This is a genomic window from Synergistaceae bacterium (assembly GCA_017444345.1).
Lineage (GTDB): Bacteria > Synergistota > Synergistia > Synergistales > Aminobacteriaceae > JAFUXM01.
This window is the reverse complement of sequence record JAFSWW010000086.1, coordinates 1-57,671: the sequence shown is the minus strand read 5'-3', so window position 1 is coordinate 57,671 and position 57,671 is coordinate 1. Positions and strand designations below refer to the sequence as shown.

At 40.4% G+C, this 57,671-nt stretch carries 56 protein-coding genes, 1 tRNA gene and 1 pseudogene (1 of these 58 running past the window's edge); 36 read left to right on the top strand and 22 right to left on the bottom strand.

Features of this window, described 5'->3' with window-relative positions:
- The 4 genes from alaS to IJS99_06415 all read right to left on the bottom strand — a co-directional run.
- Nucleotides 1–555: the 5' end (the start) of an alanine--tRNA ligase gene (alaS, locus tag IJS99_06430; GenBank protein MBQ7561451.1), read on the bottom strand. 2,082 nt of this gene lie to the left of the window's left edge; 555 of the gene's 2,637 nt are visible here — the first part of the coding sequence; the start codon lies at nt 553–555; its stop codon lies off the left edge, out of view.
- Nucleotides 555–1,367, bottom strand: coding sequence for a slipin family protein (locus IJS99_06425; GenBank protein MBQ7561450.1), 813 nt, complete (start codon nt 1,365–1,367; stop codon nt 555–557). Before IJS99_06425 ends, alaS begins: the two co-directional genes overlap by 1 nt.
- Before the next feature lie 37 nt (nt 1,368–1,404).
- The gene (gene dnaJ, locus IJS99_06420) at nt 1,405–2,532 is read right to left on the bottom strand and encodes a molecular chaperone DnaJ (protein ID MBQ7561449.1); all 1,128 of its coding nucleotides are present in this window, start codon (nt 2,530–2,532) and stop codon (nt 1,405–1,407) included.
- 72 nt (nt 2,533–2,604) lie between these two features.
- Nucleotides 2,605–3,870 carry a hypothetical protein gene (locus IJS99_06415; GenBank protein MBQ7561448.1) on the bottom strand — a complete coding sequence of 422 codons (1,266 nt, stop codon included), beginning with the start codon at nt 3,868–3,870 and terminating at the stop codon, nt 2,605–2,607.
- A 172-nt stretch (nt 3,871–4,042) separates the two neighbouring features.
- On the opposite strand from IJS99_06415, the gene IJS99_06410 reads away from it, so the two are divergent.
- The 3 genes from IJS99_06410 (at nt 4,043) to IJS99_06400 (ending at nt 6,168) form a co-directional block, all read left to right on the top strand.
- The gene (locus IJS99_06410; protein ID MBQ7561447.1) at nt 4,043–4,486 is read left to right on the top strand and encodes a DUF488 domain-containing protein; all 444 of its coding nucleotides are present in this window, start codon (nt 4,043–4,045) and stop codon (nt 4,484–4,486) included.
- A gap of 29 nt (nt 4,487–4,515) precedes the next feature.
- Nucleotides 4,516–5,151 (top strand): hypothetical protein, encoded by a 636-nt coding sequence (locus IJS99_06405; protein ID MBQ7561446.1) that lies wholly within the window; start codon nt 4,516–4,518, stop codon nt 5,149–5,151.
- Nucleotides 5,152–5,310: 159 nt separating this feature from the next.
- Nucleotides 5,311–6,168: an amidohydrolase family protein gene (locus IJS99_06400; protein ID MBQ7561445.1), complete on the top strand. Its 858-nt coding sequence runs from the start codon at nt 5,311–5,313 to the stop codon at nt 6,166–6,168.
- A 47-nt stretch (nt 6,169–6,215) separates the two neighbouring features.
- On the opposite strand, the gene IJS99_06395 is transcribed toward IJS99_06400, so the two are convergent.
- The 9 genes from IJS99_06395 to IJS99_06355 form a co-directional block, all read right to left on the bottom strand.
- The gene (locus IJS99_06395) at nt 6,216–7,304 is read right to left on the bottom strand and encodes a hypothetical protein (protein ID MBQ7561444.1); all 1,089 of its coding nucleotides are present in this window, start codon (nt 7,302–7,304) and stop codon (nt 6,216–6,218) included.
- A gap of 13 nt (nt 7,305–7,317) precedes the next feature.
- Nucleotides 7,318–9,180, bottom strand: coding sequence for a molecular chaperone HtpG (gene htpG, locus IJS99_06390; GenBank protein MBQ7561443.1), 1,863 nt, complete (start codon nt 9,178–9,180; stop codon nt 7,318–7,320).
- Nucleotides 9,181–9,273: 93 nt separating this feature from the next.
- Entirely contained in the window at nt 9,274–9,474 is a 201-nt protein-coding gene (gene rpmF / locus IJS99_06385) for a 50S ribosomal protein L32 (GenBank protein ID MBQ7561442.1), read from the bottom strand.
- Nucleotides 9,475–9,521: 47 nt separating this feature from the next.
- Complete coding sequence (locus tag IJS99_06380; protein MBQ7561441.1) at nt 9,522–10,082, bottom strand: DUF177 domain-containing protein; 561 nt, start codon at nt 10,080–10,082, stop codon at nt 9,522–9,524.
- A complete protein-coding gene (locus tag IJS99_06375) occupies nt 10,075–11,271 on the bottom strand; it encodes an acetate kinase (protein ID MBQ7561440.1) in 1,197 nt (398 codons plus the stop codon). The genes IJS99_06380 and IJS99_06375 overlap by 8 nt, the downstream gene beginning before the upstream one ends.
- A 41-nt stretch (nt 11,272–11,312) precedes the next feature.
- A tRNA-Ser gene (locus IJS99_06370) sits at nt 11,313–11,402 on the bottom strand.
- 176 nt (nt 11,403–11,578) lie between these two features.
- A complete protein-coding gene (hpt, locus tag IJS99_06365; protein ID MBQ7561439.1) occupies nt 11,579–12,115 on the bottom strand; it encodes a hypoxanthine phosphoribosyltransferase in 537 nt (178 codons plus the stop codon).
- Nucleotides 12,116–13,015, bottom strand: coding sequence for a nucleoside phosphorylase (locus IJS99_06360; protein MBQ7561438.1), 900 nt, complete (start codon nt 13,013–13,015; stop codon nt 12,116–12,118).
- Nucleotides 13,016–13,030: 15 nt separating this feature from the next.
- Entirely contained in the window at nt 13,031–13,744 is a 714-nt protein-coding gene (locus IJS99_06355; protein ID MBQ7561437.1) for a hypothetical protein, read from the bottom strand.
- Nucleotides 13,745–14,135: 391 nt separating this feature from the next.
- Here IJS99_06355 and nudC point away from each other — a divergent pair, with 391 nt between their 5' ends.
- Nucleotides 14,136–14,894 carry an NAD(+) diphosphatase gene (nudC, locus tag IJS99_06350; protein MBQ7561436.1) on the top strand — a complete coding sequence of 253 codons (759 nt, stop codon included), beginning with the start codon at nt 14,136–14,138 and terminating at the stop codon, nt 14,892–14,894.
- Nucleotides 14,895–14,904: 10 nt separating this feature from the next.
- On the opposite strand, the gene IJS99_06345 is transcribed toward nudC, so the two are convergent.
- Nucleotides 14,905–17,142, bottom strand: coding sequence for a dynamin family protein (locus IJS99_06345; protein ID MBQ7561435.1), 2,238 nt, complete (start codon nt 17,140–17,142; stop codon nt 14,905–14,907).
- A gap of 422 nt (nt 17,143–17,564) precedes the next feature.
- On the opposite strand from IJS99_06345, the gene IJS99_06340 reads away from it, so the two are divergent.
- From IJS99_06340 to IJS99_06310, 7 genes are all read left to right on the top strand, one after another.
- Complete coding sequence (locus tag IJS99_06340) at nt 17,565–18,230, top strand: hypothetical protein (protein MBQ7561434.1); 666 nt, start codon at nt 17,565–17,567, stop codon at nt 18,228–18,230.
- Nucleotides 18,231–18,237: 7 nt separating this feature from the next.
- The gene (galT, locus tag IJS99_06335; protein MBQ7561433.1) at nt 18,238–19,749 is read left to right on the top strand and encodes a UDP-glucose--hexose-1-phosphate uridylyltransferase; all 1,512 of its coding nucleotides are present in this window, start codon (nt 18,238–18,240) and stop codon (nt 19,747–19,749) included.
- Nucleotides 19,750–19,867: 118 nt separating this feature from the next.
- Nucleotides 19,868–22,141: a hydratase gene (locus tag IJS99_06330; protein MBQ7561432.1), complete on the top strand. Its 2,274-nt coding sequence runs from the start codon at nt 19,868–19,870 to the stop codon at nt 22,139–22,141.
- A gap of 99 nt (nt 22,142–22,240) precedes the next feature.
- Nucleotides 22,241–23,440 (top strand): NADP-dependent isocitrate dehydrogenase, encoded by a 1,200-nt coding sequence (locus IJS99_06325; protein MBQ7561431.1) that lies wholly within the window; start codon nt 22,241–22,243, stop codon nt 23,438–23,440.
- A gap of 77 nt (nt 23,441–23,517) precedes the next feature.
- Nucleotides 23,518–23,796, top strand: a complete 279-nt coding sequence (locus IJS99_06320) for a hypothetical protein (GenBank protein MBQ7561430.1) — start codon at nt 23,518–23,520, stop codon at nt 23,794–23,796.
- Entirely contained in the window at nt 23,797–24,210 is a 414-nt protein-coding gene (locus tag IJS99_06315; protein MBQ7561429.1) for a hypothetical protein, read from the top strand.
- 25 nt (nt 24,211–24,235) lie between these two features.
- Nucleotides 24,236–27,151, top strand: coding sequence for a PD-(D/E)XK nuclease family protein (locus tag IJS99_06310; GenBank protein ID MBQ7561428.1), 2,916 nt, complete (start codon nt 24,236–24,238; stop codon nt 27,149–27,151).
- Between the two features lie 51 nt (nt 27,152–27,202).
- On the opposite strand, the gene gmd is transcribed toward IJS99_06310, so the two are convergent.
- Genes gmd through IJS99_06275 form a run of 7 tightly spaced genes read right to left on the bottom strand, consistent with a single transcriptional unit; the run spans nt 27,203 to nt 35,148 of the window.
- Nucleotides 27,203–28,300: a GDP-mannose 4,6-dehydratase gene (gmd, locus tag IJS99_06305; GenBank protein ID MBQ7561427.1), complete on the bottom strand. Its 1,098-nt coding sequence runs from the start codon at nt 28,298–28,300 to the stop codon at nt 27,203–27,205.
- A gap of 27 nt (nt 28,301–28,327) precedes the next feature.
- Entirely contained in the window at nt 28,328–29,611 is a 1,284-nt protein-coding gene (locus IJS99_06300; protein ID MBQ7561426.1) for an ATP-binding cassette domain-containing protein, read from the bottom strand.
- 22 nt (nt 29,612–29,633) lie between these two features.
- Nucleotides 29,634–30,503, bottom strand: coding sequence for an ABC transporter permease (locus IJS99_06295; GenBank protein ID MBQ7561425.1), 870 nt, complete (start codon nt 30,501–30,503; stop codon nt 29,634–29,636).
- Nucleotides 30,504–30,526: 23 nt separating this feature from the next.
- On the bottom strand, nt 30,527–31,129 hold the full coding sequence (locus IJS99_06290) for an ankyrin repeat domain-containing protein (GenBank protein MBQ7561424.1): 603 nt from the start codon (nt 31,127–31,129) through the stop codon (nt 30,527–30,529).
- Nucleotides 31,130–31,138: 9 nt separating this feature from the next.
- A complete protein-coding gene (locus tag IJS99_06285; GenBank protein ID MBQ7561423.1) occupies nt 31,139–31,939 on the bottom strand; it encodes a TlyA family RNA methyltransferase in 801 nt (266 codons plus the stop codon).
- The gene (locus IJS99_06280) at nt 31,929–33,785 is read right to left on the bottom strand and encodes a 1-deoxy-D-xylulose-5-phosphate synthase (GenBank protein MBQ7561422.1); all 1,857 of its coding nucleotides are present in this window, start codon (nt 33,783–33,785) and stop codon (nt 31,929–31,931) included. Before IJS99_06280 ends, IJS99_06285 begins: the two co-directional genes overlap by 11 nt.
- A complete protein-coding gene (locus tag IJS99_06275) occupies nt 33,763–35,148 on the bottom strand; it encodes a hypothetical protein (GenBank protein ID MBQ7561421.1) in 1,386 nt (461 codons plus the stop codon). The genes IJS99_06280 and IJS99_06275 overlap by 23 nt, the downstream gene beginning before the upstream one ends.
- 185 nt (nt 35,149–35,333) lie before the next feature.
- On the opposite strand from IJS99_06275, the gene IJS99_06270 reads away from it, so the two are divergent.
- From IJS99_06270 to IJS99_06170, 21 genes are all read left to right on the top strand, one after another.
- Nucleotides 35,334–35,555 (top strand): flagellar FlbD family protein, encoded by a 222-nt coding sequence (locus tag IJS99_06270; GenBank protein MBQ7561420.1) that lies wholly within the window; start codon nt 35,334–35,336, stop codon nt 35,553–35,555.
- Between the two features lie 86 nt (nt 35,556–35,641).
- Nucleotides 35,642–36,358, top strand: a complete 717-nt coding sequence (locus IJS99_06265; protein ID MBQ7561419.1) for a motility protein A — start codon at nt 35,642–35,644, stop codon at nt 36,356–36,358.
- A gap of 3 nt (nt 36,359–36,361) precedes the next feature.
- Nucleotides 36,362–37,090 carry a flagellar motor protein MotB gene (locus tag IJS99_06260; protein MBQ7561418.1) on the top strand — a complete coding sequence of 243 codons (729 nt, stop codon included), beginning with the start codon at nt 36,362–36,364 and terminating at the stop codon, nt 37,088–37,090.
- Between the two features lie 19 nt (nt 37,091–37,109).
- Nucleotides 37,110–37,352 (top strand): type II toxin-antitoxin system HicB family antitoxin, encoded by a 243-nt coding sequence (locus IJS99_06255; GenBank protein MBQ7561417.1) that lies wholly within the window; start codon nt 37,110–37,112, stop codon nt 37,350–37,352.
- A 75-nt stretch (nt 37,353–37,427) separates the two neighbouring features.
- Nucleotides 37,428–37,886: a flagellar basal body-associated FliL family protein gene (locus IJS99_06250; protein ID MBQ7561416.1), complete on the top strand. Its 459-nt coding sequence runs from the start codon at nt 37,428–37,430 to the stop codon at nt 37,884–37,886.
- A gap of 15 nt (nt 37,887–37,901) precedes the next feature.
- Nucleotides 37,902–38,915 carry a flagellar motor switch protein FliM gene (gene fliM / locus IJS99_06245; GenBank protein MBQ7561415.1) on the top strand — a complete coding sequence of 338 codons (1,014 nt, stop codon included), beginning with the start codon at nt 37,902–37,904 and terminating at the stop codon, nt 38,913–38,915.
- A gap of 16 nt (nt 38,916–38,931) precedes the next feature.
- Nucleotides 38,932–39,984, top strand: a complete 1,053-nt coding sequence (gene fliN, locus IJS99_06240) for a flagellar motor switch protein FliN (GenBank protein ID MBQ7561414.1) — start codon at nt 38,932–38,934, stop codon at nt 39,982–39,984.
- 96 nt (nt 39,985–40,080) lie between these two features.
- Nucleotides 40,081–40,443, top strand: coding sequence for a response regulator (locus IJS99_06235; GenBank protein ID MBQ7561413.1), 363 nt, complete (start codon nt 40,081–40,083; stop codon nt 40,441–40,443).
- Between the two features lie 89 nt (nt 40,444–40,532).
- Complete coding sequence (locus tag IJS99_06230) at nt 40,533–40,736, top strand: hypothetical protein (protein MBQ7561412.1); 204 nt, start codon at nt 40,533–40,535, stop codon at nt 40,734–40,736.
- Nucleotides 40,705–41,514: a flagellar type III secretion system pore protein FliP gene (fliP, locus tag IJS99_06225; protein ID MBQ7561411.1), complete on the top strand. Its 810-nt coding sequence runs from the start codon at nt 40,705–40,707 to the stop codon at nt 41,512–41,514. Before IJS99_06230 ends, fliP begins: the two co-directional genes overlap by 32 nt.
- Nucleotides 41,515–41,536: 22 nt before the next feature.
- Nucleotides 41,537–41,812 carry a flagellar biosynthetic protein FliQ gene (locus IJS99_06220; protein MBQ7561410.1) on the top strand — a complete coding sequence of 92 codons (276 nt, stop codon included), beginning with the start codon at nt 41,537–41,539 and terminating at the stop codon, nt 41,810–41,812.
- The gene (locus tag IJS99_06215) at nt 41,809–42,603 is read left to right on the top strand and encodes a flagellar biosynthetic protein FliR (GenBank protein MBQ7561409.1); all 795 of its coding nucleotides are present in this window, start codon (nt 41,809–41,811) and stop codon (nt 42,601–42,603) included. Before IJS99_06220 ends, IJS99_06215 begins: the two co-directional genes overlap by 4 nt.
- 266 nt (nt 42,604–42,869) lie before the next feature.
- Nucleotides 42,870–43,976 (top strand): flagellar biosynthesis protein FlhB, encoded by a 1,107-nt coding sequence (gene flhB, locus IJS99_06210; GenBank protein MBQ7561408.1) that lies wholly within the window; start codon nt 42,870–42,872, stop codon nt 43,974–43,976.
- A 42-nt stretch (nt 43,977–44,018) separates the two neighbouring features.
- Nucleotides 44,019–45,023, top strand: a complete 1,005-nt coding sequence (locus IJS99_06205; GenBank protein ID MBQ7561407.1) for a UbiA prenyltransferase family protein — start codon at nt 44,019–44,021, stop codon at nt 45,021–45,023.
- Entirely contained in the window at nt 45,020–45,661 is a 642-nt protein-coding gene (locus IJS99_06200) for an HAD family hydrolase (GenBank protein ID MBQ7561406.1), read from the top strand. The genes IJS99_06205 and IJS99_06200 overlap by 4 nt, the downstream gene beginning before the upstream one ends.
- A gap of 101 nt (nt 45,662–45,762) precedes the next feature.
- Complete coding sequence (locus IJS99_06195) at nt 45,763–46,644, top strand: shikimate dehydrogenase (protein MBQ7561405.1); 882 nt, start codon at nt 45,763–45,765, stop codon at nt 46,642–46,644.
- Nucleotides 46,645–46,711: 67 nt separating this feature from the next.
- Complete coding sequence (locus tag IJS99_06190) at nt 46,712–47,560, top strand: sugar phosphate isomerase/epimerase (protein MBQ7561404.1); 849 nt, start codon at nt 46,712–46,714, stop codon at nt 47,558–47,560.
- A gap of 16 nt (nt 47,561–47,576) precedes the next feature.
- Nucleotides 47,577–48,503 (top strand): hydroxymethylglutaryl-CoA lyase, encoded by a 927-nt coding sequence (locus IJS99_06185; GenBank protein ID MBQ7561403.1) that lies wholly within the window; start codon nt 47,577–47,579, stop codon nt 48,501–48,503.
- Nucleotides 48,504–48,530: 27 nt separating this feature from the next.
- On the top strand, nt 48,531–49,103 hold the full coding sequence (locus tag IJS99_06180) for a TRAP transporter small permease (protein MBQ7561402.1): 573 nt from the start codon (nt 48,531–48,533) through the stop codon (nt 49,101–49,103).
- 3 nt (nt 49,104–49,106) lie between these two features.
- Nucleotides 49,107–50,396, top strand: a complete 1,290-nt coding sequence (locus IJS99_06175; protein ID MBQ7561401.1) for a TRAP transporter large permease — start codon at nt 49,107–49,109, stop codon at nt 50,394–50,396.
- Between the two features lie 21 nt (nt 50,397–50,417).
- Entirely contained in the window at nt 50,418–51,497 is a 1,080-nt protein-coding gene (locus IJS99_06170; protein ID MBQ7561400.1) for a TRAP transporter substrate-binding protein, read from the top strand.
- 98 nt (nt 51,498–51,595) lie between these two features.
- Here IJS99_06170 and IJS99_06165 read toward each other — a convergent pair whose 3' ends face one another.
- Complete coding sequence (locus tag IJS99_06165; GenBank protein MBQ7561399.1) at nt 51,596–53,059, bottom strand: sodium/proline symporter; 1,464 nt, start codon at nt 53,057–53,059, stop codon at nt 51,596–51,598.
- 269 nt (nt 53,060–53,328) lie between these two features.
- Here IJS99_06165 and IJS99_06160 point away from each other — a divergent pair, with 269 nt between their 5' ends.
- The 4 genes and pseudogenes from IJS99_06160 (at nt 53,329) to fucO (ending at nt 57,492) form a co-directional block, all read left to right on the top strand.
- Complete coding sequence (locus IJS99_06160; GenBank protein ID MBQ7561398.1) at nt 53,329–54,324, top strand: glycosyltransferase family 2 protein; 996 nt, start codon at nt 53,329–53,331, stop codon at nt 54,322–54,324.
- Nucleotides 54,325–54,348: 24 nt separating this feature from the next.
- Nucleotides 54,349–55,458, top strand: a complete 1,110-nt coding sequence (locus tag IJS99_06155) for a DegT/DnrJ/EryC1/StrS family aminotransferase (protein MBQ7561397.1) — start codon at nt 54,349–54,351, stop codon at nt 55,456–55,458.
- Nucleotides 55,459–55,480: 22 nt separating this feature from the next.
- Nucleotides 55,481–56,296: a rhamnulose-1-phosphate aldolase gene (gene rhaD / locus IJS99_06150; GenBank protein ID MBQ7561396.1), complete on the top strand. Its 816-nt coding sequence runs from the start codon at nt 55,481–55,483 to the stop codon at nt 56,294–56,296.
- A 46-nt stretch (nt 56,297–56,342) separates the two neighbouring features.
- A pseudogene (fucO, locus tag IJS99_06145) lies at nt 56,343–57,492 on the top strand (lactaldehyde reductase).
- The last annotated feature ends 179 nt before the right edge of the window (nt 57,493–57,671 follow it).

The following is a 57,671-nucleotide window of genomic DNA, read 5'->3' as shown; positions in this document are numbered from 1 at the left end:
TGCCTTACCGCATGAATATTTTTCGCCGCGATCGTAATAAATTTCGCTGCAGGGTCCGCAGGGGCCAGTGTCGCCCATGAACCAGTAATTATCTTCTTGTCCGAATCTAAAAATTTTGTTTTCAGGGAGTCCGACTACTTTGTGCCAGACATTAAAAGCCTCGTCATCATCTTTATAAATCGTAGCATATAATCTATCAGGATTTAGCCCGATTCGTTCCGTCAAGAATTCCCACGCCCAAGTTATGGCCTCATGCTTGAAATAACTCCCCCATGAGAAATTGCCTAACATTTCAAAAAAAGTGTGATGCCTCGCAGTTCGTCCTACGTTTTCTATATCATTAGTGCGTACACATTTTTGACTCGTTACGACTCGTGGATATTCGGGCTGCTTAATTCCTAAATAATAGGGCTTTAACGGTACCATTCCCGCAATTGTGAATAATAACGAGGGATCTTCAGGCACGAGCGAGAAACTAGGCAAATGCTTAGAGCCTTTCTCTTCCCAGAATTTAATAAATAATTCGCGCAATTCTTTAGCAGATCTATATTTCATTATTTATTCTCCTGACTTTGACTCGGACTTGTTAATCTGTCAATAAAGGGCTTCACTAAATCTACAGGGATCGGGAAGAATGTAGTAGTGTTTCTTTCTCCTGAAATCTCGCGAATAGTCTGCAAATATCTTAACTGCAAAGTTATAGGCGATGACTCCATTTGATGGGCAGCTTGTGAAAGTTTCTCGGCGGCCTGTAATTCTCCTTCTGCTGCGATAATTTTTGCTCGGCGTTCCCGTTCTGCTTCGGCTTGCCGTGCCATTGCGCGTTTCATTCCCTCAGGTAATTCTAACTCTTTGACTTCTACGGCACTTACTTTAATGCCCCATGGGTCTGTGCGTTCGTCGATAATTTTTTGTAATTCCTGATTAATTTTTTCTCTTGATGATAATACTTCGTCGAGTTCTACAGAGCCTACAACGGATCTTAAAGTAGTCTGTGCTAATTGACTCGTTGCGACGATATAATTTTCTACTTCAACGACTGATTTTGCGGGTTCAAGAACTCTAAAATATACTACTGCATTGACTTTAATAGCGACATTATCTTTAGTGATTACTTCCTGAACGGGAACATCAAGAGTCAATATTCTCAAGTCCACGCTAATAGCCTTGTCAAGAATCGGCATAATAAAGACGATGCCCGGCCCCCTGCTGCCAACGAGACGGCCAAGACGGAATAAAACGAGCCTTCTATATTCAGGAACTACACGGACGGCCATAGAAAGCACGATCAACAATATAAATATTACGACAAATGCGCTGCCTATTCCTGAAATTATCGAGCCTAAATCGCTAATATCAATTATCATGCTAAAAATTTTCTCCTTTACTATAAACTATAAAATATTACTTGAATAAATCTTTGAATTTGTCAAAGAAACCTTTTTCTCCATTACCGACCGGAGTCTGCATTTCATCAGCAAGAGATTTTATTAACTCCCGCTGCTTATCAGTTAATTTGCTGGGAACGTCAATAAATACATGAGCGTATAGATCCCCGAAATTCTGCGTGTTAATCTTGGGCATTCCCTTGCCTTTGATTTTGAGAACTTGACCGTGATTTGTGCCTGCTGGTACGGAAATTTTTGCGTCCTTACCGTCAAGAGTCTTTATTGTCGCTTCAGTGCCTAAGACTGCCTGCGGATATGTAAGCACTAAACTTGTGTGTAAATCTGCGCCTTGTCTCTCAAATTTCGGGTCTAATTCTACATCAATAATCAAATATAAATCGCCAGCTTCACCGCCGTTAATTCCTGCCTCGCCAGCGTCGGGGATTCTGAGCCGCATATTTCGCTCAACACCTGCGGGAATCTTGACTTCAAGAGTCTTTTTCCTGCGTACACGACCGGAGCCGCCGCACTCATCGCACTTATCACGAATAATTTTGCCTGTTCCATGACAATCCGGGCATGTTGTAATCGTAGTAAATGAGCCGAGAAAACTTCTTTGAGTCTGCTGTACTTGGCCGCGTCCGTTACATTTTTTGCAAGTTTCGGGCTTAGTTCCTGGTTTAGCTCCTGATCCGTTACATTTCGGGCAAGTTTCAGATTTCATTACGTCAATATTTCGCTTTATTCCCGTGAAGGCTTCAAGCAAACTGACTCTAACAAGCATCTCTATATTATTGCCGCGTCTTGCTGCATTTGGATTATAAGACTGCCTAGAGTGAAAGCCCCCGAATCCTCCGCTGAATAAGTCAAAGAAATCACCAAAATCAACACCGCCGAATCCTCCCATGCCGCTGAACGGGTCAGCATTTGGATTAGTTGTCCCGAACTGGTCATAACGTGCTCGCTTTTCGGGATCGCTCAAAACGGTATAAGCCGCGTTAATTTTCTTGAATTTCTCTTCATTGTCCTTATCGCCGGGGTGCAAATCAGGATGATATAACTTTACTAGTTTGTGATAGGCCTTCTTTATATCATCTTGTGAGGCACTGCGATCGACTTCCAAAATTTTATATAAATCTTCCAACTAAGAAATTACACCTTTCTATAAAAATATTCCCCCCGCCATATACGGAGGGACGTTCACGAAAAAATTTTATTATCTTCTGCGTTCGAGTCTTGCTTTGAGATCTTGAGCGGGCTTGTAATCCGGGTTAATCTCAAGTGCTTTATTTGCCCATTTCAAAGCCTCATCATGTCTATTGCGTAATCTTTCAGCGCATAAACCTGCCCAGTATGCTGCGAGATAATTTGCTTCGGGTGCTGCTTCTACGGCCTTTGTGTAGTCTTCAAGCGCGTTAGTGATTCTTTTCGCGTTATATTTTGCGTAGGCTGCTCTCTGCATGGCTATTAATTCGCGGCGTTTCTCGGCTGGTATTGAGTAAGTTAATATTACTGACGCTTCAGTTGAGTGATTCGGGTTAAATGCCGGTAATTCTTTAATGAGAGTCTCAAGTTCGGCGAGTTCTGCGGCTTTTACTGTTGTCTGATTCTCTTTTTCTGTGAGAGCTGACTCGCGAGCTGCAAAATTTTCACTGTCCTGCGCAAGTTTTTGAGTTTTCGCGGCCAAGTCTGACTCTCTTGCTGATAGTTCCTGCTCACGTTTAGCGATTTCTGATTCAGTCTTTGCTATTGCCTCACTCTGAGCCGTTAATTTTTGAGCCTGTTCACTGGCTGAATTCTCGCGCGCTGTTAATGACTCCTCACGTGAATTTAATTCGTTTTCGCGATCCGTTAATTTTGCTTCAAGTTCGGCGAGTCTTCTCTCGGCTGCTTCACGGTTTGCAAGTTCAGTTTCCCGCTTTGTTAATTCTTCTTCGCGGGCTGTGAGTTTGTCGGCGGCTTCTTTGGCTGAAATTTTTGCGTTTAATTCTGCTTCACGTTCTGCGAGGGCTTTTTCTCGGTCGGCTAGTTCTGACTCTCTTTTTGTCAGGGCTGCTGAAGAGTCCGTAAATTTCTGGCTTTCTTGAGCGAATACCATTTCCCGCCGTGCCAAAGCTGCTTCACGTGCCATTAAACTTTTTTCGCGCTCGTTTACTTGAGTCTCACGTCCGATTAATATAGCAGAAGTCCCGGAGATCTCGCGCAACTTTGCTGTGATAGTAGAACTCTTTGCGGCCAAATCTTTTTCTTGATTAGAGATTGCCTGCTCCCTGTCAGATAATGAGGCCGATAAATCAGCGAGTTCTGACTCTTTCTGAGCTAGGGCGTTTTCTCGTTCTGCTAAATTGTCGGAGTCAGTGTCAGCTGATTGAGTCTGAGTCTGTAATTCTTCGGGTTCGTCGGGGGTGTCTGCTTCTTCAGCGTAACAGACAGATCCAAACATAATAAGCACTAATAAAAGCACTGCAAATTTCTTGAACATTTTATATTATATCCTCCCTGTTATAAATTAAAATCTGAATAAATTTTTGTCTGTTAATTCTATAATAATCGCAAATTTTTCACAAATAATCATTTAATTTGAGATTTTGAATTCATTATATTAGAATTTACGGGAATAAAATTTTATTTGAATGAGTGAGAATTATTAGCGCATGTTTCTATACACTATAGGATTCACGAAAAAATCAGCCGAACAATTTTTTACGAGAATTAAATATTATCGTATTAAATTATTAATTGACATAAGACTGAATAATAATAATCAGCTCGCGGGATTCTCAAAGAAAAACGATCTAAAATATTTTCTTGAAACAATTTGCGGCTGTCAATATGAACATTGCCCTGAATATGCGCCGACTAAAGAAATACTATCAAGTTATAAGCGCAAAAAAATTACTTGGCATGAATACGAGCAGAAATATACAAGTTTAATGCAAGAAAGAGACGCGATAAAAAATTTTATTTCACGTTTTGACTCGTTGTATGAGACAGTTTGTTTATTATGTGCAGAACCTAAGCCTGATAAATGCCACAGGAGATTATTTGCTGAAATGATATATAAAGCACTTCCTGATGTTATACTCACTCATATATAATATAAAACATGAAAATTGACGCGGTTATTATGGCAAAATCTAACATGTTCGGGAAGTTCTGCGTTGCCGGTATTGATTTATATTCTGGCCGCTGGGTCAGGTTTGTGTCATTTGAAGACGGGCAGCCATTATCAGACTTTCAGCTAATATTCATAAATTCGCCGGGAACTTGCAAAATCTTAGACACCGCAAAAATTTCAATAGCTCGCAAAATAGGACATTCACGGCAAAATCACAGCGAGGACTTTATGATTAAATATGACGCTTGGCTGAAACTCGGAGAAATGGATTTAAGCGAAATTATAAAGATTCACCCGCCTGAATTTCATGATTATATATTCGGGAATTTGCGAGAGTATTTAACACTTGAAGAGATTCACGAATATAAATTAAATTACTCGTTGATATTTATAGAAGTCGAGAACTTGAGAATCTATCACGAACGAAAATTTTATAACGAGATAAAGCCGCGCGCAAGTTTTGATTACAACGGCGATTATTATACGCAAATTAGAATCACAGATCCTGATTATGATAATAATAATTATAATGACGCAAAAAATTTGATAATCCCTCACGCCTATTTAGTAATGAGTATGCCCGCAAAACCTTTAAAAGCTAATGGGAGATTTTATAAGTTAATCGCGAAAATTTTTGTATCATGATTATATATTCTTGCAATAAAGGGCACTAAAAAATTTAATATTTACAGCAAGCAAAACGGGGATAAAATTTTTGTATCATGATAAAGAATCGTTTATAAAAAATTTTGTGTAAAATATTATTTATTACATAACAGCACAACAGGAGAAAATTTTTATATTATGATAAATAATAAAATTATAGATTTTCACGTTCATATTTACCCGCCGGAAATTATTAAAGACTGCGAGAAAATTTCAGAGCATGAATCATATTTTGACGCGCTGACTCATAATAGCGTGCATAAATGGGCGACTCTTGAAGATTTATTATCAAGAATGACGCGAGATAATATCACACATGCTATTATATTCGGGTTTGCTTTTCGTGATATGGGACTGTGTAAAATCTGCAATGACTATATAATTGACTGCGTTAAAAAATTTCCTGATAAATTAACTGGATTCTGTGTTGTGCCTCCGTGCGATAAAAATTTAGAACGTGAAATAATGCGCTGTGCTGATTCAGGCTTAATAGGAGCGGGCGAATTATTCCCGGACGGACAAAATATAAATATTTCAGATAATAACGAGACTTCACGATTAACAAATGCAGTCAGGGCAGCAAATTTTTTATTATTATGGCACTTGGCCGAACCTGTAGGGCATGAATACGCGGGCAAGGGCAAAACGAGCACTCGGGACGCTTTCAAATTCTGCGCAAATAATCCCGATATAACGACAATTTTTGCACATTTCGGGGGCGGGTTGTGGATTTATGAGTTAATGCCTGAAGTTAGGAAAATTTTGCGAAATACTTATTATGACATTGCAGCGATGCCGTATTTATATGACGCTAAAATTTTTGACGCGATAAAAGCAGCCGGAGTTATACATAAATTCTTAATGGGGAGTGATTATCCGATTCTGGATTCGTCAAGATATGAGAAAAAGTTTAATGATTCAAAACTTGATATTAATGATATAGCGCAAATAAAATATTTAAATGCCATGAATTTACTATCACGCAAAAATAAATAAATCCCCCTGCAAATAATCAGCTCATTCACAGAGGGGGAATAAATTTTTTAACCGTCCCCGAATAAGCCTAGAATATCAGACAAATCTACAACTGCGTCCTCTTCTTCTACACGGGTCTTAATTGCGGCTGTCTCGTCCTCGAGTCTTTTGCGGGCTTCAAGAACTTTGCGGGTCTCTTCAAGTTTTGATATAGCGACTTCACGATGTCCGCGATCATAAAGCAGCATAGCAGCATTTGTGATATAACCGCCTAAGAATGCATCATATTTTTTTGCGTCTGCCTCAGCCTTGTCAAAACCGCCCTGAAATTTTCCGGTGTATTTTTTCGCGAATCTCTCGGCCTCATGTTCGATAATATCTTTGCTGATTGCTGCGAGTTCGTCAAGCATTCTGTCAAAATCCGTCTTAGTCGATACTAAATCAACATAACGCTTCCCTGAAGTAACATCATATTTTATGTCTCCACCGGTATATTTAATATTGGGCTCAATGGGTCCGGGTGCTGGTGTTGGCTCATCGGGCAACGTTGTCGGCTCGTTTACTGGCTCGTCAACGGGTGCGTGTGTATCGTCTTGCGCTGGCTCTGGCGACTCTTCCGGCGGTGTTATCGGCTCGGCGGCTGTCTCGTCAATAATATCAATATTATCAACAGGCGCGGGCGGGGTGTCTTGTGTTGGCTCTGACTCGTTCGTCTGTTCGGGCGGCGTGGACGCAACGGGGGCGGCTTCTTCCTGTTCTGTCTGCTCGTTAACGGGTGCGGGCGTTGGCTCGGACTCGGGCAGGGTGTCTTGAGTCGTCTCTTGTGCTTTCTCGTCAATAATATCGTCAACGGGTGCGGGCGATTCTTCCGGCCGTTCTGAGTCGTCCGGTGATTTTTCCTGCGGTGTTATCGACTCTGGCTCAGTTACTGGCGATTCTTGAGTCGGCTCGGTGGCGGGCTGCGTTATAGTCTCGTCAATAATATCAATATCATCAACAGGCGCGGGCGGGGTGTCTTGTGTTGAGTCTGACTCGTTCGGCTGCGTTATAGTCTCGTTTTCTTGCACAGAGTCAATAACAGGCTCATAAACTGGCGAGACTTCTATAAATTTTACTGGCTCTTCTTCTTTTTCTGGCAAAACTTTTAAGAATGGCATTTAGTCCCCCGTCTTATCTCTTATCAGTCGCGAGTGTCATCAAGTTTTCGACTTGTTTAATATAATCTGCTGGATTATCCGGTTGAACTCCCTCAAGAATCAAAGAATTATCATATAAAATTTTCAGCATATCCGAGACTCGTTTATTATCGCTGCTAATTGCGAGTAAATTTTTTATCAGCGGGTGATTCGGGTTTAATTCTAATATTCTTTTCTGAATCGGAGGAGTCTGGCCTGCTGAACGTAATAAATTCTCAAATTGTATAGAAAGACCGTTCGGTGAATTTATTAATACTGCCGGCGAATTTGTGAGACTCAAAGATGGCCGAACGTCCTCAAGTTTATCCGGGAATAATTCAAGCGCGATTTTCTTTAACGGTGCAAATTCTGACTCAAGAGATTTTATTTTTTCGTCATTGGCTTTCTTTTCGTCTTCAGTCAGGGGACTCACGGAATCGAGCGCGATATTTAATAATTTCACTGACTCGGCGGGCATTATAAAATTAGCGTCCTGCAAAATAACCTCGTCAACGGGATCCGTCATTAAGAGAACTTCATAGCCCTTGCTTAAATACGGCTCTAATTTCGGTGAGGCTTTCAAGGCTGCTAAATTATCACTCCCAGCAAGACAATAAATTCCCGCTTGGCCGTCTTTCATGCGCGACTCATACTCTGAAATAGTCGTCCACTCGTCATTATTAGTCGTCCTGAACAGGGCAATGTCAAAAATATTTTTCGCGTGTTCCCTGTCTTGAATAATGCCCTCTTTCATAATTTTGCCGAATATCGTCCAAAGTTTTATAAATTTTTCGCGGTCTGAGTCCAATAATTTTTTGAACTCGTTAAAAATTTTCCGTTGAGTGCTGCGTCTGATTACTTTAATAATAGGCTCTTCCTGCAAAATCTCTCGTGAAATATTCAGGGGCAAGTCTTCAGAGTCAATTACTCCGCGAATAAAGCGTAAATAGGCCGGTATTAAATCTTTACAGTCATTCATGATAAAGACTCGATTAATATATAAACTTATGCCGCCGGACTTGGGATTCATGAATAAATCATACGGAGCTATTGACGGCACAAATAATAATCCCTTGAAATTTGTAGATCCTTCCGCGTTTATCTTTATGTGCATTAACGGGTCCTGCCAGTCGTGAGTCAAATGCTTGTAGAATTCTTTATACTCGTCTTCTGTAATTTCGCTTTCAGGACGCTGCCAAATTGCTTTCTGCGAGTTAATAATTTTATCTTTATACAATATCGGCCAAGCAATAAAATCCGAATATTTCTCGATAATTCCGCGTATAGTCCACTCATCGGCATAATTTTTTGACTCTGGGTCAGACTCTTTCAAGTGAAGTATTACAGTTGTGCCGCATTCCTTGCGCTGTTCTTCCTGTGAAATCGTATAAGATCCGCCGCCGTCCGACATAAATTTATAGGTCTCATTGCTGCCGAGTTTACGCGAAATTACTTCTACTTTTTCAGTGGCCATGAATACCGAGTAAAAGCCGACTCCGAACTGCCCGATTAATTCCTGCTTTGCCTTCTCGCTCTCTACTGACTGAAGAAATTCCCGGGTGCCTGATTTCGCAAGAGTCCCCAAAAATTGAATCAAATCATCTTTTGACATGCCTATTCCGTTATCGCTGACTGATAAAATTTTCTTGTCCTTGTCAGAGTCTATTATTATTTCCGGCTTCTCATTCTCGGCTAGTTCTGAATTCTTCAAGCATTCTATACGTCTTTTGTCTAAAGCATCAGAGGCATTTGATATTAACTCGCGCAAAAATATATCCCTGTTCGAGTAAACAGAGTTAATCATCATCTTTAGCAAGCCGGCTGTCTCTGACTGGAAATAAAATTTTTCTTCGTTCATTATATTATCCCTCTTAATAAAGCCGGAGACATGCATTTATACACACCTCCGGCCTATTTCTAAAATTTTCGTATTCTCCTGACTTATAACTAATTAACTTGCTGCTGCTTCTGTCTTAACCTTCACTACTTGGCGGCCGCGATAATAACCGCATGAAGGGCAGGCATGATGTGCTAGCGTTACCTCACCGCAATGAGGACAATTAATTGTTACTGGTGCGCTCAATGCTCCGAGCCAGTTTGCTTTTCTCTGGGATGTTCGGGCATGAGATGTTTTCCTTTTGGGTGTTGCCATGTTAATAAATCCCCCTATAAAATTTCACTTACTATATTATATTATACTCATTCAATGACAAAATTTCGCAATGATTCGAGCCTTGGATCTGCAATTTGCTTTACACATGAACATTTGCCTAGATTCAAATCCGCTCCGCATTCAGGACACAACCCCGCGCAGTCTTCTTTACATAAAATCTTAGTCGGAAGCAATGTATAAACGCTCTCTCTAATCTGCGGCATTATATCAAGAACCCGCGCAAAATATTCTACTTCAACGGGCATATATTCATCATAAGAATCGCCGAACTCATCGAAGGCCGTATTACCATGCGAATAATAAAGATACATTAAATCGCCGGATATTTCAAGATTAACAGGTTTAAGACAGCGGGCGCACTCTGATTGAATCTCGCAGGAAACAGCAATTTTTACGAGCAATAAAGACTCCTCAAGCCATTTAACGCACGAGTCAACATGCAAGCCCGACGGGAATATAAATTCCTGTCTCGAAATATCAAGACTCCCCGCAGGAAAGTCAAACGAGAAATTATTTTCTGTCTCGTTATCATTTCTTGCAGGAAGATTTATTATTGCTTTCTGTGAATCACTAAATAATTTATTCAAAAGCTACTCTCTTTGTTTCGCGTGCTATCATTAATTCTTCATTTGTAGGAACGACTAAGACTTTAACTTTTGAGTCATCAGTGCTTACGATAGCCTCTTTTCCGCGGATATTATTTTTTGCGGGGTCAATTTTTACGCCCATGAATTCAAGACCTTTGCAGACTGCCTCACGAGTTGCCGCGCTGTTCTCGCCTATACCTGCCGTAAAAACTAACACGTCAAGACCTTCCATAGCGACCGTATAAGCTCCGATATATTTCTTTATGCCGTATTCGAGCATGTTTATAGCAAGTTTTGCGCGCTCATTGCCTTTATTTGCTGCGTCTTCCACGTCACGTAAATCACTGCTGACTCCGGAAATTCCTAATAATCCGCTCTTCTTGTTCATGAAATTATTCATTTCGTCGGCTGAATATTTCGTGATGTTCTGAACGAAAGGCACACAAGCGGGATCCATGTCGCCGGTTCTAGTTCCCATTAAGACTCCAGCAAGGGGCGTTAATCCCATTGAAGTATCTATACACTTCCCATTTTTGACGGCACTAATTGAGCTCCCATTACCTAAATGACAAGTTACCATTTTTAAATCTTTCAGATCTTTGCCGAGAATTTCAGCCGTCCTAAGCGCGACAAAATGATGACTCGTTCCGTGTGCTCCGTAGCGTCTGACTCTGTGAGTCTCGTAAAATTCATAGGGCAAGCCATACATATAAGCATAATCGGGCATAGTCTGGTGAAAAGCTGTATCGAACACTACGACATTCGGCAATTTCGGGAGGGCGTGCTGAATCGCTTCAATTCCCATTATATGGCCGGGATTATGTAAAGGCGCGAGGGGAATACATTTTTTCAATGCGTCCATGACTTCAGCATTAACGAGTACTGCCTCTTTGAAGTAATCACCGCCGGAAACTATACGATGACCAGCCGCAGAAATTTCATCAAGAGATTTAAGAACGCCGTGATCTTTATCAAGTAATGCCTCAAGTACGAGATTCATTGCTGCTTTATGATCTTTGATGGGAGTCTCGATTTTGAAGGGGTCTGCTCCTGTTTTCCTGTGAGTGATATTAGAGCCGTCTATTGCTATTCTATCGACAAGACCTTTTGCCGAGACTGACTCATTTTCCATGTCAAATAGTTGATACTTGAGTGACGAACTGCCGCAATTGATTACAAGAATTTTCATGACGTTCTGATTAACCTGCTTTCATAAATATAATAAAAAAATGGCGGAGACGTAGAGATTCGAACTCTAGGAACGGCAAGCCGCTCAGTTGATTTCGAGTCAACCGCCTTCGACCACTCGGCCACGTCTCCACATCAATAATGCATAAGAAGAAATGATTGACGGGATTTATTATAACTTTGTGATTATCACGTTGTCAATTAATTTAATTTAACGGGCTTGAATGTTTAACAAATAAATTTAACTTGTATTAATAAAATTTGCAGTCTCACTGAAAAATTAATCTCTCAAGAAGACCGCTTTATAATTATTCATCTACTACGCTTTTAATGTCCTTCAGGTGCCGCCACTTGCTAGCATAATCGAGTCCATAACCGACAACAAACTCATCGGGAATCGTGAATCCGCAGTAATCGACTTTTACTTCAGTTTTACGGCGTTCGTATTTATCGAGTAACACACAAACTTTCAAGCTCTTAGGATTTCTAGCCCTGAGAATGTCAAGTAAATGCGATAAAGTTAATCCCGTGTCAATAATATCTTCAACGACTATAACATTTTTGCCCTCGATACTTTTCTTTAAATCGTGATAGATTCTAACAACTCCGGAGCTTGTTGTGCTGTCTCCATATGATGCAACGGACATGAAATCCATTCTAACGTCCATATTTTCGGGCATTTCTCGCATTAAGTCCGTTAAAAATATTGCTGCTCCCGTGAGAATTCCTACAAAAACTACGCTGTTATCTTTCTCATAATCTTTTGCGATCTGTTCGGCGAGTTCCTTAATTCGTCCTGAAATTTTTTCGCGCGAAATTAATACATTACCGAGTTTATATGCCATTTATTTAGCCTCCTGATTTACTAACAGTCCGGGATAAAAATATTTGCGTTCACCTTTTAAATTATCCCAGTCTGCTAAAATTTTTACAGCTTCATTTGCAATTATAATACTGTCTTCAATGCCTGAATAAACGAACTTATTTTTATTCCTGTCAGCAACTACAGCAAAGACCGCCCCCGCCCTTAGTCCGTATAAATTAGCAAGTGTAAAAATAGTAGCCGCTTCCATCTCAAAATTTAAGACCCGTGAATCCTGTAAATCTTTTATTCTTTCACGGTGAAATGACTGCGAAAAATTTTTGAATCCCGGCCGAGCCTGCCCCGCGTGAAATGACGCAGTAGAACAAGAAATTCCGACATGATATTTTTTGCCGAGCCTCTCACATGCCTCGATTAAAGCTAAAATAATTTCATGATGAGCCATTGCCGGATAAGAAGACTCGACATAATTTGTGCTTGTTCCGTCATGTCTGACAGCTCCCGAACAGATTATAATATCCCCGCAGTTAATTTCAGGATTAATCGCCCCGCATGTCCCTATACGTATAAAAGTATTCGCGCCCAAGTTAGCAAGTTCTTCAATGGCAATTGCAGCAGATGAGCCGCCTATACCAGTTGAGCAGGTACTCACGGGAATATTTGAGATTTTGCCGCTGAAAGTTTTATATTCGCGGTTATTAGCTATAAATTTTGACTCGTCCCATTCTTGAGCTATTAAATCAGTTCGTGCAGGATCTCCGGGCAGTAAGACATATTTATTTATATCGCCGTCTTTACAGTGTATATGATATTGAAGATTATCAGACATTACGGGATTATCTGCGCTTGATTCCCAGTTTTGAGAAGCAAAGCATTTTGACGAGATAAATATTAACGCAATTAGCAATAAAAATATTTCCATGAAAAAATCCCCCTCCTATAGACTTAATAATTTCTCGCATGAAAAAATTTTCTCAAGAATTTCGCTCATGTCAGTTAATAAGCCCGCACCGAGTGCCTCACTAACTCCGAGTCTATCAGCGCAAGAGTCAGAGATTAACACGTTTACGCCGCTTGATTCTAAAATTTTCAGGTCTTTACAAGTTTTAGAGTTATAGACAGCTAAATTTACGGCGTTATCGAGTAATGCAATGATTGAAGGCTTAATTTTTGCTTGAGTCAGGGCGTGAATAAATTTCTGCATAAAAGCAGCTCTATATTTCTTGTTTTCATACGATAAAATTATCGCTAGTGAGTCCTGAATCACTACATTTTTTGTGAGACTTATATTTTTTTGCTGTGTTAATTCCTGCACGGGTTGTATTTCTTGTGATTCGTGAATTTCCGGAGCTGGTAATTCTTGTAATTCTTGACTCGCTTCAATGGGAGCCAGTAAAATTTTTCCGGATTCGTTTTCTTGCTGCTCTATTTGCCGGCCTGACGCAATAATATATAGAGTTCCCTCATCGTCTTCAAGAGTTACGCTGTTAAAGTCGCCTTCATTCTCTAAAAATCTCATGAGTTTATCAGATTGAGCGGGGCCGTCAATTAAAATTTTCAGCTCGTTCTCGTTTGCATTCTCATTTATAGCAGCCTTCACAATTTCTACAGCTTCTAAGCCCGATTTACCGGAAGTATTTAACGTTTGCATTTACTCATCACCTGACAGAAAAATTTTATTTATTATAGCAAGAACGCATAATATTTTTTCATGTGCGGGGGAATCTCGTTATCGGGCGGGCGGGTGGGAGGAATCAGGTAGGCGGCGGGGACTCATTAAATTTATTATTTTGCGATAACGGTTATTAGTTGGGAATAAAATTTTGTTGAGTGGGCAGGAATTACGCAACATAACGAGCGACTAATTAAATCAATGTGCAGCTGTAAAAGTTATTAGCTGGGAATAAATTTTTTAGGCGGACGGGGATTACTCGATATTACGAGCAACTAATTTAATGAATACGGGCGACTCGTTAAGAATCACGCAATATATAAATTTGTTGTATATTATGCTATAACTAGCACAAAAGGAGCTATAAATCATGTTAGTATTTAACAGAGAAAAAATTTTAGTGAACGGCAATAATTACGACTTTGATAATGATTATATAAATTCACATTCGGGCGTTGAGATTGTGAACGACTCGCGAAAATTTCCGGATTGCTGGCAAGTTTTAACTAAGTGGCTTGACGTTGACTCGATAAATTTATTTGACAACGAAAAATTTATAAATCTTCGTGAATTATATCATTTAGGAGGCTTAGAGGCTTTTACTCGTGCTTCAGGTGCGTGGGAATTTGCGAACTGGTACAGGAACGTAAAAATCTGCTCATTCTGCGGAGATAAATTAATGCCCAGTAATAACGATTTCGGACGAGTCTGCCCGTCATGTAAAAGAGTCTTCTATGCGCCTCAATCTCCGGCCGTAATAGTAGCTGTTGAATGTGAGAATAAATTATTGCTAGCTCATAATAAAGCGTGGCCAAGTGATAGAGTTAGCATAATTGCGGGATTTGTTGAGCCCGGCGAGTCCCTTGAGAATACAGTAATGCGTGAGATTCGCGAAGAAGTCGGGATTGAAGTATGCAATATAAAATATTTTGGCTCACAGACTTGGCCGTTTCCGAATTCTTTAATGCTGGGATTCACTGCTGAATATAAATCAGGCAAATTACACCCCGACGGCTCAGAAATTGAGTCAGCAGGCTTTTACACTTGCGACGAAATTAATAAAATGAACATTCCCGATAAAGCCAGCATCGCAAGAAAATTAATTGATAATTTTATCGCGACTCATTAAATAATTAATATTAAATCTGGAAAATTTTATAATTCTCGAATATGAACCAGTCAGGACTCTTTAAGCCGTTAAGCTCGACAAATTCATTAACTCGTTCGGGGACTTCTGAAATTAAATCAGTTTGACGCGTATCAAAGAGTCCGGCATTCCCGAAAACTAGCACCCATTTTGACAAAGCAAGACCCGTTATATAAGGCGAATACGCTAAATCTGATAATCCCGAATCAAGCCGAGCTAAATCAATGCTTATAACTGGTACATATTCGCGGAAAATTTTGTGCCAGTCAGGAATAAATTTCATTCTTGAATTAGACGGTGCAATTAAAATATTTTCGTTGACTCCTATAGAAGGCAGTAAAATACTCTCAAACGGTGGATTATGACCTGAATAAAGCCACTCACTTGAAGAGATTTCACCCTCCGGCAAATTTTCATATATTAAATTATGTGCTAGACGTGCAAAAAGTTTCAGGCTTTGATCTCTATCTGCTCCGAGTAAAATAATTTTATGAGATTTCTTATATTTTATTGCTTTAAGCGAGAAAAATTTTTCTCTGAATTCACGTTCACGCATTGAAGTTATTAGCGAGTTAAGCAGACTCACGGGCTTATTGTCTGTAAATGCTCCCTCGCTGATCGAATAAATTTGTGTGATTTCGGGTAAATTTTTGCGTGATAATAAAATTTTTTGCAAGTTCTCGCTTATGTCTTGCAATCTCCATTTTGATGACCCTGTTAAATTATTATTCTCAAGTGCAAAGTTTATAATTTTCTGAGTCCGTTCAGTGCGTAAAAATAGGGCTCGTGAAAAAGCATTCTTTCTTAATGGAGCGAGATAATTTACAACTCCTTCAATATTTGAGTCGAGCCATTCGGGGGAGCGTTTATCGTAAAATTTTTCAAGCGCAATTTTTGCCGAGACTGGTACGACATCGCAATTAATACCCGCAAAATTTTTCATGTCTGACTGAATCGCTTTAATATCAGCAATAATTTTATCATGAGCAGATTTTATTATTCGTCCGGCCTCTGAGTCTGGGCGTTCTAAATCTATTTGCGATAATATAAATATAATTTCGTGATTCAAACTCATAATATTCCGCAAAAATTCATAGTCTGAAGCCTTGAGTCTTGATCTTATGGGAGTAACGTAAATAATAATGTCCAATTCCGGCAAAATATTTCTAAGTGCTGCCCCTCCTGAACTTGCAAGAGCGTCAAATCCCGGAGTATCAATAAAGCACAGCCCTTCAGGAATTAAAGCTCCCGGCATAATTATTTCGATTCTTGCTATACCTGCACGGTTTGAAGGATTAAAATTTTCGCTCGCTATATTTCGCATGTAAGACGGAGTTAATTTTGAGCTTTGTATATTTTCGACTCTGCCGTCCTGATAAAAAATTTTTGCGCTCCTGACTTCTCCTTCCCGGCATATAATGGGAATATTTGTCGTTGCCCTTGTCTGTTCAGGGATTAATTTTTCGCCTAGTAAAGCATTCATAAAAGTAGACTTCCCGCTGCTTGTGAGTCCAGTTATCCCGATCGTTAAATTTGTCTCATTTAGTGAACGCCTGAGCGCAATTAATTGACTGTTACCCGTTAAGACATTAAGAGCAGCATTAATATTTTCTTCGAGTTCAGCCCGTAAAAGAGTCTCATTTGCTCCCATGCTTGAAAGCTGCAATAAAGACGGACTCCTCGAAAAGATTCGCCGCTGAATTTCCCGCCTGAGCCTCATATTTTCCTGTTCTAAATCTTCAATTGCGCTAATATCATTTAGAGTCATGACTCCCTGAATTCTGACTGATTCAAGAATCCTGACTCTGCCGTTATCGTCAATGCATTGAATCTTATCCCCCTCTGAAGAGTTCTCAAGCCAAGCACTTAACGCAAGAGTCTCACGCCCGAATAATTTTACAGGTCTATAATTTGAATCTCTCTGAATAAACGCGTCTAATCTGAAATCACGATAAAAACCGTCCCCGCAGTATAATTTTCTTGTGAGCGATAAAAAATTTTCATGGCCGTTAATAAATTTCTCAAATTTTGAGATCTTAGCGTGATCTTGAGGGTGGCAAAGTTCGAGCCATTGATCTAAAGTTTTCGGGCAAGTATTATTATTAAGCCGCATAACTTGCATGAGTTCAGGAGAAAAATATATCTCTCTCGACGGAAATATTACAGTCAAGTCCGGCGAATGATAGGAATTTATAAAATTTTCGTTTACCCATTCAGAAAGATTTTGCATAAAAATTGCTGCCCTCGTTTATAAATTTTATTGCGTAAATAATATCATAGTGATTTGAATATATTGCGAAAAATTTTTTGCGTGAGTTCGTGAAGATTTACGAGAAATTTTTTATAGCAAGTCCCGTTGATTCGTGAAAATTTTTTGACGTGATTCATTCGAAATAATTGCGAAATTTTTTGCGTGAAATTATAAAACTTTTTTATGCATATAACGAAATTTTTTAGCTCTGTTAGTTCTTGATATAACTGTGAAAAATTAATATTTTTGTATTAGTAAATGTATTAGTAAAATACTTCAATTTCTGCATAATTTTTGCGGCTGAATCACTAAAATATTTTCATGTATTCTACACTAAATAAATATATCTATGTTGCTATAATTCTTAGAAAATATTAATAAATTTTTCAGGAGGAATCACGATGAGACGCAAATTTTTTATAAGCATAATTCTTGTAATAATTTTACTCTTCACTATGGGAGCCAGTAAAGAAAACAACGAACTCAAGCGCATGAGTACATTTATCAGCAACTTCACGGAAGCAAATTTTTACGATTTCGACGTACAGCGCGGCGGAAATGAAGGCATTACTCATTTAGGGAGTCCTTCAGAGAATGAGGGATTAATATTTTTCGGGATCGCTCATAATATCATAAACAACAGCAAGACACGCATAAAAAATTGTCCTGACAAAAAATGTGAATACGGCCCGAAAATAATAGACTCGAAATTTGTAGCTGAGTCAGTCAAAAAATTTTTTGATTTACCCGTGAAACATGCGAGTATATTAGGCGTTTTACCTGAAGGAGCAGACGACGGCGACCCAGCGGACGAACCAGAACAAGCTCATTTTGACGGCAAAAATTATCACTTCAACCCGGCAACTTTTCAGAGCGACACACTTTTATATGCTGAAGTTCAGAAAGTATCAAGACAGAGCAAAATTATAACAATGACCGGCGAAATTTATCACTCTGACAACCCATCAATCAGGCCGGCAGCTTTTACAGCGACTGCAAAGCCCTACAAGTTCGCAAATAAAGACACATGGGCGATTTTGTCTCTAAAATTTTCATGGAAGGAGTAATTTATTAATGATTAATCACGAGCTGAATAATTTAATTAGCTTTGCTTTACATCATGAATTAATCTCACCTGAAGATAGAGTCTGGGCTGCTAATTCTTTAATCGGGGTGCTTGGCCTGAATTCGTTTGAGTTCGAGAAAAATTTATCAAGTGAATTAGCTGATAAGACATCACCGGACTCGATTTTAGCGAAAATTTTAGACTGGGCAGCAGATAATAATTTAATCGAGAATACAGAGACAGAGCGTGATTTACTTGACACAAAATTAATGGGAGTCTTGACTCCCCGTCCGTCTGATGTTATAGCAAAATTTGACTCGTTATATAAATTGTCCCCTGTTAAAGCAACTGACTATTTTTATAAACTCGGCATAAACTCGAATTATATACGCTCAGAACGAACAGCTAAAAATATTTGCTGGAAAACTTTAACAGATTACGGCGAACTAGATATAACAATCAACATGTCAAAACCAGAAAAAGATCCCCGCGATATAGCAAAGGCACGGGCTATAAAATCATCGGGCTATCCTAAGTGTTTATTATGCCGAGAAAATGAAGGCTTTTACGGTCATCACGGACACCCGGCGCGGCAAAATATAAGGCTTATTCCTGTAAAACTCGGCTCGCGTGATTGGTATTTCCAGTATTCGCCGTATAGTTATTATAATGAACACTGCATAGTGCTTGACGAGAAACACGTTCCCATGTTGATAAATCGCGAAACTTTTGAGAATTTGCTGGCATTTGTTGAGAAATTTCCGCATTATTTTGTCGGCTCAAATGCAGATCTGCCCATAGTGGGAGGCTCAATCTTGTCGCATGATCATTATCAGGGCGGGCGGTATATTTTTGCTATGAATAATGCCGAGATTGAACACGAGTATAAATTACCTGATTCATATTCAGGAGTCAAAGCAGGGCGAATCAAGTGGCCCATGTCAGCAATAAGACTCGAGTCTCAAGATCCTGAAAAACTCATAAATTTATCCGACAAAATTTTATCGGCGTGGCGTGAATGGAATGACTCAAGCGTTGATATTCTTGCTTATTCTGACGGTGAGGCACATAATACAATAACTCCGATTGCTAGAATGCTAAATAATAATTATCAGATTGATTTAGTTCTGCGCAATAATCGCACGAGTAATGAACACCCGCTGGGAATCTTTCACCCTCATGCAGAAGTCCATCACATTAAGAAAGAAAATATCGGCTTGATTGAAGTCATGGGACTCGCTGTGTTACCTGCAAGATTAAAGAATTCGCTTGAGAAAATTTGTGAGTCATGGCTCTCAAATAAAGAAAATTTGCCGTCCGAGCTTGAATTACACGGAAAATGGTATAAATTTTTGCGCAGTAAATATCAGGGCTTGACTGGCGAGTCAGAAATAAGAAATATGCTGCGTAATGAAGTCGGGCATGTTTTCGCACAGGTTTTGACTGACAGCGGAGTTTATAAGCGTACACCTGAAGGACTCGCGGCATTTGATAAATTTGTTGAGTCAGTGCTGAAATAAATAGCTAAAAATTTCAACAATTACACGTAGCATTTATTTTCGTTTTGCTGATATAATCATTCTTAACAAATTCTAAATATTCACAAAAAAATTTTATTCGAGGGGGTATATTATCACAATGATTAAACTCTACGATGAAGGAATTTATCTCATCAATGGAAATCAGATAGTCCCTGAAAGCCAAGCCGACGGAAAATATAACAAGGCAGACGCTAAAAAGGGCACTATCGCTTATGGAATCATGAAGTCGCATAATACTTCGAATGACATGGATCACTTGCGCATTAAATTTGACTCTATGGCCTCACATGATATTACGTTTGTAGGCATAATTCAGACTGCTAGAGCCTCAGGAATGAAAAAATTTCCGCTCCCGTATGTAATGACGAATTGCCATAATTCTTTATGTGCAGTGGGCGGAACTATTAACGATGATGATCATTATTTCGGACTCAGTGCGGCGAAAAAATACGGCGGAATCTATGTCCCTCCGCATATTGCAGTAATCCATCAGTTTATGCGTGAAATGTTTGCGGGCTGCGGCAAAATGATTCTAGGCTCAGACTCTCACACTAGATACGGCGCATTAGGAACTATGGCAATCGGAGAGGGCGGCGGCGAACTCGTTAAGCAGCTTTTACAGGACACATATGATGTAGCTTATCCCGGAATCGTTGCGATTTATTTAACCGGCAAACCAGCTCCATATGTCGGACCTCATGATATAGCACTTGCAATCGTTAAAGCAGTTTTCGAAAAAGGTTACGTCAAAAATAAAGTCATGGAATTTGTCGGGCCCGGTGTCTCTACAATGACTACGGATTATAGAAATGGAGTCGACGTAATGACAACTGAGACTACTTGCTTGTCTTCAGTATGGAGAACTGACTCAGACACTAAGGCATATTTAGCAGAACACGGCCGAGAAATTGATTATCGCGAATTGAATCCTGCCGACGTTGCATATTATGACGGCTGCGTTGAAATTGATTTATCGACAATTAAGCCGATGATCGCGCTCCCGTTCCATCCGTCAAATGCTTATACGATTTCAGATTTTTACGCAAATATGAAAGATATTCTTGCTGACACTGAGAAGAGAGCCGAAAAAGTAGCAGGAGGCCGGGCAACCTTCACGCTTATGGACAAAATCACGAGCGACGGCAAATTAATGGTACAGCAGGGAGTAATCGGAGGCTGTGCAGGCGGAAATTATACAAACGTTGTCGAGGCAGCACACGCACTCAAGGGCAAGTCATGCGGCTTTGATGAGTTTTATTTGAGCGTATATCCGTCAAGTCAACCGGTATTTATTGATTTAGACCGTAAAGGATTCTTAGCTGACTTAATGGACGCGGGCGCAGTAATCAGGACGGCATTTTGCGGGCCGTGTTTCGGGGCTGGCGATACTCCGGCAAATAATGCATTCTCAATCAGACACACGACTCGTAACTTCCCTAACAGAGAAGGATCAAAGCCGGGCAACGGTCAAATGTCAGCGGTGGCACTCATGGATGCACGTTCAATCGCAGCAACTGCAGCAAACGGAGGCAAACTCACAAGCGCAGAAGATCTTGACTGCTGGGGCGATATTCCCGCATATCACTATGACGACAAGGCCTATAAATCGCGAGTCTACTGGGGATTCGGTAAGGCAAATCTTGAGTCGCCGATTAGATTCGGACCGAATATTAAAGACTGGCCGGAGCAGGAAGCACTCGCAGAAAATATTTTATTGCGGGTTGTCTCTAAGATTCTTGATGAAGTTACTACAACTGACGAGCTTATACCGTCGGGCGAAACTTCTTCGTTCAGGTCGATTCCTTTAGGGCTGGCAGAATTCACACTCTCACGCAGAGATCCGCAATATGTCGGCAAAGCAAAAGAAGTACAGAAAATTGAGTACGAGAGACTCAAGGGTATAAACCCGGCACACGGAGATTTGAAAGAAGTCTACGAGCTTATTAAGGCAATTCCCGGCCAAGAAAACGCAGACCCTATGACTATAGAAATCGGCTCAACAATTTACGCGAATAAACCGGGCGACGGTTCAGCACGTGAGCAGGCCGCATCATGTCAAAGAGTTCTCGGAGCACTCGCAAATATCACTCAAGAGTATGCTACAAAACGTTATCGCTCTAACTGTATGAACTGGGGCATGATTCCGTTCCATCTTAAGGGCGAACCTGATTTTGAAGTCGGTGATTATGTTTATGTCCCGGGAATTCGCAGCGCACTCGATAAAAACGAACTCTCAAGCATTAAGGCATATATTATCAAAGGCGGCCGCGTGAAAGAAGCCGAGCTTTATATTCAGGACATGACAGCAAATGAGCGCGATATAGTCAAAGCAGGCTGCTTGATTAATTTCAACAGGGACAAGGCGCGCTAAAAATTTGGCAGCAATTCCCCCTGATTTTATGAGTCGGGGGGAACTCACTCGAATAAATTATAAAATTTTTATTTTCATGAAGGGAGATTTATTCATTCTATGAGCAAAATCAAGATGGCAACACCCATTGTCGAAATGGACGGCGACGAAATGACCCGCGTTTTATGGCAGATTATCAAAGATGATTTGCTTTCACCGTTTGTAGAGTTAAACACGGAGTATTACGATCTGGGATTGCCGAAAAGAGACGAGACGGGCGACAAAATCACATGGCAGGCCGCCGAAGCAATCAAGAAATACAGAGTCGGAGTCAAATGCGCAACTATCACCCCGAATAAGCAGAGAGTCGAAGAATATAATCTCCACGAAATGTGGAAGAGTCCAAATGGCACAATTAGAGCTGTCCTTGATGGTACAGTTTTCAGGAAGCCGATTTTAACTAAGTGCATTAAACCCGTCGTAAAAAATTGGCACAAACCGATTACTATTGCAAGACATGCATACGGCGACGTTTATCGCGGCACAGAGTTCAGAGTCCCCGAACCGGGCAAAGCTGAATTATTATTCACGGGCAAGAACGGCGCAACTTTCAGAGAGACCGTTTACGATTACGAATGTCCCGGAGTTCTGCAGGCAATGTACAATAAAGACACGTCAATAAAATCATTCGCCCGCAGCTGCTTTGAGTACGCACTCTCAACAAAAGAAGATCTCTGGTTCTCGTCAAAAGATACGATCTCAAAGCAATATGATCAAACTTTCAAATTATTATTCCAAGAAATTTTTGAGACGGAATATAAAGCGAAATTTGACGCAGCAGGAATCACTTATTTCTACACGTTAATAGATGACGCAGTTGCTCGTGTAATGCGTTCAGAAGGCGGCTTTATCTGGGCTTGCAAGAATTATGACGGCGACGTTATGAGCGACATGGTATCTACTGCTTTCGGGTCTCTTGCTATGATGACAAGCGTATTAGTTTCTCCGGACGGCAATTTTGAGTACGAGGCAGCACACGGAACAGTTACAAAGCACTATTACCGTTATAGAGACGAGGGCAAAATGACATCAACTAACCCAGTTGCTACGATTTTTGCGTGGAGCGGTGCTTTAAGAAAACGCGGCGAACTTGACGGAAATAATGAGCTTGTTGCATTTGCAAATAAACTTGAGAAGGCCACTATTGAGACAATCGAGGGCGGAGTCATGACTAAAGATTTATCAGCACTCTGTGAGGGTGTTGTGCCTCATGTTGTTGACTCTAATGAATTTATCAAGGCAATAGCAGCAAAATTATAATCACGCGCTATAATAATAAACAAGACCCGCGGGACTCATTCAGGGTTCTGCGGGTTAATTTTATGGGAGGTTATACAATGCCAGCTACAGAAACAAAAATTGACTGGGGAAGAGCTCCGGCAGATACTCCAGTTTGTCCGGAAAAAGAAATTTATTTACGCGATATTGTACAAACTATTTTAGACGGTTACGAGACTCCGGAATTAGTCATGGAAGCACTTGCAATTAACTCTTCAGACGTTGGAGCCGATCAAGTTCCTGAAATATTAAATATTTTCGTGCCCGTTATAGCTGCTTGGAGATCAGGAAGCTGCGGCGGAAATTGTGCGGGCTGCTCAGGCGGCTGCGGGGGCTAAATGAAGAGTTTAATTTGTGCGCTGATAATTTTTCTTGCCATGTCGGGGACTCTTTACGCTCAAGAAATGAATATAACTATCACTGCGAACGGGAAGACTCTTAACGCAAAACTTGAAGATAACCCGGCCAGCCGTGAATTATTCTCAAGACTGCCTATGACAATTACAATGCAGGATTTATACTCGCGCGAAATGTGTTATTTCATGAAGGACGCTTTACCGGCAAGCAAACTTGTATCTGATAATTACAAAGTCGGAGATTTAATTTATTGGCCGCCTCAAAAATGTCTAGTTATTCTATACAGGCAGAACGGCGAAAAGTTCACACGTCAATATCTCGGACATATAGACTCAGGCGTTGAAATGTTCGAGAACACAGGCGACACAGAAATAACTATCAAAGCAGGGCTGTAACGAGTCCTGCAAATTTTATATAATCATGAACACTACAGAAATTTTTGCATATAATAAACTTTCGGATTTAACGGGATTAATTAACTCGCAGATAAAAAATTTTCCAGGCCGGCAAAAAAATTTGAGATTCATAATTCCTTCTCGCAAAGATAAGAATTACAGGCCGGAATTAAATAATTTGACTCTTTGGACATGGGAAGAAATTTATAACGATATTTGCTCATTCGGGAATATTCAGCGCAAGAGAATTTTATCTCCGCCCGATCATTTATTAATACTGAATAATATTTTTAATGAAGTCATATCAGAACGCAGCGAAAAAATTAAACAATGGCCGGGCATTATGAGACCGGGATTTATTGAAATCTTATCGAGTGATATTCGCGAACTCTTAAATGAAGCTGTCAGACCCTCGCAACTAATTAATAATCCTGAAAGCAGCGACCCGGCAGAGTTTTTACTGCCTGAAATTTACAGCCGCTATCTTGAATACTTGAATAATTATGATTTACTTGACAGCGCGCAAATTTACACAGAAGCATATAACGAGCTTTTAAAGACTCAAGCATGGGGACGGGATTTAATAATAATTTTTACCGGCTTTCTTTCTTTCACTCACGGCCAGCTTGAATTATTATATGCTCTTCAGGACAGGTGCGAAAAAATTATAATTCTCAAGCCTGAAACGAATTTAGCAAATTTCAGAGATGCACACTCACAATTTAATATAGCGTTCACTCCGGAAAAATCATCAGGGCAAATTATAGAGATCCCCGCCGCTGAACCCGATTTAGAACCTGAAGTAATAGCCCGGACTCTTGCATTATGGCAGCAAGATAAAATTATTCTCAACTCGCAAAAATTTTCAGGTTTTGACTCGATTGCCATAACTATAAATCAAGGCCGTGAAGATTTATTTATGCAAGCATTCAAACGCTATAAAATCCCCCTTAGCTTTCAATTGGGAATACCCATTAATACGACATTGCCCGGAAAAATTTTAGCGTCAATCAGACATTTATACACTCGTCAATTTCCGACCTATGAGACCGCATTATTACTCACTCAAGAATGTTTTGCGGGCGTTAAATTTCCAGTCATGAAAGCATATCGGGCGGGTTATTCGGGGCTTGAGAACTGGGAGAAATTTTTATCAATCGGCGAGTCATTTAATACGGCTTTACTTGCTATTCAGTCAATAAAGAAATTTTGCGGCTCACTTAAATTAAATCAGACTCCGGCCGGGATTATGCACGCATTTAGGGATTTCTTGACGACTCCGGGCTTATGGCTTGACAGATTAACGAAAATTGCGGGAACTCCCGAACTTGACGAGACTACACGGCAGACAGCAAGCGCAATCGAGACAATATCGCAAAAAGTTTTGAGACTCGACGAATTAATGCCGGATTTAGGACGCGTTCAAGATACAAGAATCAAAGGCGATGAGTCATTTGATTTTCTTGAGAGATGGTGCAGAAACACGAACACACGAGCACCCTTGCAGATTTCTAATTCAGTGAGAATCTTTACAGGAACGCCGCCCGTTTTATCTTCATTTCCTGTGTTAATCATGACAGGAGTCACGCAAAAAACGTGGTCAGCTAATATAACAAGTTCGCCCCTCTTAGGCACTGAAGAACGCAGAAAACTTGACGAGAATCAAGCCCATTTGCCGACCATTCAAGAGAAAGCTATTCAGAAAGAGGCATTATTCAGGCGACTTATACAAACCGGCGAAAATTTTACGATAATTTCACGTCCTGAATTAGACGACGAGGGCCGCCCAGTTTCAGAATCACAATTTATGCAGCGATTTCTTGAAGATTTGCCAAACTGGAATCGAGTAAAAGCTAATCCGGCAAAAATAAATATTTTATTGAATAATGACGGCTATATATTCCCTGAAATTGACTCGGACGGAAAAATTAAACGCGAGATTCCAGTTATACACGCTCAAGCAAATGCAGTCGGAGCAAGCGACATTAAACAGTTATTATTATGTCCGTTCTTATGGTATCAAGAGAGGCAGGCGAAATTATACGCTCAAAATCCCGACATAGTATCGCCCATCGAATGGGGGAATATGATTCACAAATTCTGGCAGTGCGTTTGGCTCCGTTATCGCGAAAATATGAACTCATCAGGGCAAATTTTCTTGAATATCACAAAATCTGAATGGGAAAATTTATTACAAGTCAGTGAAAATTATCAGAATTTCGCAAGATTGATAAAAGATTTCAGGTTGAGAAGGCATTTAGACGGCGTAAAATTCAGAGTTGATAGATTGAGCTTATTACAAAGCGCGATACTTGAATCACTTCACGGCGCGGGCTATGAACACACTAAAATTTTACTGGAAGAAGACGCGCATTTATTAGCACAGATTGACGGGGTAAAATTTTTAGGACAATGCGACAGGATAGAATTTTTGCGGAGTCCGGACTCTCAAGAAATAGCCTTTATTGTTGACTACAAAGAAGGCACGAGCACAAATTATGAATCTTCCGTGAAAATCGAGTCTTATAGCTGGAACAGTGAACAGCGCAAAAAATTTAATACCGGCCTGCAATTATCGTGTTACGCGGCATTATTCACGAGACAATATAAATGCGATCTATCAGGAGTCTATATACTTGGCCTGAATGACGGGCAAATAGCGGGCAGCTTTGAGGAGTCAGAGTCAAAATTTTTCGCTCAATACACGAAAGAGGGCAAAATAAAGACTCATATTTCCGAACGAGTCGACGAGGGAGAATACGCTATGAAGTGCGCCGCTGAGATTCTGAAAACTTGTAAATTTGAGCCTGAATATAATTCTGATTTATGCAGATTTTGCCACGTCAAGAGCTTATGCCGTAAAGGTGAATTCAAAGGTGAGAAATTATTTAGTGATAATAACGACAATGACGAATCCGAGTCAGAGTCTAGCAGTGAGTAACAAAAGCCGCCGTCGGGGTGGGCGGGTGGGAGACGGCGGCACGCAAAAAATTTATATTTCTTCCAATGCGCTTTGAACCTTATAGCCGGCGTCACGAATTAATATATCTTTCTTGAATAAATCAAGATCATAACGCACCATTCTTTTAACGAGGTCAATAAATGAAACTTTGCGCTTCCATCCTAAAACTTTTTCAGCTTTTGACGGATCACCCAGCAATAAATCCACTTCAGTCGGCCTGAAATATCGCGGGTCAACTTCAATAACTGCGCGCCCTGTCTTTGTGTTAATTCCCTTCTCGTTAATGCCGCTGCCCTGCCATTCGATATTAATTCCCGCCTCAGCAAATGCAAGTGTCGCAAATTCCCTCACTGAATGAGTCTCACCTGTAGCAATTACAAAATCTTCGGGTTTTTCCTGCTGTAGAATCATCCACATTGCTTTAACGTAATCTTCAGAGTGTCCCCAGTCTCTTTTTGCGTCAAGATTGCCCAGATAAGTTTTTTCCTGCAGTCCGAGTGAAATTCTTGCAGCCGCGCGGGTTATTTTGCGAGTTACAAAAGTTTCTCCGCGTAATTCTGACTCATGATTAAATAATATCCCGTTACATGCAAACATGTTATAAGCCTCGCGATAATTTACCGTGATCCAGTAAGCATATAATTTAGCTGCTGCATATGGACTTCTAGGATAAAACGGTGTCGTCTCTTTCTGCGGGGTCTCCTGAACTTTGCCGTATAATTCACTAGTTGAGGCCTGATAAAATTTTGTGTGATTCTCAAGTCCTAATATTCTTATCGCTTCAAGAATTCTAAGAGGTCCGAGTCCGTCAGAGTCCGCCGTATATTCCGGAGTCTCAAATGATACGCTGACATGACTCTGAGCCGCTAAATTATAAATCTCATCGGGCTGTATATCCTGCACAATTCGAATTAAATTCGATGAGTCCGTCAAATCTCCGTAATGCAAGAAAAATTTATGTCCTTCTTCGTGCAAATCCTTATAAAAATTGTCGATTCTTGCTGTGTTAAAAATTGAGCTTCTGCGTTTGAGTCCGTGAACTTCATAGCCCTTTTTCAGCAAATAAGCCGTCAAATATGCGCCGTCTTGTCCTGTTACTCCTGTTATTAGTGCCTTCTTTGTGTTCATGATTAAAATATTCTCCTGATTAATAAATTATTTAATTTGCCATGAGCCGTTGACTGCAAAATCTCCCGTTCTCTGTACTACACAATAGGGCGACGCGTTAATCGGGCCTTCTATTAAAAATGTCAGAGTAGGCGGCTGACTTCTGCCCGGGGTAGCTATCCATTCACCGTTATAGATTCTGATTGCTAGCTGTAAAGATTTCTGGCCTAGATTTAATAATTCGAGCGGTACCCTTGCGCGTAAACAAACATGGCCGTTCAACACGGGAATTTCTTTATCGCTGTTAGCTTGATCGCTGTGAAATGTCCAGTAAAGCAAATTTCCTGATTGATTATACATTGCATAGCCTACACCGAGTGCCGCGTCAGGTTTCTTGACAATGCCTTCAATCTCGACAAATAAATCATCACTGCGCCTGACTGAAGCCGAGTTAATTTTGCCTTCTGAATCATATAATCCGAATCTTAACGGCTTAAAATATTCATTCTCGTATAAATCGCCGGGGTTATGCCATTCTGCGTCGCTCTCTGTCAATTTTGAGAAACTCATATATTTCTGTGCGCCTTCTACAACGTCCGTTGTGTCAAATACCATGCGGCCTTTTTCGAGACAAATAATTCTGTTACATAATTGCAAGACAGCTCCCATATTATGACTAACAAATAAAATCGTCCGGCCTTCCTGATGGCTTATATCGTCCATTTTTCCGAGACATTTTTTTTGAAAGTCTATATCACCGACTGCGAGAACTTCATCGACTATTAATATTTCTGACTGTAAATGAGCAGCTATAGCAAATGCAAGTCTTACAGACATCCCGCTTGAGTAACGTTTTATAGGCGTGTCTAAAAAATTTTCAATTCCTGCAAAATCGACTATTGCGTCAAAATTTTGTTTTATCTCATTTCGCCGCATTCCCAGTATTGCCGCATTGAGATAAATATTTTCGCGGCCTGTTAATTCGGGGTGAAAACCTGTTCCGACTTCTAATAAACTTGATACGCGGCCTTTTAGAGAGATTCTGCCTTCTGTCGGACTAGTTATGCGGCTTAAAATTTTTAGAGTTGTAGACTTTCCTGCGCCGTTATGTCCCACTAGTGCGACTCGTTCGCCCTGTTCAACATTGAATGATAAATCACGTAATGCCCAGAAATCTTCAGAGCCGGCCGGTTTGGAACGTTCTATAAATGGATGCATTATTCTGCGCTTGAGTCTCGATAAACCGTCGCTCATAACGTCATATAAACGCCAATTCAAATTATGACGCAGCTGATAGCATTTTCCTAAATTTTCAATTTTTATTGCCAGCATGTAAATTTTTCCTCCTGATTAATTAAATAAAGTCCGCAAAAGTTCTTTCTGTCTTCCTGAAAAAATTAAGCCCGAAAATAAATACAGCTGTTGATGCTACTATCGAGATAATAAACGCAGGCATATAAATTGATACAGAAGTCCCCTGAATGCACCATCTGAAACCGTCAATGACCCCTACCATAGGATTAAGACTATATAACAATCTCCATCTTTCAGGAATAACTGAACTTGAGAAACCGACCGGAGAAACATATAAACCAAACTGGACAATAAATGGCACTAAATGCGTAAAATCTCTATACTTTACGTTAAGAGAAGCAAGAAAATAACCGACTCCAAGTGCCGTAGTTGTAGCAGGTATAAAGAAAACAGGCAGCAAAAATATATACGGTGAGGGCATGAAGCCATATACAAGCATTAATAAACACAACATTGCAAATGATATAAAGAAATCTACTACACATACAAGCACTGAAGATGTAGGCAGAATTAAACGCGGAAAATAAATTTTTCCAACCATGTGGCCTGCGCTAGCTACTGATGTCGCACTTGATGACATTGCATTCGAGAAATACTGCCATGGTAACAACGCCGAGAATACCATAATAGGATAAGGCACGCCCTCGCTTGGAAGTTTCGCGATTTTGCCGAATATAACAGTGAATACTATCATGCTTAAAAATGGCTTTATGAGACTCCATGCAACTCCGATAATAGTTTGTTTATAGCGCACGATAATATCACGCCACGCGAGAAAGAAAAATAGTTCACGAAATTTTATAAGCTCCCTGAAAAAGTCTACACTTGTTTTGTTAGGCTCAATTATTAAATCAAATTCGCCCGAATTACTGCCCATTATTATTTTTTTGAGTTTACTTCTTGCTCCCATAAAAAATTAATGCCTCCTAAATATTAATATCCCATTAACATCATAAAAATTTCGTCATCATCTGAAGCCATTGCATAATTTCTCGCGTTCATGCCTCTTTTATCACATAATGACGCGTTTGCACCGTGTTCAAGCAAAATTTTTACTGACTCGACCTGCAAATCTCTGCACACTGCCGAATAAATAAACGCCATTTGAAGCCATAAATTACTGTCTTGCGCTCTGATTCCTCCGGTCCTGATTAATGATTTAATAAAATCTCTCATTGTTATATCATTCCCTGAGACTGCCAATATAAGCGGAGTCCTCCCTAAAGTGTCCTGAATATCGGGATCTGCTCCGTTATCTAATAAAGTTTCTACCATTTCAGAACTCACTAATACAGCATACATTAAAGCCGTCCTGCCGTTAATATCCTGAAAATTTGGATTAGCTCCGTGTTGTATTAATACTTCTACAGCCTCAGTATTATTCATTGAGACTGCAATATCAAGCGCGTTTTTCCGGAGTCCCATAGCCGGATAAAATATTTCGTTAGGATTCGCACCCAGTGATATGGCTTTCTCTAAATCTTTGCGCTTCCCATGTGCACAGAGTATCAAGAAATCTTCTGTTGATTTTGTCATGAAAAATTTTTACACCCTCTCAAAAAATTTATAAGCCTCGTCAATTACCGCGTCAACGTTCACAAAAAAATCTGACTCAGCGCGAGTCAGATAACAAAGAAATTCTATATTACCTTCGGGCCCGGTTATAGGCGAATGAGTCAGCCCTGAAATAAAAAATTTTGTATTTGACTCTATGAAACTTGTAATATTTCTCAAGACTTCCGCATGAACTTCACGATTTCGCACTACACCTTTAGAAATTTTCTCGCGTCCTGCCTCAAATTGCGGCTTAATTAATATAACTGCTCGGCCGTCATCGTCAATAATATCATTAATAACCGGCAAAATTAATTTAAGCGATATAAACGAGACATCACACGAGGCGAACTTTATAGAGTCCTCAAAATTTTCACGAGTCAAATATCTTGCATTAGTCCGATCCATTACTACAACGCGCGAATCACTAGCGAGCCGCCAAATTAACTGGCCACGACCGACATCAACGGCATAAACTTTTTTTGCACCTCGTGAAAGCATTACATCAGTAAATCCCCCTGTTGACGCTCCAAAATCAACGCAAATTTTATTACTTATATCAAGATTAAATACTTCAAATGCACGTAATAATTTTTTTGCGCCCCTGCTCGCCCATTCTTGGATCTCGTCAAGCGTAAATTTTTCGTTACGTTCAAAGAGTGCGCCCGACTTTGTTATTATTTGGCCGTTTACCCGGACTTTTCCTGACATTATTAATGCCTGAGCTTTATTCCTCGTCTCTACAAGGCCAAGTTCAGGCAGTAATTTATCAAGCCTTTCTTTACTCTTCATTCTTGTTAATAATACTGCGATAATTACTCAAAATATTTTCGGCTGTCAAACCGTATAGCTCCCTTTGTTGTGATTGAGTCGCATGTTTCACGCAAATATCAGGCACTGCGAACTGCAATAATTTAACGTCTAATTTATTCCCTGCGATATAACTTGCAACATCTTCACCGAGTCCGCCTGATTTATAACTTTCTTCAATGACTGCGGCAATTTTATAACGCGCAAGAATCTCATCAAGTAATTTTATATCAAGCGGCTTGACTCGTCTAATATCATATACGGCTGGGAGGTCAAAATTTTTTATTTTCGCGAGTTCCCGAGTCTCTATCATTGTCTGAACGCTTGCACCGTGTCCCAGTAATGCCCAGGTAGAGCCGTCAAAAATTTTCACAATAGGAGAATCAGAATCAGGACTCAAATTTTGCGCTGGTATATGTCCTCTAGGATAACGAATAAGAGTCGGCCCTTCACGTTTTGAGGCGATAATCATAGCTTGTTTTAGTGAAGACTCATCACAAGGCGTAAAAATTTGCAGATTAGGAATCGCCCGGCACCATGAAATATCGAGTAATCCCTGATGTGTATCACCGTCTGAACCTGAGAGTCCGGCCCTATCTACCATTATGACAACTGGCAAATTTTGCAGTGCTATATCGTGCATTAATTGATCCATAGCGCGCTGTAAAAATGTCGAGTAAATAAACACCCACGGCCTCATACCTCCCGCAGCAAGTCCGGCAGCCATTGTGAGCATATGACTCTCTGCAATTCCTACATCACAGAATCTATTAGGAAATTGACGCGAAAATTTTTCGAGTTTTACTCCGGTTGACATTGCAGCAGTAAAGCAGATTATACGAGGATCATTTATAGCAAATTCTTCGGCAATCTGTGAGGCTGCTTCACTCCATGTGCGGGCTTTCTTTTCGTTTGCCGGCGAAACTTGGTGATATTTCGTAGGGTCATCTTCTGCGGGCTTGAATCCCTTGCCTTTAACCGTGTTGAAATGCAATAAAACCGGCCTGTCAAAATTTTTCGCAAGTTCTAGGATTCTTTCTGCGTTCTTAATGTCATGACCATCAAACGGCCCCCAGTAATTTATGTCTAAATCGTCAAAAATATTATGAGGCTTGATTATTTTCTTGATTAGGTCGCGAATTTTTTCAAGTGTTTTGCTGAATCTCACCGGCGTATATTTTCGTATTGCGTTCTTTATGCGTTTATAAGTAGTATTTGCTGATAGACGAGCTAAAATCGTGGAGAAACCGCCGACTCTGTTGCTGATTGAGTGCCTGTTATCGTTGAGTATTATAATTAATTTCGTCTTTGTCTCGTGAACGTAATTAAGTGCTTCCAGTGCCAGCCCGTTAATTAATGACGCGTCCCCTATGAATGCTATAACGTGTCTTTTTTCCTGTAATAAGTCCCGTGCCTTAGCATAACCCAGTGCGGCAGATATTGATGTGCTGCTGTGTCCTGTGTTGAAGTGATCGCAGGGCGACTCGTTACGTCGGGGGAATCCTGAAATCCCGTCTTTAAGTCTCAATGTGTGAAACTGGTCAAATCTATCTGTCAAAATTTTATACGGATAAGACTGATGGCCGACATCAAATATAATTCTGTCATTGAAGGGGTCAAATTTCCGCAGCATAGCAATTGTAAGCTCAACTACTCCGAGCGACGAACCTAAATGACCGCCGTTTTTCTTCACGGTGTCAATAATAACTGCCCGCACTTCTTCAGCCAGCACGGGCAAATCTTTATCGCATAAATTTAATAAATCCTTGTGAGTGAATCCCGGTTTTAAGAATTTATTATTATTATTAATCAAATCGTCTGAATTCATAGGCGGCAAATTGTGCTATTAATTCCAAAGAAGCAAGCTGAGCACGGTCTAAAACATTCCGGCCTTCTTTACCTGCTCCCAGTGCTATAATTCCCACGAGCGACGAATCATCACAAATCGGAAAAATATATTTCATTGATGACGACTTTAAAATATCTTTCCAAGGACAGCCGGCCAAGCCCCACGATCTGAAAATTGAGTCCGCTGAACTTTTTTCCAAATCGTAAACTGCATCGCTTATTTTGTCATGTGAGACAGGCCCATCAGTTGACGGCAATAATGTCGGGTCTATGTTGCTTCTGAAATGTCCCGTGCGGCGTTCTGAGAGTGTATAACCTTTGCGGGCTTTGTTCCAGACTGCTAATAAACAATTAGGCATGCGGCATTGTTCTATAAATATTTCAACGAGCAGAGAAAGGAATCGGCCCTTATTCTCGGAATTGCGCAAAACTTTTAACACGTTAGAGAGTGATAATACAGTAAATTCTCCTGTTGAGATATTTGCTTCTGCCTGCTGTGATTGAACGCGTAAATTATTGATTGCTATAGCTCTTACTGCGAGATTTCCGAGTAACTCTAAAAAATTCATAGTCTGCTCGTCGGGCAATTCGTCCCAGTTCATAACACAAAAGAGTCTGACTTCTCCTTCAGCAACCGGCAAGACAACTTCAAACGGTGAGTCATTCTTTGTGATTACGGGAGTCGGCGGCAAAATTTGTGAAGAGTAAATACCTTTTCGCTCTGGTATATTGTCAGCTCTGCCGTTAAAGACAGTTAAATAATTCCCCTCGTCTCGGAGAATTGCTATAGATTTCGGGAATAAACTTTCTTGCAATACATCAGTCAGGAATGAGGCGAAATATTGCAGCGGCATGGGCTCAAAGATTGACGCGAGAGTATTTTTTGTAGCGAGAATCATATAAGACAACCGGGATAATTTTTTCTCACTGGCTGAAATGTTTATAAATATCTGCCAAAGTCTCAATAATCCTGCGTAGGGTTTCAGCTCGTCAAGAAATTCATTAATATTTTGCGGCTTATCCTTGAGCATTATATAAATCTCCCAGTGTTCGCCCCTGATTCTGACAATACAAGGCCAAGAGTCAGAGTCTTCCGAGTAATCGAGCTCAAAAGATTCTTTAACGACATTATGTGTAAAAAGTTTTGAAATATCATCATCAAGAGTCAAACTTGAGGGGACGAGTCCGGCTGCTTCCAAGACATTTAATTTATTAATTCCTGAAGGCTGTACGATAATTGCGCGTATAGATTTAGAGTCAAGAAAGTCTGTTAAACTTTTGAGCGCGCCTCCATTGACTAAGAAATCTATTTTGTTATACAGTTCGTTAATATTTTCTGACATTTATTTAATTCACACCTCCGGCAAAATTTTTCTTTGTTTATTTTATCGCTTTTTCCTTTCAAAATCGTATAATATATTAATGAATTATCCCATAAAATAAAATTTGCTTATATATCGGGAGACTTAATAATGTATTTATACGTGATAAATATAATAAATTCAAGTGAAGGGGCTGGCGTTAATTAATGATTGAAGTACATCGTCTGAACGGGGAAGCGTTTTTGTTGAATTCCGACATGATAGAGACCATAGACGTAACGCCTGATACTGTATTGCGTCTATTAAACGGGCATAGATATATCGTGCGCGAAAAAGTAAAGGACGTATACAAGAAAATTTTAGCGTTCAGGAAAGCAGCCGGTTATACATGTATAATCGCAAATACTGCTGACGAATCAAAGGAATAACGCGAAATTAATACAGAGGTGAACACGTTTTGGATTTAACAAGTCTGATAGGATTTCTCGCAACATGGATATTAGTTATTGCATCAATGGCTTCGGGCGGAAATATCGGCGCATATTTTGATGTTCCTTCATTGATGATCACAATCGGCGGAGCAATAGGAGCTACAATAATTTCAAATCCGGGGCCGAGACTCAAGGCTATAACAGGGTGCTTAAAAAATGTATTCTTTACTCAGCAGCGGGATTTAGTCGGCATGGTGCAAATGATAGTAAGTTTTGCGGAGAAAGCGCGCCGTGAAGGTTTATTAGCACTTGAAGCCGATATTGCGGAAGTCGAGAGCGATTTTATGAAGAAAGCCATGCAGTTAGTAGTCGACGGAACAGACCCGGAATTAGTGAGAGCTATTCTTGATACAGAAATCGGAAATTTTGAAGACAGGCACTCGGCAAACAAAGCAGTCTTTGACAACTTGACAGAATTTGCGCCGTCTTTCGGAATGATAGGGACGTTAATAGGACTCATAGCAATGTTAGGAAATTTGCAGGATGTCAGCGCGCTCGGTCCCGGCATGGCAGTCGCATTAATTACTACAATGTACGGATCAATGATGGCTAACATGTTCGGATCTCCTGTGAGTAAGAAACTAGCTGCGAGAAGTGCCGAAGAAGTAAAATCTATGGAACTTATGGTAGAAGGAATTTTAGCGATTCAGGCCGGTGAAAATCCCCGTATAGTCGAGGAAAAATTAAAAGTTTATCTGCCGCCTGCAATGAGAGAAGCCTTCAATCAGGAGGAGGGCTAATAAATGGCTCGTCAAAAGAAACCCGAAGAGCCCGGATTATCTGCACCCTTTTATATGGGAACTTACGGCGACATGGTAACGCTGATATTATGCTTCTTTATATTGTTATTTGCTATGTCGTCAGTGGATTCGCAAAAATTTCAGAAGGCCTTATTATCATTAAGAGGTTCGCTCGGAGTCCTCAAGGGCGGAGTTACAACTGAAGAGTCCACAGATCCTAATAAAAGCGGCGAACAGGGAGTCAGCCCCGGCGCAAGTGAAAGAGTAGAACTTGACACAAGGCATGTAGCATATACGCTGAATTCTTATTTACGCAGCGAAAATTTAACACGTGAGATTCAAGTCTCGATTAATCAGCGCGGTGTATCAGTCTCAATCAGCGATCAATTTTTATTTACTCCCGGCCGTGCAGAGTTAAGACCAGAGGGCCAGCGTGCATTATATAAAATTTCTGAATTAACACGAGACAGAGTCCCTGCTGTAGCTGTTGAAGGTCATACGGATTCGGGAATTCTCAACGGGGGGATTTACCGCGATAACTGGGGACTCTCTGCAATGCGTGCTGCTGTAGTTGCAAGTTATCTCGAAAAATTCGGCGGCTTTGATCCGTTGAAATTACAGGCTGTCGGCTACAGTTCGACTCAGCCCATAGTCCCGAATGACAGCCCCCAGCATAGAGCATTAAATCGCCGTGTTGAATTAGTATTCTTATCTCAATATCCAAAACGTTAAGGAAGGAGAAAATTTATAAATGAACTTTACAGCGTGTTACACAAAATTAGATGACTGCTATATGGGTCAGCTTTTAGAGTGGACTAATATAATAACAGACGGCAAAACTATTGACGAATGCCGAGAAATGCTCATTGATGCAGCTCGTGAAGTGGCTTTATCTTATGCTGACGAAGGGAAAAAGATTCCGACTCCGTCTAATGTAGTTGTTGAGTCTATATCGATTCCGCTTGAAAATATAGCAATCGCAAATGCCAGTTAAGCGTAAAAATAGCTAATGTTATTTGTAAAGAAGCAGGAATTGAGCAAATATTTTAGGGAGGATTAATTAACATAAATGAAGCGCATAATAATATTTTTAGTAGTCGGTCTCGTAATGTTCGGAGCAGGTTTCGGCGGGGGCTTGCTTTTAGGGCGTACAATGGCACCTAAGGACGACAACAACGGGATCGGACAAGGAAAAGTAATTCAGAATCCCGGGCCAATAGTCTCAATCGGAGAATTTACTAGCAATCTTGCAGGGGCTGGCCGTCATGTAATAAGTTTCGGGCTTTCTCTTGAACTTGTCGAGAAGGACGGAGCGAGCGCAATGATTCAGAGTCCCGGCTGGCTCAGCAGAATCCGCAACGAAATTTTTATGTTAATCAAAGATAGAGTCTATGACGATTTGACAAGCGCAGAAGGCACGTTACAATTTGCAGGCGATATTAAGCGTTCACTAAATAGAATGCTGCCTGATGTCGGCGGGGAAGCTCCTATTGTGAATGTATTATTTGAGAGCATAGTTTTGCAGTAAAACGGGGGTGAATGAATGCCGGATGTATTATCACAAGAAGCTATTGATGCACTGTTAAATAATATTTCTAGCGGTGCAGATATCAGCGAGATAGCAAGCAAGGCCGAAGAATACGCAAAATTAAAAGTTTATGACTTCAAGCGGCCGGACAAATTCAGCAAGGATCAATTACGAGCTATACAAATGATTCATGAATCTTTTGCACGGCAAATGACAACGGTATTATCTACTTTGATTCGTTCGCTGGTAAATGCCGAGATTGCTTCAGTTGAACAGCTTGCATATGAAGAATTTGTAAATTACATGGTACAGCCTACAGTTATAGGCATGATCGAAATGCACCCGTTTGAAGGCAGTATGTTAATTGAGATTAACCCGGCTTTAGTATTCACTATTATAGATAGAATGCTGGGCGGGCGGGGGACTTTTTCCGGAAATATCCGAGAACTCACTGACATAGAGAAAACTGTTATAGAACGTGTAATCATGCGAATTCTTGAATTACTCGAAGACAGCTGGAGCACAGTTGTTGACGTTCGATTCAGATTTGAAAGCATGGAAAGCAACCCGTTTTTTGTGCAAATTTGTTCGCCCAGTGATATGGTCTTAGTCGTAATCATGAAATTAAAAGTTGCTGACGTTGAAGGAATGGTGAGTCTTTGCTTCCCCTATTTCTTGATTGAGCCGATAATGGACAGATTATCATCACAGCAGTGGTACGCATCAACGAGTCATAAGGCCGACGACGAGATGAAAATTTGGCTTAATAATTCCGTGCGTCAAATTCGTATGCCGATGGCTATGGAACTCGGGCACACTGTTTTGTCATTAAGTGATGTCTACGCTCTTCAGCCCGGAGATGTCATAAGACTTGACGAGCTGAAAGATTCTGATATAGACGTTAGAGTCGGCAATCAGATAAGATTCAAGGCCAAGCCCGGAACTATGAGGGGACATATGGCCGTAGAATTGACAAAAGTTTTGACTCAGGAAATGCCGGAACTTCCTGCAGAAACTAGTTCTAATTGAAAGGAGAGATTAATTAATGCCCGATGATTTATTGAGTCCTGACGAAATAAACGCGCTTCTTTCAGGAGGAGGCGGAGATTTAGGCGATGTAGAAGAACTCTCAAGCGAGAATTCAGAGCAGTTAGCAAAAGTTGCCGATGTTTTTGCGAATTCAGAGAACAGCGTTATAAACATGCTCGCGGGCAAAAATGTTACAACAAATGTCGGTAAAGCAGAAGTCTTAACACAGATTGATTTTGCTAAAAAATTTTCTGAAATCCCGTTTTTATTCTCGAATACTTTCGGGGGCTTTGATGATAAACCTTTAGCCCTAGTTGTAGATCAAAAGGGAGCTTTAACACTCGCAGATTTAATGATGGGCGGGAATGGCTCGCAATTGCCTGATCCTAGCGATTTATACTGGAACGCAGCACAGGAAGGTTTGAGTCAAGTCGTAGGCTCTGCATTTACGAGTTTAAGCGGTTTGCTTGGCGGTCGTCGTTTAATGCCGGAAAATACAAGCTCGGCACTAGGTGAGGCAGAATGGCGGGCGTTTTCTCTTGAACCAGCAGACGCTAAAATCTGGGCGAGTCCCGTTAATGTAGTGATTGACGGCCTGACACCGTTTAATATATGGACGTGTCTGCCATTAGATACGGCTTTAGACATTGCGGAAGTAATGAGCGGCAAAAAAAATCCTGAACCGCAGCAAACAGCAAATAATCCTATGGGAGGTGGGGGATCAATGGGAGGAAGACAGAACGCGGGCCCTGCTGTTGATGTTAGACCTGCAGCATTTCAGCCTTTAGGAGGAGGCGGAGGTGGCGGGACTCCGAGTCCTATAGATTTAATTGCTGATATTCCCGTGCGTGTAACTGTCGAACTTGGCAAGGCTCGCAAAAGTGTCTCGGAAATTCTTGCATTAACTGCCGGGGCTGTAGTCGAACTCGACAAAATGGCCGGAGAACCTGTAGATATTCTCGTGAACGGCAAATTAATAGCACATGGCGAAGTCGTTGTAATTGACGAAAATTTCGGCGTAAGAATAACGGATATTATACCCGGCGGAGCTTCAAGGGCAGCGTCATAAAAAATTTTAAATTTTTCGTGTTATAATGCAAGTGAAAAATTTTCCGGTTAATTAAATAAATATAAATGTTATATTGCAAAGGAGAGTTTTATTAGAATGGGCAAAAAAGTTTTAATAGTCGATGATGCAGCTTTTATGCGCATGATGTTAAAAGATATACTCACAAAGAACGATTTTGAGGTCGTTGCAGAGGCTGAGAACGGCAAAGCAGGAGTCGCGGCTTTCCAGAAATATAAGCCCGATATTATCACAATGGATATTACAATGCCTGAAATGAACGGAATCGACGCAGTAAAAGCAATCAAGGCATTAGATCCCAGCGTAAAAATCGTAATGGTCTCAGCAATGGGACAGCAGCCAATGGTAATCGAAGCAATACAGGCCGGAGCAAATGATTTTATCGTAAAGCCCTTCCAGCCTGAAAGAGTTATCGAGGCCATTACAAAGGTGTTGTCTTAAAAATTTTAGCTCAAGACGTAAATTTAACGGCATATATAATCCGTGCTGTAAGTGCATTAATAATTATGTCAGCGGCCGCGTTTCTGCTGGTGAAGTATTACAGGAAGCACAATCAAAACGCAAAAATTTCATCAGCTGTTGAGATAATCTCGTCCCTGCGTCTGACTGGCAGGGATATATTTTTAGTTGTCCATTGCGGCCCCGATGTAATAGCTTTCACAACAGGATCCGGCGGAGCTTGTTTATTAGGCAGGTGGAAATATGAAGACTGGCTTAAATCTAGTGAGCAGTAAAATTTTCCTCGCATTATTTATTATTCTTGCTTTATCGGGAAGTGCTTTAGCTGCAACTGCTCCGGCGAGATTACAACAAATGCCGCCTAATATTCCCTTACCGACTATAAATTTCGGGATAACTCCGGCAGATTCGCCCCGTGATGTCGCTTTAACTTTGCAAGTTTTAGCGTTAATGACCGTGTTAAGCCTCGTGCCTGCGATTTTATTAATGGTAACGAGTTTCACGCGAATTATAATCGTCTTAGGATTTGTGCAGCGCGCTATAGGTCTTCAACAGTCGCCCCCTCAGCAAGTCATTGCGGGAATGGCATTATTTCTCACTATGTTTACAATGTATCCGACTTGGAATAATGTATATCAGAATGCAATATCGCCTTACATGTCGGGGAATATAAATTCTTCGCAGGCATGGGAACGCGCAATAACTCCCGTGCGTGATTTCATGTTTAGATATACAAGGCAGGAAGAATTATCTTTGATTGTCTCAATGTCAGAGACTCCCCGCCCCGCGAATCAATCTCAAGTCCCGACCCGTGTATTAATTCCTGCGTTTATGTTGAGCGAGCTTAAGACAGCCTTTCAAATGGGAGTCGTGATTTATATTCCCTTCTTAGTCGTTGATATGGTAGTCTCAAGTGTTTTATTAGCTATGGGCATGATGATGCTGCCGCCTATGATGATTTCTTTACCGTTTAAAATATTATTATTCGTGATGGCTGACGGCTGGAATCTCGTAGTTATGAGCGTCTTGAAGAGTTTTACAAATGTGCCGTAAATAATAAAGGAGTGTTAAGAAATTGCCTGTTACAAATTTGAGCTTGTTTGATATTCTGAGCGGTGCAATATGGACAATGATGGCCGTAACTCTGCCGATTTTGTTGACTGCTATGATAGTGGGATTACTAATAGGAATTTTGCAGACAGCTACATCAATACAAGAACAGACTTTAATATTTATTCCTAAAATTTTAGCAGTATTCTTGTGTATAGTGTTATTGTCGCCCTTTATCAGTCAAAGAATGCTAGTGATGACTCGTGAAATTCTAGGGCAGCTTGAAAGATTCATACAGTGAGAGGTCTTGAACTTCCTGCGCAGTTATTAGCTGTATATTTGCTGCTTCACTTGAGATTCGTGGGGCTTGTGTTCAGTTCGCCGATATTCACGACGGCAATGGCTCCGACCCCTTTCAGATATTTATTTGCTGTAATGCTTACTGTGTGTTCAGTCGGAGTCATAAAAGACGAGTCGATCCCGTTAATTTATTTTGACAGCGTTATATTTATCGGAGCTGTATTTATTCGTGAATTATTAATCGGTGTTGCGCTGGGCTTTATTTCAGCATTGCCGTTATATGCTTTGCAGGTTGCCGGAGAACAGACGGGGACTCTAATGGGCTTCTCAATGGCTCAAGTAATGGATCCTTCATCAATGAGTCAAGTTTCGATTTTGAGTCAATTAAATTTTTTAGCGGCCTTATGGTTTTATTTTCGCTGGAACGGTCATTTATTGATGATTCAGGCGTTAATCGAGACTTTAAAATTAGTTCCCCCCGGTCAAATTTCGTTATTTCCTTCAGGTGATTTGTCGTTCGGTTCATGGCTTCAAGAAATGTTTATATTGAGTCTGCGAATAGTCCTCCCGTTTTATTGTTCGTTATTAGTCTCTGATGTAGGGCTTGGCTTTCTAGCTCGTACAGTTCCGCAAATGAATATTTTTGTCGTAGGATTGCCCGTTAAAGTCATGCTGGGATTTATGGTGCTTGCTGCTGTATTGCCTTTGACTATAGATTTAATTTACACCCAGTTAGAAAAATGGATAGAGTTTTCTTTAAGTGTTATAAGACTATGGCGGCCGGTTGTGTAAAAAATTATTCGCGGTTAAGTGAGAGAGTTTGCGGGAGAATAACGGGCGGAAGTGAATGCGAGAAAGTTTGCGGCGATTCTTTCATGTATACGAGTAAAAATTTTCGTGATAATAATAATTGCTGCACGGGAGGGAATAAACACGAGAAAATTTGCGGCTACTCTTTTACGGGCGGGGAAGTTGAACAAAATTTTTTACATGAATACGAGAATATTTGCGGCGACTCTCACGAATATAGTAATAAACACTACACGGGCGACTCAATTATGAACGGGGATAAACACGAAAATATTTACACAAAAAAATTTAATCTTCAATTTTTCGCTGAAGAACGCACAGAAGAAGCTACACCGAGAAAGCGCGAGAAAGTCCGAGAAGAGGGGCGGGTCTGTATGAGTAAAGATTTAAATGCAGCTGTAGGAATAATCACGGCTTTACTTGGCATGACTATGTTAGGGGCTTTGATTTGGCGGACTCTTACGGGATTAATTACTTTTTCTGTTAGATTCATGGGCGACAAGGCATTATTGCAGGACGGCTGGCTGTATCTCATATCATGGGAAGCTATGATCGATTATTTTGCGTCATGGCTGCCACTGGGCGGACTCGTTGTATTATTCTCGACGTGTACTGTAATTGCTCAAGTCGGTTTTGCTATGACCGGTGAGCCGTTCGGGCCTAAATTTGATAGATTGAATCCGTTCACAGGCATGAAAAAAATTATTTCTCTGCGTTCAGTTGTCGAATTGCTGAAAGGTTTATTAAAAGCTAGTATATTTGCCGTGATGATTTATAGCGCAGTAAGAAATTATTTGCCTACTTCTTCAAAAGCTATGCAGATGCCTTTATTATTCGGGAGCCTTGTTTTCTGGGACATGTTATGGGGACTTGCTATGAGGCTTGCTTTAATGTTGCTAGTAATGGCCTTTGCTGATTATTTCTATCAAAAATGGGACTTCGAGAAATCCATCAGAATGAGCAAGAAAGAAATTAAAGACGAATACAAGCAAATGGAGGGCGACCCTCAAGTTAAGCAGAAAATCAGGCAGAAGCAGCGCGAAATGGCAAAACAAAGAATGATGGCCGATGTTCCTAAAGCTGATGTTGTAATCACTAACCCGACTCATATTGCAGTAGCTCTAGTTTATGACCGTAAATTAATGGGCGCGCCTCAAGTTTTAGCAAAAGGAGGGGACTATTTAGCAAAACGAATCCGAGAAATTGCCGAGTCAAATTTAATTCCCGTTATAGAAAATAAGCCGCTCGCATGGGCACTATATCAAAATGTAGAAATCGGCGAAGAAATCCCCGAAGATCTTTACAGGGGAGTAGCTGAAATTCTAGCAATGGTGTATAAATTAAGAGCTTCATAATGATATAATGAGATAAATTTTATAAGCAAGAGGGCGAACTGAATGATACTGACTGATCAGAACAGCAAAGAACAGCAAAGAACAGCAAAGAACAGCAAAGAACAGCAAAGAACAATATGCTTTAAATATATAAAGATTCTCCGGCTTGATCATTGGGTGAAGCAATTTTTTATAGTTCCCGGTTCAGTAGCAGCAATACTTATTAATAAAATAAAATTTGATTCTGAATGCACGACTAGATTAATTTATGGATTTATAGCAGTTTCTCTCATAGCTTCGGCCAATTACGCAATAAATGAATATCTTGACGCAGAATTTGATAAATATCATCCCGTCAAAAAATATCGCAGCTTAGTATCAGGTGTAATAAATGCTAAAATTGTCTGGCTCTTATGGGCAGTCTTAAGCATAGCAGGTTTTATTATCGGGTCAATCTTGAATAAAAATTTTTTATTTAGTTTAATATGGCTCTGGATAATGGGAATAATTTATAATGTCAAGCCTTTACGAACAAAAGATGTCGTTTATCTCGATGTCCTGTCAGAATCAATAAATAATGCTATAAGACTAATTGCGGGCTGGTTCATAATTTCTGCTTATACATTGCCGCCCGTGAGTCTAATTCTCGGTTACTGGTTCGGTGGAGCTTTCTTAATGGCTATTAAGCGTTTTGCAGAATATAGAATGATTGATGATCCTAAATTAGCCGGCCTTTATAGAAAATCATTCAGGCATTATACAAGCAATTCTTTATTAGTCAGCTCATTTTTTTATGCGATGTGCTCAGTGTTTTTCACGGGAATATTTCTTGTAAAATATAGAATAGAGTTAATATTATTTATGCCTGTTTTGACTGGACTATTTTGTTATTATTTCCTGTTATCGTTTGAGAAAGATTCAGCTGTTCAGAAACCTGAAAAATTGTATCATGAAAAAGGTCTCATGCTTTACTGCGGGGCTTTGATTGCTTTATTTATAGTGTTAATGCTGGTAAATATTCCTGTATTAAATATATTTACGAGCCGTGAATTAGTCTTGTTACAATGAAATATCGCGCAATAATTTCAGATTTTGACGGAACTCTATATTATCAATTTCCAGTGAGAATCTTAATGGCTCTATGGCTGATTATATATTATGTTATATTCCCGTTAAGAATCAAAGAATTATTTTTTTTGCGGGAATTCCGTAGACTTCAAGAAAAACACTTTGGAGCAAATACAGAAAATTTTTATCACTCGCAAATAGATAGAGCTTCAAGATTATATAATTTAAATCCTGATAAAGCCGAGTCTATAATAAATTTATGGATGATAATGAGGCCGCTTAGAATAATAAAACTTTTCAGGCGTAGACGTTTGCTTGCGAGTTTAAAATCTTGTCAAGAATCAGGAATCAAGATAATTATTTACTCAGATAATCCAGTAAAAGAAAAAATAAGCGCGATAAATTTCACTCCTGATTATTCATTCTGGAGCTGCGACGAAATTATTAAATGTATGAAGCCGGACTCTTCAGGATTAAGAAATATTATTAACTTGCTGGGACTCCCTGAAAATCAAGTCTTATATATCGGAGATCGTTATGACAGGGACGGGCTTTGTGCTAAATCAGCAGGCATTAATTACATTGACGTAAAAAATTTAGATTATAAAACTTTCATTTGTAATACTGCACGAAAATAACCCGTAAAATTATTCATTGCGTATAAAACTTTTCGCGCATAAAATAAACATATCGAATCATAAATATTCAAAAAAATTTAATATGTCAGGAGCGTTAATAAATGCAGATCGATATTAACAGCAGATTAATAGCACTCATTGGTACGCCGTTAAGCCAGTCATTTGCAGCACGTATGCAGAACTCAGCATATCAGGCGGCAGGCTTCAATATGGTCTATTGTTATTGCGAGGCAGACAGCACCCACCTTAAAGAAATTATTGACGGGATTCGTTATATGCCCACTTTCTTAGGCTGTGCAGTTACTAAGCCGAATAAAGAGGCCGTTATGCAGTATCTTGACGATTTTGACCCGCTTTGTAAGAAAATAGGCAGCTCGAATACAGTCGTGAAAACTGAATCAGGAAAACTTGTCGGCTATAACACTGACGGCTACGGAGCATTACGAGACATTAAGGAACATAACTGCCAAATTAAGGATAAAGTCATGTTCTCATTCGGTGCGGGCGGTACTGGGCGTTCTGTGTGTCTTGAACTCGCAGAAGAAGGCGCAAAGAAAATTTATATCTCTTCACGTTCGGAAAAATGCGAGTCACTCAGCGAAGAAATTAATAAATTTTATCCCGGCGTTTGTGTTCCTGTTAGAGCAGCTGACGAGGCAGGAATCGCTAAAGCACTTGACGAGACTGACATAATATTAAATTTATCCGGACTCGGCATGAAGGGCAAAGAAGAATATACATGTGTTGACAAGAAATATTTAAAGCCTTCACACATTTGTTTTGACGCTACATATAATCCCGCTGTAACACGTTTCTTGAAAGAGGCCGAAGAAGTAGGCTGCAAAACTATTAACGGTCTTGGAATGTCGCTTTATCAGGGCTTGCGTCAGATTCAATTATGGACGGGCGGGAAGGCTGTTCCGTTGGATGTAATGCGCGAGACTTTAATGACGATTTTAGCAGAGAAGGCAGCAGGTAAATAATTAAGTGTGTAATGCCGTCGCTAATTCAGGGCGGCTGATATTTTACTGAAGGGAGAAAATTTTTATAATGGCACGTAAATTTTCACTAGCATATTTGACCATCCCCGGCACTAATCCCATGGATCAAATTAAGATCGCAAAAGAAGCAGGCTACGATTTTGTGAGCTTGAGAACTATTCCCATGCATTTACCCGGCGAACCCGAATTTTTACCGCAGAAGGACCCGGATCTCTTTGACGCTATCAAGTCAGCACTAAAAGAATATGACATGCCCCTAATGGATATCGAGCTCGCAAGAATCCGCAAAGATTTAGACATTGACGAATACAAACCCGCATTTGAGGCAGCTGCAAAACTCGGCGCAACTGATGTACTCGGCAGCGTTTGGACTCGTGATAGAGATTGGTACACTAAGACGGCCGGAAAAGTTGCAGATATGGCCAAAGAGTTCGGGCTTAAATTCAATATTGAGTTCTTACCATGGGCAGGCGTTAGAAATTTACAGGAAGATATTACGTTAATTGACGATTTAGGGCGTGATAATGTTTTCGTCATGGTAGACACTCTTCACGCAGGACGAGCAGGCGTAACAGGTGCGGAACTTGCTAGGACTCCGAGAAAATATTTTAATTTCATTCACCTTTGCGACGGCCCGGCTCCTGAAGGCGCAGAATGTAATGATCCCGTGCTTGATAATATCAAGGATGATTTAATGCTCTATACAGCTCGTGAAGCAAGATTTTATCCCGGTGAGGGCGACGTAAAAATTGCTGACATGATAAAAGCAATGCCAGAGATTCCGCTTTCAATCGAATTGCCGAACCTGAAGGAAATCAAAGCTCGCGGAGTTGCCGGACATGCTAAACAGTGTCTTGACGTGGCAAAGAAATATTTTGCTGAAAACGGGATTAATTAATTAGAAGGCTCAAAAAATGAACTTACCCGAAAAAATTAGTATTTGCGAAGTAGGACTCAGGGACGGCCTGCAGAATGAGAAAGTTATTTTATCAACTGATCAGAAATTAGAAATCTTGCGCGGCTTTATTGATGCTGGATTCCCTGTTATTGAAGTCGGCTCATTCATGCACCCTAAGAAAGTCCCTCAAATGGCTGACACTGACGAATTATTTAAACGAGTCGGAGAAATTCCCCCCGGTGTAGAGCTCAGGGCATTGATTCCGAATGTCAGGGGCGTTCAACGTGCTGTAGAATGCGGCTGCAAAAAAGTTAAATTAAACGTGTCCGCGAGTCGTATGCATAACTTGAAAAATTTAAATCGTACACCTGAAGAGAGCGTCGCAGGTTTTGCAGATTGTGTGAAGGCTGCTCAAGAAAATAATATAGAAATCTCCGGGTCTATCTCTATGCCGTTTGCCTCACCGTGGGAAGGACGAACTCCCATTGAAGACGTTGACGCAATTATCGAGGCATATTTGAAAGTGGGAATTAACGAGATTTCTTTATCTGACGCGTCAGGCCAAGCAGTCCCGAATCAAGTTTATAATTTATGCGAGCATGTACGGAAAAAATATAGCGAGGCTTCATGGTGGCTGCATTTCCATAATACACGGGGAGCAGCAATCGCAAATATTCTCGCAGCAATGCAGGCAGGAATGACGAGATTTGACTCTTCATTCGGAGGACTCGGCGGTTGTCCGTTTGTTCCCGGTGCGGCTGGGAATGTTCCGACTGAAGATGTAATTAACATGCTCGACGAGATGGGAATTTATACGGGCGTTGATGTCTTGAAAGTCATGGCATTATCCCGCAAAGTCAGTGAATTATTAGGGCATGGACTAGAAAGTTATGTATTACGGGCCGGGCGTTCAAAAGATTTAATTGCGTCTCAGTCTGAATAATAAAATTTTATGAAGGAGGTTATAAAATTGATTAAGTGGCTCGATGAACATTTCGAAGAAACATTAATGGTCATTTTCTTGATTTTAATTTCGTGCGTCATGATGTTACAAGTTGTTGTGCGTAAGATTCCATTTATACCGTCATTAACTTGGGCTGAAGAGTTTTCGCGTTTTATGTGGATTATGAGCGTATTTATCTCGCTTGCTTACACGATTCGTAAAGGAAATATGCTTAGAGTCAATGTAATTATTGATTTACTGCCTCAGACTCTCCGTAAAATTATAAATTTATGCGTTGATGTAATTGTCGCTTTATGTATGGCACTTCTTGCTTATCATTCAATAGAGTGTTTAAACTGGGCAGCCGGTACAATGTTAGAAGGTGCAAAGGCCGAGACTTCCCCCGCAATGGGATGGCCCATGTGGTGGCTTTATGCGGTCGCGCTGTTCGGGTTCATTATTGCGACATTGAGGGCGATTCAGATGTTCTTTATTCACTTAAAGAATTTCAATGAGAAGGAGCTTACTACTCTTGAGCAGACACAACTTGACGCAAAAGCAGAGGCAGAAGCAGGACTCAGAGCAGAGGGGGGCAAATAAACAATGGCAGCATTATTAGTCTTTGTAATATTTCTTGTAGCAATAATTTTATCGATTCCGATCGGAGTCAGTATGATTTTAGGTTCAGTAGCTCCGATTTTGTTAATGGCTCGCGGCGGTGTAATTCCGCAAATAATTGATAATACTTTGAGCGGTGCGAACTCGACTCCGATTTTAGCAGTCCCGTTATTTATCTTAGGCGGAGTCATAATGGCTGAAGGCGGAATATCCAAGAAATTATTTAACTTTTTCTCGTATTTTGTCGGCAGAATCACAGGCGGAGTCCCTTGCGCAGTTGTATTGACGTGTTTATTTTACGGCGCTATTTCAGGATCAGGCCCGGCAACAACGGCAGCAGTCGGAGCTATGTGCGTCCCCTTCATGGTAGATTTAGGCTATGACAAGACATGGGCGGCAGGTTTAATAGCAGTCGCAGGAGGTCTCGGAGTCATTATTCCCCCGTCAATTCCCTTTGTGCTTTATTCACTCGCAACTGACGTATCAACCGGAAAATTATTTTTAGGCGGAGTTATTCCGGGTATCTTGATCGGCGTGTTCCTGATGATTTATGCTATTTTCTACTGCGCTACTAAGGGTGAAGACAAGGCAAAAATCAGAGACAGACTCAATGAAATAAGCTCAAAAGGTTTCTGGGCATTGTTTAAAGATTCTTTCTGGGCCTTAATGTGTCCGATTATAATTTTAGGCGGTATATATTCGGGATTCTTTACTCCTACAGAAGCGGCCGTCGTATCAGTCTTTTATGCTATAATCGTGTGCTTATTTATTGAACGTACTATTAAATTCAGTGCGTTACCTGCTTTCTTGATTAGTTCAGTAAAGACATACGGGGGACTTGCATTTGTACTCGCATTTGCTACGGCATTCGGGCGTGTATTATCACTCACACATGCAACGGCGGCAGTTCAGGAATTCATTATTACTAACTTCCATAGCTCATTCTCTGTCTTGACAATCTGCACGATTATATTCTTGATTCTCGGTATGATTATGGACACAGGCCCGGCAATTATTATACTTGCTCCCGTTTTGCTCCCGGCAGTAAAGGCACTCGGCGTTAATGACGTGCATTTTGGAGTCGTCCTTGTCTGCTGCTTATCGATCGGGCTTGCTACACCTCCGTTCGGGCTTGATTTATTCGTAGCCGGCAATATTTCACAGGATCAGCCTATGAGTGTTGCGAAAAAAGCTGTCCCGTTTATAATTGCTTTCTTGCTGGCACTCGCGCTTATTGTCTACGTTCCTGAAATAAGCACGTGGCTTGTAGGTTAATTTAAGAAGGGAGATAATATCATGAAAAAATTTATTGCCCTGACAGCATTAATATTTATAATGAGTTCTTGTGCCTTTGCTGCGTCAGAATTTGATGAGACATGGCTGATTACTTCAGATACTACGGCGAAGGGCGCGGCTGGTAACGTTTTTGCTGAATTAATTCGCGACAAAGTAAAAGCAGCAAATTCCGGCTTAGTAATTGACTACTTCCCAAACGGCGAGCTCGGAGGAGATGCTGATTTACTGCGTCAGGCTCAAAAGGGTTATATCGCAATCACAGTGTGTCAGACGGCTCCTATAGTGTCATTTATTCCCGAAATGGCCGTGTTTGATTTGCCTATGGTATTCGCTAGATATGACGGCGATACGATTGATAAAGTTTTGAACGGGGACTCTGAATTTCACAAGCAAATTTCTAAAGCATACGAGAAAGCCGGTTTGCATTTATTAGGATTCATGCAAAATGCAACGTACAGACTCACGACTTCAAATAGGGATTTGCAGACTCTTACAGATTTTAGGGGACTTCAGATTCGTACAATGGAGAACGCGAATCATATGACTTTCTGGACGGCAATCGGAGCAGAACCGACTCCCCTTGCATGGGCTGAAGTATATATCTCGCTTCAAAATGGAACTATTCAGGCTCAAGAAAATGCGGCTGATACTTGCGCGTCGGCACATTTCGAGGAAGTACAGAAATATTTAGCCTGCACGAATCATATTTTATACTGTAATCAAATTTGCATAAACGATAAAATTTATCAGGCACTCAAGCCCGAGCATAAAGCAGTATTAAATAAGGCAGTTGCAGACGCGTTACAGGAAATGCGCCCGAGACTCGAGCAGATCGACAAAGTCAATAAAGAGAAACTCAAAGCAGGCGGCATGACTATAATAGAGTATCCTAATTCATTTTTCAGCGATGTACTTGCTTTGCAGGGAGTTAGAGATCTTTATCGGAGAATCGACAACGCTACGAACGGACTCGGAAGTGTACTAGAAAAAAGTCTCGAAGAAGTAGCAGCAAAAAATAATCCCGCCCCTGTTAGTGAGCCGACTCAAACCGAGACTCCAGCAGAAAAGCCGGAAGATTAGAGATTAATTCATTCATTTGCGATTAAATAAATAAAATAAAGCCGGGCAAGTGGAAATCACAAACCCGGTTTTATTATGCGAGAATTCTATAAAAATTTTTATTCGTTCGTCATAGCAACGGCCTTATCAAATAATTCTGTTACTTCCTTTGAAGGCGCAGGAGAAATTAATGACACTATCACGGCCGCGATCAATCCCGCGAAAAATCCCGGTATAATCTCATAAACTCCAGTGTGAGACATGTAATTAAACCAGCAAATATCTACTACTGCACCGACAAAGACTCCGACTGCCGCACCTGAAAATGTAAATCTTCTCCAGAATAAACTAAGCATTATTGCAGGCCCGAAAGCTGCTCCGAAAACTCCCCATGCATTTGATACAAGAGCCATTATTGAGCCCGCATTTGGATTCGAGGCTATAAATAAAGCTGCAACCGCAATTAATAATACTACTATACGGCCAGCCCAGAGCATTTCACGACTTCCCGCTTTGTCCTTACGAATTACAGGTCGATATACATCTGACGCAAAAGCACTCGCAGCCGCTAATAATTGACTGTCAGCAGTACTCATCGCCGCAGCAAGAACAGCAGAAAGCAATACTCCTGACACTACAGCATGGAAAATTCTACGAGTCATTACGACAAATACAAGCGAGTTATTATTTACTGTCTCGTCAAAGCCTATAAACATTCTGCCTATTACTCCGACTAAACCGGCGAAAATTAATATTATTAACGTCCATGAAATTCCGATTTTTGCCGATTTCCTTAACTCATGCTGTGATTTAATTGACATGAATCTAATTATAATATGCGGCATTCCGAAATATCCAAGTCCCCAGCCGAGTCCGGAGGCTATATCCTGCCAGCTTGAAAAAATATTCCAGTAATTTGGAGTCTCTACAGCGATTTTATTTGCTGCCCCTGACTCTAACATAGTGGCTGCTACAATGGGAACTATTAACATTGCCGCTAATACTAACATTCCCTGAAAAAAGTCCGTCCATGATACAGCACTGAAGCCGCCTAAAAATGTGTAGCTTATTACTATAACAGCCGCTAAATACATCGCAATTGTCGTGTCAAGCCCTGTTACTGTGTTAAATAATGTCCCGCAGGCTTTAATACTCGACGCAGCATAAATCGTATATGCAACAAGAAAGACTACAGCCGAAATTAATTGCAATGCACGAGACTTTGATAAAAATCTATTAGTCAAATATTGAGGGACTGTAATAGAATCATTCGCAGCAATCGAGAAAGCCCGCAGTCTCGGAGCCTCGTAGATCCAGCTTAAAGAATATCCTATAGCGAGTCCCACTGAAATCCAAACTTGGCCGAGTCCCATTGCGTAAATTGACGTGGGAAGACCCATTAACACCCATGCGCTCATGTCAGAAGCTCCGGCAGATAACGCAGCAACCCACGCGCCCATTTTCCGATCTCCTAAGAAATAGCCTTTTTCTGACTGGTTTTTATCGCGGAAAAAGAAATAAACTCCGACCGCTAGCATGAATAACAAATAAATTATAAACACGCTGACTTCTTGTAAATTCATATAATGCAAAACTCCTTGTCTCATAATGAAAAATTCATTGCAATATATCATACAAAAAAAGGGCTTGCAAGTTTTTAGATATAAACACTGTTTTATTGTATAATTACGTAAAATTATATTTATCAAGAAAGGATATTGACAAGTGATAAGAATTTCACGGGCCTTGCTTGCTTGCTTGCTTGCTTGCGACTCTATTGCCTTAAATTTCCGGTAAGTTCTCTAAATATTTCGCGATTCCTGCTAATTAAGATTCAGGAGGCAATTAATTAATGATTACGCTTCCTGAAATTATAGAACGAGATAAACGCCCGCCTTCAGTAACAGTTTATATGCTCTGCTACAATCATGAAAAATATATCGATCAGGCCATTAAAAGCGTCTTAATGCAGAAAACAAATTTTCCTGTAAATATTCTGATTCATGATGATGCTTCACCGGACTCAAGTGCTGAAATAATACGGCGTTATGCGTCAGAGAATCCAAATATCACGGCAATTATTGAAGAAAGTAACTGCATACTTCACGGCAAAACATTTTTTCAGAACATGATTCAATATTTCACCGGCAAATATATAGCTTATTGTGAATGCGATGATTATTGGATTGACGAGAATAAATTGCAGATTCAAGTCGATTATCTCGAAAATAACCCTGACTGCATAGGCGTTTATAGCAATTGGAAAACGATAAATAGATTAAACGAAGAAATAAAGCACATAATGTATAATGAAGGGGATTATCCCAGAAATTATATAATGGGAGTCAGACATCAATTAGCAACATGTGTTCATAGAAATTTTTGGCGGTTTATGACATCTGACGAAATAAATTTTTATGTGTCTCTGAGGGGGAATGTAGGTGATCAGCAGCTTATTGCGATTCTGGTTCATTTAGGAAGAGTTCACTATTTCAGCCAAATATTTACAACATATAGATTTATTAGAGACGAGGGGGATTCATATAGCGCACGCATGGCAAGATTGCCTAAATTTGAACTCGAAGCAGATCATATACTCTGGCGAAGTGAAATTTATAGAATGCTTGAACATTATTTCGGGAAAAAGCATTATTATAAATACTTGTTTGTACTGTATTGGGAATTAAGAGCCCGCGTTAAGTCTCATCGTTCAATCATAAATGAGGCACATCTCAATCCTTGCTATCATCTGAAAAATATTCCATGCTTTATTTACGCTGCTTTTCCGTTTTATGCTGCCTACAGAGTTGCTAAAAAAATTTTTAGAGTTATAATCGGCAAAAAATAAATTTATAATTATAGGAGTCTCATCATGTCAGAACAAATTTTAGTTACACGCTCATCAATTCCCGAACTTGACGAATACATGAACGAGTTAAAATCTATATTTGACTCACACTGGCTGACAAATATGGGCGATAAACACAAACAATTTCAATGCGAGCTGCAAAAATTTCTCGGTGTCGAAAATGTAGAACTCCTCACAAATGGACACATGGCACTTGAATTAACTCTACAGGCTATGAATCTTCAGGGAGAAGTCATAACTACTCCATTTACTTTTGCGTCAACTACTCATGCAATTATAAGAAATGGACTCACCCCTGTATTCTGCGATATAAATAGCAATGACTTCACGATCGACACTGAAAAAATTGAACGCCTCATAACTGATAAAACCTGCGCAATTATGCCCGTCCATGTCTACGGAAATATTTGCAACGTTGAAGAAATTGACAGACTCGCGAAAAAATACGAACTCAAAGTAATATACGACGCTGCTCACACTTTCGGGGAGACCTATAAAGGCAAAAGCACGGGGACTTTTGGCGACGCGTCATGTTTCAGTTTCCACGCAACAAAAGTTTTTAACAGCATTGAGGGCGGAGCAGTGTGCTTCAAAGATAAGAGTCTAGCAAATATTTTATACGAGCTCAAAAATTTCGGTATTCACGGCCCTGAAGAAGTAAGCGCAGTAGGTTCAAATGCTAAAATGAACGAATTTTGTGCGGCTATGGGACTTTGCAATTTGCGGCACTTGGAAGGCGAAATCTCTAAACGTAAACGAGTCTTTGAGCGTTATTCTGAACGTCTGGGCAATGTTGAAGGAATTAGACTCAATGCGATTCAAAATCACGTAAAGCCTAATTATGCATACTTCCCTGTAATCTTTGAAGAAAAGCAGTTCGGTGCAAGCCGGGCAGAAGTATTTGATAAACTCGCTGATAATAATATATTTGCGAGAAAATATTTTTATCCGTTGACTAATACTTTTACGGCATTTCACAGACAATTTGACGTAATGCAGACTCCGACAGCCTTACACATAAGCCGCCGAGTCTTAACTCTTCCGATGTATGCAGACTTAGATTTGAAAATTGTAGATAAAATCTGCGATATTATATTAATCTGTAAATATTAATATTAATAAGAAAGCATGTATAATCATGAAGGATATTTTGACGGCAAATTTTATAATTGAGATAACTCGGACTCTTACAAACATGTATAATCACGGATGGGACGAGAGAAATTCGGGCAATCTGTCATTATTATTGACTGAGTCAGAAATTAGCGATTATTGCGACGTAAACAAATTTACTCGAGAGATTCCGACCGGCTTTGAAGCTCCGACTCTGAATAATAAATATTTTCTTGTTACTGGGACGGGCAAATATTTCAAGAATACTCAGTATAACCCCGCTGAAAATTTAGGATTATTCAAGATTGTAGATAATGGCAAAGTCGCGCGGCTTTTATGGGGCTTGACTGACGGGGGCAAATTTACGAGCGAATTTCCTGCTCATATGATGAGTCATTCTGTAAGGCTCGCTATAAATCCTAATAACCGAGTGATTTTACACTGCCACCCGACTAATTTACTCGCTATGACTTATGTACATTCACTAAATGAACGTGAATTTACGCGGACTCTTTGGCAAATGTGCACGGAGTCAATTATAATCTTCCCCGATGGAGTCAATATTCTCCCGTGGATGCTCTGTGGAACTAATGAGATCGGCCAAGCTACTGCGGAAAAATTCAAGACTTCACGACTCATTATATGGGCTCAACATGGAATTTATGCAGCGGGTCAAAGTTTAGACGATTCATTTGGCTTAATAGAGACAGCAGAGAAGGCAGCAGAAATTTATTTGAAGATTGCCCATTTACCCAGAGTCAATAATATAACTGATGAAAATTTGCGGGATTTAGCAGTAAAATTTAACGTAAAGCCACGAGACGGCTATTTATCTTAATCACAGCAATATTATATATTTATACAGAAGGGGAGAAGTTTTTTACATGGCAGATCGTATTGTATTAAACACTATTTCTTATCATGGTAAGGGTGCAATCGAAAATATCGCTCCTGAACTCAAAGCGCGCGGAAAAAAGAAAGTTTTTGTGTGCACTGACGCTAGTTTAATCAAATTCGGAGTCGCAAAAAAAGTTACTGATTTACTTGACAAGGCCGGAATTGCTTATGAAATCTACAGCGATATTAAGCCCAATCCTACGATCGAAAACGTTCAGAACGGAGTCGCAGCTTTCAAGAAGGCAAATGCTGACTCAATCGTAGCAATTGGGGGCGGGCTCATCAATGGACACAGCTAAGGCAATCGGAATAATTATTAATAATCCTGAATTTGCCGATGTAAGATCTCTTGAAGGCGTTGCACCTACTAAGACTCACGCAGTATTCACAATTGCAGTGCCTACTACAGCAGGAACAGCCGCAGAAGTTACGATTAATTATGTAATCACCGACGTAGAGAAAAAACGCAAATTTGTATGTGTCGACACGAACGACATTCCGGAAATCGCAGTAGTTGACCCTGATATGATGTCTTCAATGCCCAAGGGATTAACAGCGTCTACAGGAATGGACGCACTTACTCACGCAATAGAAGGCTATATCACAAAAGGACATTGCGCAATTAGTGATATGTTCCATCTTGAGGCCATAAAATTAATATCTCATAGTTTACGCGGCGCAGTAGAAGGTACACCTGAAGGACGCGAGGGAATGGCACTCGGACAATATATTGCGGGAATGGGATTCTCAAACGTGGGACTCGGAATCGTTCACAGCATGGCTCACGGGTTAAGCGCGTTATATGACACTCCGCACGGTGTAGCATGTGCAATAATTCTGCCCTATGGACTCGAATATAATGCACCGGCCGCAGGGAAGCGTTACAGGGCAATCGGCAAAGCAATGGGAGTTGACGGAATCGACTCAATGAATGACGACGAGGCAGCACAAGCAACTATTAAAGCCGTGAAAAAACTTTCTGCAGATGTAGGAATCGCTCCGGATCTCAAAGGCATTCTTAAGGAGTCAGATATTCAATTCTTGAGTGACAGCGCGTTTGCTGATGCCTGCTGCCCGGGCAATCCTAGAGACACAAACGTTGAAGAGATCAAAGCACTTTATCGCAGTATGATGTAACAAAAAATTTTATTTCCGCCGCCTCCTCCCACCCGCCCACCCCGTCGGCGGCGGAAAAAACACGCTATTACTCTACTATCTCGGCCATTATGTATAATATAATACCGGTCGGAACTTGATATATAGTTTTAACGCGTTTACTCTTCATCTCAGGAAATGACAGGAAATATAACGGTAAT

Excerpts from the sequence above, each read along its gene's own strand:
- IJS99_06425 (MBQ7561450.1), bottom strand. The coding sequence starts at position 1,367 with ATGATAATTGATATTAGCGATTTAGGCTCGATAATTTCAGGAATAGGC.
- IJS99_06415 (MBQ7561448.1), bottom strand. The coding sequence starts at position 3,870 with ATGTTCAAGAAATTTGCAGTGCTTTTATTAGTGCTTATTATGTTTGGA.
- IJS99_06410 (MBQ7561447.1), top strand. The coding sequence starts at position 4,043 with ATGTTTCTATACACTATAGGATTCACGAAAAAATCAGCCGAACAATTT.
- IJS99_06405 (MBQ7561446.1), top strand. The coding sequence starts at position 4,516 with ATGGCAAAATCTAACATGTTCGGGAAGTTCTGCGTTGCCGGTATTGAT.
- IJS99_06400 (MBQ7561445.1), top strand. The coding sequence starts at position 5,311 with ATGATAAATAATAAAATTATAGATTTTCACGTTCATATTTACCCGCCG.
- IJS99_06395 (MBQ7561444.1), bottom strand. The coding sequence starts at position 7,304 with ATGCCATTCTTAAAAGTTTTGCCAGAAAAAGAAGAAGAGCCAGTAAAA.
- htpG (MBQ7561443.1), bottom strand. The coding sequence starts at position 9,180 with ATGAACGAAGAAAAATTTTATTTCCAGTCAGAGACAGCCGGCTTGCTA.
- rpmF (MBQ7561442.1), bottom strand. The coding sequence starts at position 9,474 with ATGGCAACACCCAAAAGGAAAACATCTCATGCCCGAACATCCCAGAGA.
- IJS99_06375 (MBQ7561440.1), bottom strand. The coding sequence starts at position 11,271 with ATGAAAATTCTTGTAATCAATTGCGGCAGTTCGTCACTCAAGTATCAA.
- hpt (MBQ7561439.1), bottom strand. The coding sequence starts at position 12,115 with ATGGCATATAAACTCGGTAATGTATTAATTTCGCGCGAAAAAATTTCA.
- IJS99_06360 (MBQ7561438.1), bottom strand. The coding sequence starts at position 13,015 with ATGGAAATATTTTTATTGCTAATTGCGTTAATATTTATCTCGTCAAAA.
- IJS99_06355 (MBQ7561437.1), bottom strand. The coding sequence starts at position 13,744 with ATGCAAACGTTAAATACTTCCGGTAAATCGGGCTTAGAAGCTGTAGAA.
- nudC (MBQ7561436.1), top strand. The coding sequence starts at position 14,136 with ATGTTAGTATTTAACAGAGAAAAAATTTTAGTGAACGGCAATAATTAC.
- IJS99_06345 (MBQ7561435.1), bottom strand. The coding sequence starts at position 17,142 with ATGCAAAATCTTTCTGAATGGGTAAACGAAAATTTTATAAATTCCTAT.
- IJS99_06340 (MBQ7561434.1), top strand. The coding sequence starts at position 17,565 with ATGAGACGCAAATTTTTTATAAGCATAATTCTTGTAATAATTTTACTC.
- galT (MBQ7561433.1), top strand. The coding sequence starts at position 18,238 with ATGATTAATCACGAGCTGAATAATTTAATTAGCTTTGCTTTACATCAT.
- IJS99_06330 (MBQ7561432.1), top strand. The coding sequence starts at position 19,868 with ATGATTAAACTCTACGATGAAGGAATTTATCTCATCAATGGAAATCAG.
- IJS99_06325 (MBQ7561431.1), top strand. The coding sequence starts at position 22,241 with ATGAGCAAAATCAAGATGGCAACACCCATTGTCGAAATGGACGGCGAC.
- IJS99_06320 (MBQ7561430.1), top strand. The coding sequence starts at position 23,518 with ATGCCAGCTACAGAAACAAAAATTGACTGGGGAAGAGCTCCGGCAGAT.
- IJS99_06315 (MBQ7561429.1), top strand. The coding sequence starts at position 23,797 with ATGAAGAGTTTAATTTGTGCGCTGATAATTTTTCTTGCCATGTCGGGG.
- IJS99_06310 (MBQ7561428.1), top strand. The coding sequence starts at position 24,236 with ATGAACACTACAGAAATTTTTGCATATAATAAACTTTCGGATTTAACG.
- gmd (MBQ7561427.1), bottom strand. The coding sequence starts at position 28,300 with ATGAACACAAAGAAGGCACTAATAACAGGAGTAACAGGACAAGACGGC.
- IJS99_06300 (MBQ7561426.1), bottom strand. The coding sequence starts at position 29,611 with ATGCTGGCAATAAAAATTGAAAATTTAGGAAAATGCTATCAGCTGCGT.
- IJS99_06295 (MBQ7561425.1), bottom strand. The coding sequence starts at position 30,503 with ATGGGAGCAAGAAGTAAACTCAAAAAAATAATAATGGGCAGTAATTCG.
- IJS99_06290 (MBQ7561424.1), bottom strand. The coding sequence starts at position 31,129 with ATGACAAAATCAACAGAAGATTTCTTGATACTCTGTGCACATGGGAAG.
- IJS99_06285 (MBQ7561423.1), bottom strand. The coding sequence starts at position 31,939 with ATGAAGAGTAAAGAAAGGCTTGATAAATTACTGCCTGAACTTGGCCTT.
- IJS99_06280 (MBQ7561422.1), bottom strand. The coding sequence starts at position 33,785 with ATGAATTCAGACGATTTGATTAATAATAATAATAAATTCTTAAAACCG.
- IJS99_06275 (MBQ7561421.1), bottom strand. The coding sequence starts at position 35,148 with ATGTCAGAAAATATTAACGAACTGTATAACAAAATAGATTTCTTAGTC.
- IJS99_06270 (MBQ7561420.1), top strand. The coding sequence starts at position 35,334 with ATGATTGAAGTACATCGTCTGAACGGGGAAGCGTTTTTGTTGAATTCC.
- IJS99_06265 (MBQ7561419.1), top strand. The coding sequence starts at position 35,642 with ATGGCTTCGGGCGGAAATATCGGCGCATATTTTGATGTTCCTTCATTG.
- IJS99_06260 (MBQ7561418.1), top strand. The coding sequence starts at position 36,362 with ATGGCTCGTCAAAAGAAACCCGAAGAGCCCGGATTATCTGCACCCTTT.
- IJS99_06255 (MBQ7561417.1), top strand. The coding sequence starts at position 37,110 with ATGAACTTTACAGCGTGTTACACAAAATTAGATGACTGCTATATGGGT.
- IJS99_06250 (MBQ7561416.1), top strand. The coding sequence starts at position 37,428 with ATGAAGCGCATAATAATATTTTTAGTAGTCGGTCTCGTAATGTTCGGA.
- fliM (MBQ7561415.1), top strand. The coding sequence starts at position 37,902 with ATGCCGGATGTATTATCACAAGAAGCTATTGATGCACTGTTAAATAAT.
- fliN (MBQ7561414.1), top strand. The coding sequence starts at position 38,932 with ATGCCCGATGATTTATTGAGTCCTGACGAAATAAACGCGCTTCTTTCA.
- IJS99_06235 (MBQ7561413.1), top strand. The coding sequence starts at position 40,081 with ATGGGCAAAAAAGTTTTAATAGTCGATGATGCAGCTTTTATGCGCATG.
- fliP (MBQ7561411.1), top strand. The coding sequence starts at position 40,705 with ATGAAGACTGGCTTAAATCTAGTGAGCAGTAAAATTTTCCTCGCATTA.
- flhB (MBQ7561408.1), top strand. The coding sequence starts at position 42,870 with ATGAACGGGGATAAACACGAAAATATTTACACAAAAAAATTTAATCTT.
- IJS99_06205 (MBQ7561407.1), top strand. The coding sequence starts at position 44,019 with ATGATACTGACTGATCAGAACAGCAAAGAACAGCAAAGAACAGCAAAG.
- IJS99_06200 (MBQ7561406.1), top strand. The coding sequence starts at position 45,020 with ATGAAATATCGCGCAATAATTTCAGATTTTGACGGAACTCTATATTAT.
- IJS99_06195 (MBQ7561405.1), top strand. The coding sequence starts at position 45,763 with ATGCAGATCGATATTAACAGCAGATTAATAGCACTCATTGGTACGCCG.
- IJS99_06190 (MBQ7561404.1), top strand. The coding sequence starts at position 46,712 with ATGGCACGTAAATTTTCACTAGCATATTTGACCATCCCCGGCACTAAT.
- IJS99_06185 (MBQ7561403.1), top strand. The coding sequence starts at position 47,577 with ATGAACTTACCCGAAAAAATTAGTATTTGCGAAGTAGGACTCAGGGAC.
- IJS99_06175 (MBQ7561401.1), top strand. The coding sequence starts at position 49,107 with ATGGCAGCATTATTAGTCTTTGTAATATTTCTTGTAGCAATAATTTTA.
- IJS99_06170 (MBQ7561400.1), top strand. The coding sequence starts at position 50,418 with ATGAAAAAATTTATTGCCCTGACAGCATTAATATTTATAATGAGTTCT.
- IJS99_06165 (MBQ7561399.1), bottom strand. The coding sequence starts at position 53,059 with ATGAATTTACAAGAAGTCAGCGTGTTTATAATTTATTTGTTATTCATG.
- IJS99_06160 (MBQ7561398.1), top strand. The coding sequence starts at position 53,329 with ATGATTACGCTTCCTGAAATTATAGAACGAGATAAACGCCCGCCTTCA.
- IJS99_06155 (MBQ7561397.1), top strand. The coding sequence starts at position 54,349 with ATGTCAGAACAAATTTTAGTTACACGCTCATCAATTCCCGAACTTGAC.